The sequence below is a fragment of the Flavobacterium sp. CFBP9031 genome, from assembly GCF_034044945.1.
Lineage (GTDB): Bacteria > Bacteroidota > Bacteroidia > Flavobacteriales > Flavobacteriaceae > Flavobacterium.
Genome location: NZ_JAXCWF010000014.1, coordinates 1 through 57671, shown reverse-complemented (window position 1 = coordinate 57671; position 57671 = coordinate 1). Strand labels below are relative to the sequence as shown.

At 32.6% G+C, this 57671-nt stretch carries 52 protein-coding genes (1 of these 52 running past the window's edge); 33 read left to right on the top strand and 19 right to left on the bottom strand.

The genetic code is table 11. From position 1 onward, the window contains the following. The 3 genes from pncB to SOM12_RS20505 all read left to right on the top strand — a co-directional run. Positions 1-178, top strand: partial view of a nicotinate phosphoribosyltransferase gene (gene pncB, locus SOM12_RS20515; protein WP_095931726.1) — the 3' end only. It extends 998 nt beyond the left edge of the window; 178 of the gene's 1176 nt are visible here — the last part of the coding sequence; the start codon falls outside the window, past its left edge; it ends in the stop codon at positions 176-178. 162 nt (positions 179-340) lie between these two features. Further along, the gene (locus SOM12_RS20510) at positions 341-2209 is read left to right on the top strand and encodes a DNA topoisomerase IV subunit B (RefSeq protein WP_095931725.1); all 1869 of its coding nucleotides are present in this window, start codon (positions 341-343) and stop codon (positions 2207-2209) included. 47 nt (positions 2210-2256) lie between these two features. After that, the gene (locus SOM12_RS20505) at positions 2257-4977 is read left to right on the top strand and encodes a DNA gyrase/topoisomerase IV subunit A (RefSeq protein ID WP_320495181.1); all 2721 of its coding nucleotides are present in this window, start codon (positions 2257-2259) and stop codon (positions 4975-4977) included. Positions 4978-5031: 54 nt separating this feature from the next. On the opposite strand, the gene SOM12_RS20500 is transcribed toward SOM12_RS20505, so the two are convergent. Then, entirely contained in the window at positions 5032-7494 is a 2463-nt protein-coding gene (locus tag SOM12_RS20500) for an ATP-dependent Clp protease ATP-binding subunit (protein ID WP_320495180.1), read from the bottom strand. Between the two features lie 7 nt (positions 7495-7501). Continuing rightward, positions 7502-8554 carry a PKD domain-containing protein gene (locus tag SOM12_RS20495; protein ID WP_095931722.1) on the bottom strand — a complete coding sequence of 351 codons (1053 nt, stop codon included), beginning with the start codon at positions 8552-8554 and terminating at the stop codon, positions 7502-7504. Between the two features lie 345 nt (positions 8555-8899). Between SOM12_RS20495 and SOM12_RS20490 the strand changes: the two genes are divergently transcribed. The 23 genes from SOM12_RS20490 (at position 8900) to SOM12_RS20380 (ending at position 32464) form a co-directional block, all read left to right on the top strand. Next, positions 8900-9541, top strand: coding sequence for a C40 family peptidase (locus SOM12_RS20490; RefSeq protein WP_320495179.1), 642 nt, complete (start codon positions 8900-8902; stop codon positions 9539-9541). Beyond that, complete coding sequence (locus tag SOM12_RS20485) at positions 9525-10469, top strand: type VI secretion system baseplate subunit TssG (RefSeq protein WP_320495178.1); 945 nt, start codon at positions 9525-9527, stop codon at positions 10467-10469. Before SOM12_RS20490 ends, SOM12_RS20485 begins: the two co-directional genes overlap by 17 nt. Positions 10470-10471: 2 nt before the next feature. Further along, positions 10472-11440, top strand: a complete 969-nt coding sequence (locus SOM12_RS20480; RefSeq protein WP_250835479.1) for a TssN family type VI secretion system protein — start codon at positions 10472-10474, stop codon at positions 11438-11440. 16 nt (positions 11441-11456) lie between these two features. Further along, positions 11457-12524, top strand: coding sequence for a peptidoglycan-binding protein LysM (locus tag SOM12_RS20475; protein WP_320495175.1), 1068 nt, complete (start codon positions 11457-11459; stop codon positions 12522-12524). A gap of 57 nt (positions 12525-12581) precedes the next feature. Further along, positions 12582-13076: a DUF4280 domain-containing protein gene (locus SOM12_RS20470; RefSeq protein ID WP_320495173.1), complete on the top strand. Its 495-nt coding sequence runs from the start codon at positions 12582-12584 to the stop codon at positions 13074-13076. Between the two features lie 11 nt (positions 13077-13087). After that, positions 13088-15643, top strand: coding sequence for a hypothetical protein (locus SOM12_RS20465; RefSeq protein WP_320495171.1), 2556 nt, complete (start codon positions 13088-13090; stop codon positions 15641-15643). 4 nt (positions 15644-15647) lie between these two features. Then, positions 15648-16775: an SH3 domain-containing protein gene (locus tag SOM12_RS20460; RefSeq protein ID WP_320495169.1), complete on the top strand. Its 1128-nt coding sequence runs from the start codon at positions 15648-15650 to the stop codon at positions 16773-16775. A 356-nt stretch (positions 16776-17131) separates the two neighbouring features. Continuing rightward, positions 17132-18241 carry a hypothetical protein gene (locus SOM12_RS20455; RefSeq protein ID WP_320495168.1) on the top strand — a complete coding sequence of 370 codons (1110 nt, stop codon included), beginning with the start codon at positions 17132-17134 and terminating at the stop codon, positions 18239-18241. 115 nt (positions 18242-18356) lie between these two features. Next, positions 18357-19328: a hypothetical protein gene (locus SOM12_RS20450; protein ID WP_320495167.1), complete on the top strand. Its 972-nt coding sequence runs from the start codon at positions 18357-18359 to the stop codon at positions 19326-19328. A gap of 429 nt (positions 19329-19757) precedes the next feature. Then, a complete protein-coding gene (locus SOM12_RS20445; RefSeq protein WP_320495165.1) occupies positions 19758-20927 on the top strand; it encodes a hypothetical protein in 1170 nt (389 codons plus the stop codon). Positions 20928-20950: 23 nt separating this feature from the next. Next, complete coding sequence (gene tssO, locus SOM12_RS20440; RefSeq protein WP_095930975.1) at positions 20951-21463, top strand: type VI secretion system TssO; 513 nt, start codon at positions 20951-20953, stop codon at positions 21461-21463. 51 nt (positions 21464-21514) lie between these two features. After that, positions 21515-21964: a hypothetical protein gene (locus tag SOM12_RS20435; RefSeq protein ID WP_095930974.1), complete on the top strand. Its 450-nt coding sequence runs from the start codon at positions 21515-21517 to the stop codon at positions 21962-21964. A 21-nt stretch (positions 21965-21985) separates the two neighbouring features. Continuing rightward, positions 21986-23356 carry a DUF5458 family protein gene (locus SOM12_RS20430; RefSeq protein WP_095930973.1) on the top strand — a complete coding sequence of 457 codons (1371 nt, stop codon included), beginning with the start codon at positions 21986-21988 and terminating at the stop codon, positions 23354-23356. A 97-nt stretch (positions 23357-23453) separates the two neighbouring features. Beyond that, positions 23454-23981, top strand: a complete 528-nt coding sequence (locus tag SOM12_RS20425) for a hypothetical protein (protein WP_250835491.1) — start codon at positions 23454-23456, stop codon at positions 23979-23981. Between the two features lie 58 nt (positions 23982-24039). Then, a complete protein-coding gene (locus SOM12_RS20420; protein ID WP_320495163.1) occupies positions 24040-24753 on the top strand; it encodes a hypothetical protein in 714 nt (237 codons plus the stop codon). 11 nt (positions 24754-24764) lie between these two features. Then, a complete protein-coding gene (locus SOM12_RS20415) occupies positions 24765-25196 on the top strand; it encodes a GPW/gp25 family protein (RefSeq protein WP_095930970.1) in 432 nt (143 codons plus the stop codon). 182 nt (positions 25197-25378) lie between these two features. Beyond that, positions 25379-25765, top strand: coding sequence for a type VI secretion system tube protein TssD (tssD, locus tag SOM12_RS20410; RefSeq protein ID WP_012025247.1), 387 nt, complete (start codon positions 25379-25381; stop codon positions 25763-25765). A 151-nt stretch (positions 25766-25916) separates the two neighbouring features. After that, positions 25917-26312 carry a type VI secretion system tube protein TssD gene (gene tssD / locus SOM12_RS20405; RefSeq protein ID WP_095930969.1) on the top strand — a complete coding sequence of 132 codons (396 nt, stop codon included), beginning with the start codon at positions 25917-25919 and terminating at the stop codon, positions 26310-26312. 38 nt (positions 26313-26350) lie between these two features. Further along, positions 26351-28159 carry a type VI secretion system Vgr family protein gene (locus SOM12_RS20400; protein ID WP_095930968.1) on the top strand — a complete coding sequence of 603 codons (1809 nt, stop codon included), beginning with the start codon at positions 26351-26353 and terminating at the stop codon, positions 28157-28159. A 3-nt stretch (positions 28160-28162) separates the two neighbouring features. After that, the gene (locus tag SOM12_RS20395; RefSeq protein ID WP_095930967.1) at positions 28163-29503 is read left to right on the top strand and encodes a hypothetical protein; all 1341 of its coding nucleotides are present in this window, start codon (positions 28163-28165) and stop codon (positions 29501-29503) included. Then, entirely contained in the window at positions 29481-29948 is a 468-nt protein-coding gene (locus SOM12_RS20390) for a hypothetical protein (RefSeq protein ID WP_095930966.1), read from the top strand. The genes SOM12_RS20395 and SOM12_RS20390 overlap by 23 nt, the downstream gene beginning before the upstream one ends. A 160-nt stretch (positions 29949-30108) precedes the next feature. Next, the gene (locus tag SOM12_RS20385) at positions 30109-30540 is read left to right on the top strand and encodes a hypothetical protein (RefSeq protein ID WP_095930965.1); all 432 of its coding nucleotides are present in this window, start codon (positions 30109-30111) and stop codon (positions 30538-30540) included. Positions 30541-30622: 82 nt separating this feature from the next. After that, positions 30623-32464 carry a type VI secretion system baseplate subunit TssF gene (locus SOM12_RS20380; protein ID WP_095930964.1) on the top strand — a complete coding sequence of 614 codons (1842 nt, stop codon included), beginning with the start codon at positions 30623-30625 and terminating at the stop codon, positions 32462-32464. Between the two features lie 67 nt (positions 32465-32531). Here the strand turns inward: SOM12_RS20380 and SOM12_RS20375 are convergent, their stop codons facing one another. The 9 genes from SOM12_RS20375 to murQ form a co-directional block, all read right to left on the bottom strand. After that, on the bottom strand, positions 32532-34316 hold the full coding sequence (locus tag SOM12_RS20375; RefSeq protein WP_320495158.1) for a cytochrome-c peroxidase: 1785 nt from the start codon (positions 34314-34316) through the stop codon (positions 32532-32534). A 68-nt stretch (positions 34317-34384) separates the two neighbouring features. Beyond that, on the bottom strand, positions 34385-35860 hold the full coding sequence (locus SOM12_RS20370) for a hypothetical protein (RefSeq protein WP_320495157.1): 1476 nt from the start codon (positions 35858-35860) through the stop codon (positions 34385-34387). Positions 35861-36018: 158 nt separating this feature from the next. Further along, positions 36019-36651 (bottom strand): 3'-5' exonuclease, encoded by a 633-nt coding sequence (locus SOM12_RS20365; RefSeq protein ID WP_095930962.1) that lies wholly within the window; start codon positions 36649-36651, stop codon positions 36019-36021. Positions 36652-36653: 2 nt separating this feature from the next. Then, entirely contained in the window at positions 36654-38573 is a 1920-nt protein-coding gene (locus SOM12_RS20360; protein WP_320495156.1) for a DUF294 nucleotidyltransferase-like domain-containing protein, read from the bottom strand. A gap of 182 nt (positions 38574-38755) precedes the next feature. Beyond that, positions 38756-39127 (bottom strand): DNA topoisomerase IV, encoded by a 372-nt coding sequence (locus tag SOM12_RS20355; RefSeq protein ID WP_320495154.1) that lies wholly within the window; start codon positions 39125-39127, stop codon positions 38756-38758. Between the two features lie 85 nt (positions 39128-39212). Continuing rightward, positions 39213-39788, bottom strand: a complete 576-nt coding sequence (locus SOM12_RS20350; protein WP_320495153.1) for a DUF1572 family protein — start codon at positions 39786-39788, stop codon at positions 39213-39215. Between the two features lie 2 nt (positions 39789-39790). Further along, positions 39791-40363: a pentapeptide repeat-containing protein gene (locus SOM12_RS20345; RefSeq protein ID WP_095930958.1), complete on the bottom strand. Its 573-nt coding sequence runs from the start codon at positions 40361-40363 to the stop codon at positions 39791-39793. Positions 40364-40393: 30 nt separating this feature from the next. Next, positions 40394-40615 carry a DUF6095 family protein gene (locus SOM12_RS20340; protein ID WP_095930955.1) on the bottom strand — a complete coding sequence of 74 codons (222 nt, stop codon included), beginning with the start codon at positions 40613-40615 and terminating at the stop codon, positions 40394-40396. A gap of 181 nt (positions 40616-40796) precedes the next feature. Next, the gene (gene murQ / locus SOM12_RS20335) at positions 40797-41609 is read right to left on the bottom strand and encodes an N-acetylmuramic acid 6-phosphate etherase (protein ID WP_095930954.1); all 813 of its coding nucleotides are present in this window, start codon (positions 41607-41609) and stop codon (positions 40797-40799) included. Positions 41610-41777: 168 nt separating this feature from the next. Here murQ and SOM12_RS20330 point away from each other — a divergent pair, with 168 nt between their 5' ends. Together SOM12_RS20330 and SOM12_RS20325 are read left to right on the top strand one after the other, a co-directional pair. Beyond that, on the top strand, positions 41778-42911 hold the full coding sequence (locus tag SOM12_RS20330; RefSeq protein ID WP_320495151.1) for a helix-turn-helix transcriptional regulator: 1134 nt from the start codon (positions 41778-41780) through the stop codon (positions 42909-42911). Between the two features lie 156 nt (positions 42912-43067). Then, positions 43068-45446, top strand: coding sequence for a TonB-dependent receptor domain-containing protein (locus SOM12_RS20325; protein ID WP_320495150.1), 2379 nt, complete (start codon positions 43068-43070; stop codon positions 45444-45446). Between the two features lie 230 nt (positions 45447-45676). Here SOM12_RS20325 and SOM12_RS20320 read toward each other — a convergent pair whose 3' ends face one another. Together SOM12_RS20320 and SOM12_RS20315 are read right to left on the bottom strand one after the other, a co-directional pair. Beyond that, positions 45677-46345, bottom strand: coding sequence for a ZIP family metal transporter (locus tag SOM12_RS20320; protein ID WP_095930951.1), 669 nt, complete (start codon positions 46343-46345; stop codon positions 45677-45679). 81 nt (positions 46346-46426) lie between these two features. Continuing rightward, positions 46427-47191, bottom strand: coding sequence for a class I SAM-dependent methyltransferase (locus tag SOM12_RS20315; RefSeq protein ID WP_095930950.1), 765 nt, complete (start codon positions 47189-47191; stop codon positions 46427-46429). A gap of 137 nt (positions 47192-47328) precedes the next feature. On the opposite strand from SOM12_RS20315, the gene SOM12_RS20310 reads away from it, so the two are divergent. The 3 genes from SOM12_RS20310 to SOM12_RS20300 all read left to right on the top strand — a co-directional run bounded on the left by SOM12_RS20310 (position 47329) and on the right by SOM12_RS20300 (position 49615). Beyond that, positions 47329-48486 (top strand): THUMP domain-containing class I SAM-dependent RNA methyltransferase, encoded by a 1158-nt coding sequence (locus SOM12_RS20310; protein ID WP_095930949.1) that lies wholly within the window; start codon positions 47329-47331, stop codon positions 48484-48486. Between the two features lie 187 nt (positions 48487-48673). Then, entirely contained in the window at positions 48674-48910 is a 237-nt protein-coding gene (locus SOM12_RS20305) for a hypothetical protein (RefSeq protein WP_095930948.1), read from the top strand. A 12-nt stretch (positions 48911-48922) separates the two neighbouring features. Then, complete coding sequence (locus tag SOM12_RS20300) at positions 48923-49615, top strand: aspartate/glutamate racemase family protein (protein ID WP_320495149.1); 693 nt, start codon at positions 48923-48925, stop codon at positions 49613-49615. A gap of 144 nt (positions 49616-49759) precedes the next feature. Here the strand turns inward: SOM12_RS20300 and SOM12_RS20295 are convergent, their stop codons facing one another. From SOM12_RS20295 to rlmD, 3 genes are read right to left on the bottom strand one after another with little or no spacing between them, the layout of a single operon-like run. Continuing rightward, positions 49760-50605 carry a DUF6048 family protein gene (locus SOM12_RS20295; RefSeq protein WP_095930946.1) on the bottom strand — a complete coding sequence of 282 codons (846 nt, stop codon included), beginning with the start codon at positions 50603-50605 and terminating at the stop codon, positions 49760-49762. Next, positions 50577-51113, bottom strand: coding sequence for a DUF6452 family protein (locus tag SOM12_RS20290; protein WP_095930945.1), 537 nt, complete (start codon positions 51111-51113; stop codon positions 50577-50579). Before SOM12_RS20290 ends, SOM12_RS20295 begins: the two co-directional genes overlap by 29 nt. Positions 51114-51120: 7 nt before the next feature. Then, entirely contained in the window at positions 51121-52533 is a 1413-nt protein-coding gene (gene rlmD / locus SOM12_RS20285; protein ID WP_095930944.1) for a 23S rRNA (uracil(1939)-C(5))-methyltransferase RlmD, read from the bottom strand. A 330-nt stretch (positions 52534-52863) separates the two neighbouring features. Between rlmD and SOM12_RS20280 the strand changes: the two genes are divergently transcribed. Further along, a complete protein-coding gene (locus tag SOM12_RS20280) occupies positions 52864-53739 on the top strand; it encodes a HAMP domain-containing sensor histidine kinase (RefSeq protein ID WP_320495146.1) in 876 nt (291 codons plus the stop codon). Positions 53740-53806: 67 nt separating this feature from the next. Here the strand turns inward: SOM12_RS20280 and SOM12_RS20275 are convergent, their stop codons facing one another. The 3 genes from SOM12_RS20275 to epsC form a co-directional block, all read right to left on the bottom strand. Then, complete coding sequence (locus SOM12_RS20275; RefSeq protein ID WP_320495145.1) at positions 53807-54793, bottom strand: aldo/keto reductase; 987 nt, start codon at positions 54791-54793, stop codon at positions 53807-53809. A gap of 102 nt (positions 54794-54895) precedes the next feature. Continuing rightward, positions 54896-55783, bottom strand: coding sequence for a cysteine synthase CysM (gene cysM / locus SOM12_RS20270; RefSeq protein ID WP_095930941.1), 888 nt, complete (start codon positions 55781-55783; stop codon positions 54896-54898). A 1-nt stretch (position 55784) separates the two neighbouring features. After that, entirely contained in the window at positions 55785-56576 is a 792-nt protein-coding gene (gene epsC / locus SOM12_RS20265) for a serine O-acetyltransferase EpsC (protein WP_095930983.1), read from the bottom strand. A 191-nt stretch (positions 56577-56767) separates the two neighbouring features. Here epsC and SOM12_RS20260 point away from each other — a divergent pair, with 191 nt between their 5' ends. Continuing rightward, positions 56768-57469 (top strand): DUF1003 domain-containing protein, encoded by a 702-nt coding sequence (locus SOM12_RS20260; RefSeq protein ID WP_095930940.1) that lies wholly within the window; start codon positions 56768-56770, stop codon positions 57467-57469. Positions 57470-57671 lie beyond the last annotated feature (202 nt).

Below are 57671 nucleotides of genomic sequence, written 5' to 3'. Positions count from 1 at the left end.
AACCAATTTTACCAACGATGTTGGTCTTCCTGCCATGAATATGGTCATTAAATTAACCGATACAAAACCTGATAATATACATTGGCAGGGAGTTGTTAAACTTTCAGACGAAAAAAATAAAAACACAGGAACGCCCGAAATGATTGCGCTGGCAAAACAAGTGTTGGGAATCAAATAGTATTTTTTTGCTGAAAAAGCAGTTTTTTATATTTTTAGTGTTTGTTTTATTTTAAAATCAATTTAAATAGAATTTAAACTGTTATTATTCATAACAAAAAAGAAATACGCTTTTATTTTTTACCGATAAATGGTACATTAGCCAAAAATCCTAAATTCATTTATGCTAGAGCAAAATCAATACAACGAAGATAATATTCGTTCACTCGATTGGAAGGAACATATTCGTATGCGTCCGGGTATGTACATCGGGAAATTAGGGGACGGATCATCACCAGATGATGGTATTTATATTCTTTTAAAAGAGGTTTTAGACAACTGTATCGATGAGTTCGTTATGGGTGCCGGAAAAACTATCGAGGTAAGTATTAAAGACAAAACAGTTTCTGTTCGTGATTACGGACGTGGAATTCCATTGGGTAAAGTGGTCGATGTAGTTTCGAAAATGAATACTGGTGGAAAGTACGATTCTAAAGCTTTCCAGAAATCGGTTGGTTTGAATGGTGTCGGAACAAAAGCGGTAAATGCTTTGTCTAATTATTTCCGTGTAGAATCGGTTCGTGATGACAAACAAAAAGCAGCTGAATTCTCTGCTGGAAATTTGGTTCTAGAAGAAGACGTTATCGATACAACAAAACGTAAAGGAACAAAAGTAATTTTTACGCCAGACGAAACGATTTTCAAAAACTATAAATTCCGTTTAGAATATGTAATCAAAATGGTCAAAAACTATTGTTATTTGAACAATGGTTTGACTATTATTTTCAACGGAGAAAAATACTATTCAGAGAACGGACTTCGTGATTTATTAGAAGAAACGATCAATGAAGACGATTTAGAATACCCAATTATTCATTTAAAAGAGCATGATATCGAGGTTGCGCTTACACACAGTAAAACGCAATACAGCGAAGAATATCATTCTTTTGTAAACGGTCAGAATACAACACAAGGAGGAACGCACTTAGCGGCTTACCGTGAAGCGGTTGTAAAAACGATTCGTGAGTTTTACAACAAGAATTTCGAAGCATCAGATGTTCGTAAATCTATTGTAAGTGCGATTAGTATTAAAGTAATGGAACCTGTTTTTGAGTCTCAGACCAAAACAAAATTAGGTTCTACCGATATGGGTTCTGATGATGGAACTCCAGCAGTTTCTGTTCGTACTTTCGTTAACGATTTTATTAAAACGAAACTGGATAATTACCTTCATAAAAATCCAACAACTGCCGAAGCTTTATTGCGTAAAATTCTTCAGGCAGAACGTGAGCGTAAAGAATTATCTGGAATTAGAAAACTGGCAACAGATCGTGCTAAAAAAGCCAATCTTCACAATAAAAAATTAAGAGATTGCCGTGCGCATCTTCCAGATACAAAAAACCCAAGAAACTTAGAAAGTACGCTTTTTATTACCGAGGGAGATTCGGCTTCTGGATCGATTACAAAGTCGCGTGACGTGAATACACAAGCGGTTTTCAGTTTGCGTGGTAAGCCTTTGAATTCATACGGAATGACGAAAAAGATTGTGTATGAAAACGAAGAATTCAATTTACTGCAAGCAGCATTAGATATTGAGGACGGATTAGAAAAATTACGTTACAACAACATCGTAATCGCAACCGATGCCGATGTCGACGGAATGCACATTCGTTTGCTTTTAATTACGTTCTTTTTACAATTTTTCCCAGAATTAATCAAAGAAGGGCATTTGTACATTTTACAAACACCGCTTTTCAGGGTTCGTAATAAAAAAGAAACGATTTATTGTTATTCTGAGGAAGAAAGAAAAGATGCTATTGAGAAACTGAAACCAAAGCCAGAAATTACTCGATTTAAAGGTTTGGGAGAGATTTCGCCAGATGAGTTTAAAAACTTCATTGGAGACACCATTCGCCTTGATCCGGTTATGATGGATAAACACACTTCAATCGAGCAGTTATTGTCTTTCTACATGGGTAAAAATACACCAGACAGACAAGAGTTTATTATCAAGAATTTGAAAGTGGAGATTGATGAGTTGGAGGAGGTTTAAGATTAAAGAAGAAGAATTTTTTAGTAGTTTTATACTGAACAAAATATATGAAAGACGAAGAAGACGATAACATAATTCCAAACGACGACGAGAATAATCAGGATGAAAACCAAATTGATGACAATCAAAATGGAGATGATGATGAGATTATTGACGTAGATGCTAAACATTTTGAAGGACAGCATTTTTACGAAAATCAGGATGAAGAAGGCGAAGACGTTATTACAAAAGTAACCGGAATGTATAAAGACTGGTTCTTGGATTACGCTTCGTATGTAATTTTGGAACGTGCAGTTCCTGCTATCGAGGACGGATTCAAACCTGTTCAGCGTCGTATTATGCACTCTTTAAAAGAGTTGGACGATGGTCGTTATAATAAAGTTGCCAATGTTGTTGGTCACACCATGCAGTATCACCCACACGGAGATGCGAGTATTGGTGATGCAATGGTGCAAATTGGTCAGAAAGATTTATTAATTGACTGTCAGGGAAACTGGGGGAATATTTTAACAGGCGATGGAGCAGCAGCTTCGCGTTATATTGAGGCACGTTTATCTAAATTTGCTTTGGAGGTTTTATATTCTCCAAAAATTACCGATTGGGGAGTTTCGTATGATGGTCGTCGTGCAGAACCAAACAATCTTCCAGTTAAATTCCCGTTGCTTTTAGCGCAGGGGGCAGAAGGTATCGCAGTTGGTTTATCAACAAAAGTTTTGCCTCATAACTTCAACGAGTTAATTGACGCTTCGATTAAAATCTTAAAAGGAAAACCGTTTACGCTTTATCCTGATTTTATGACGCAAGGTATTGCCGACGTTTCCAATTACAACGACGGAATGCGTGGCGGACGTGTGCGTGTGCGTGCTAAAATTTCGCAATTAGACAAAAATACATTGGTGATTACACAGATTCCGTTTTCGACCAATACATCGAGTTTAATTGATAGTATTTTAAAAGCCAATGAAAAAGGTAAAATCAAAATCAAGAAAATCGAAGATAATACGGCTGCTGATGTTGAGATTTTAATTCACCTTTTCCCAGGCGTTTCGCCAGATAAAACTATTGATGCTTTATTTGCCTTTACCGCTTGTGAAACATCTGTAGCGCCTTTAGGATGTGTTATTGAAGATAATAAACCGTTGTTTATCGGTGTTTCTCAAATGTTGAAAATTTCAACAGAAAGAACAGTCGATTTACTTCGTCAGGAATTAGAAATTCAGTTAGAAGAATTAAAAAATAAGTGGCACTTTTCTACTTTAGAGAAAATCTTCATTCGTGAAGAAATGTATATTGACTTCAAATTATATGGAGATAGAGAATCACTTTATAAATATTTATACGATCGTTTTGAGCCTTTCAAAAAATCATTCGTTAGAGAAATCAATGATGACGATTTACAAAGACTGACTCAAATTCCGATGATTCGTATTACGCGTTTCGACTCTGATAAAGCGGATGATTTAATCGCTAAGCTAGAAGACGAAATGAAAGAGGTAGAGCATAATCTAGAACATTTAACAGATTTTGCAATTGCTTATTTTACGAAATTAAAAGAGAAATACGGAAAAGGCCGTGAACGCCAAACAGAACTTCGTGTCTTTGATAACGTTGAAGCTACAAAAGTTGTTTTAAGAAACACAAAACTTTACGTAAATCGCGAAGAAGGTTTCGTAGGAACGAGTTTAAAGAAAGACGAATATGTAGGTGATTGTTCTGATATTGATGATGTTATCGTATTTTTGAGAGACGGAACATTGATGATCACAAAAGTAGATGCCAAAACATTTATAGGAAAAGACATTATACACGCCGCAGTTTTTGATAAAAACGATAAACGTACGATTTATAATATGATGTACCGCGATGGTAAATCGGGGCCGTCTTATATAAAACGTTTTAATGTTACGGGTGTAACACGTGATAAAGCTTACGATTTAACTAATGGAACAAACGGTTCTCAGGTAGTTTATTTTTCACATAATCCAAATGGAGAAGCTGAGGTTGTGACTATTTTGCTTCGTCAGGTTGGAACGATTAAGAAATTGAAATTTGATATTGATTTTGCTAATTTAGCAATTAAAGGACGTGGTTCTAAAGGAAACTTGGTTACCAAATATCCAATCAAGAAAATCGAATTAAAAGAAAAAGGAATTTCGACTTTATTGCCAAGAAAAGTTTGGTTTGATGATACGGTAAAACGTTTAAATGTTGATGCAAGAGGAGAATTATTAGGCGAATTTAAACCAAGTGATAAAATATTGGTAATTAGTCAATCGGGTAAATTGAAGGTTATTATTCCTGAATTATCGACTCATTTTGATGAAGATATGATCGTTTTGGAAAAATGGAAACCTAAAAAACCAATTTCTGCAATTTATTATGATGGAGAAAAAGAACGTTATTTCTTGAAACGTTTCCTTGTAGAAAATGAAGGTAAGGAAGAAAGCTTTATTACCGATCACCCGAATTCGCAGTTAGAGATTGTTTCTACAGATTATCGTCCGGTTGCACAATTGGTTTTTGCTAAAATAAAAGGGGTTCAAAAAGATGATTTACACATTGATGTAGAAGACTTTATAGCCGTAAAAGGTTTTAAAGCTTTAGGAAATCAATTGACAACAGATAAACTAAAACAGGTAAACTTATTAGACCCGCTTCCTTATGAAGAACCTATTGAAGAAGTTCCTGAAAGACCAGAAATTTCAGAAGACGATCCAGTCGAAACAGAATTAGATGACGATGGCCAGATAGGCTTGGTTTTAGAATAAAAAAAAAACGCTAAGATTCATTTCTTAGCGTTTTTTTATAGATGGATTCTTCGATTAATTTTCAACGGGAACAATTTCTTCTTTAATCCATTTGACTTCGTTATTCTCAATAATTACCGTAACGATATCGCCATCTTTGACTTCTCCAGAAATTAGCTTCTTTGCCAAAGGTCTTCTCAAGTGGCTTCTAATAATGCTTTTAATTGGTCTTGCTCCATATTTAGCATTAAATCCGTTTTCGGCGAGATAAGTTTTAGTCTCAATCGGAATTTCGACTTCGACATTGATGTTTTTCAATAAGTCAGTAAATTCTTTTTTAAGATGTATTTGAAATATTTTAAGAGCATTTTCTTTACTAAGTGGGGTAAAAGGAATAATTTCAGTTAATCTTCCTAAAAACTCAGGTCTGAAATAATTTGCCATAATTTCCATTAAAGAAGTCGAACTCGGAATTTCGCCGCTGTTAAAGGTTTCTACAATGTGATCTGCTCCAATATTGGATGTGAAGAGTATAATAGCATTCGAAAAATCACCTTCTTTTCCTAAACGATCGTGAAGTTTACCTTCGTCCATAACTTGCAGGAAGACATCAAAAACAGATGGATGCGCTTTTTCAATTTCATCAAATAAAACAATAGAGTAGGGCTTCTGCCTAATTTTATTGACTAGCAAACCGCCTTCTTCATAGCCCACATATCCTGGAGGCGCACCGTATAGAAGAGCAGCAGAATGTTCCTCTTTAAATTCAGACATGTCAAATCTAATAATTGCATTTTCATCTTGAAAAAGAAATTCAGCTAAACTTTTGGCTAATTCTGTTTTTCCAGTTCCTGTTGGACCTAAGAAGAAAAAAGATGCAATGGGCTGACCTGCTTTGCTTAAACCTGATCTTGATTCTAAGATGGAACCAGCAACCGTGGCAATGCAATGATCTTGCCCGATCACTCTTTTGCTTAAAACCTCTTCAATTGTGTTAAGTTTATTTTTTTCTTCTTCATTTAGCTTGCCTGCCGGAATTCCTGTTTTTTGTGCAATTATAAGAGACAAATCAAAAGCCTCAATATGAACACGTTTGTCTAAAGCTCTCTTTTCGATTATTTGCAAGAGGTTTTCAATATGAGTGACGATAGCATCAGAAGATTCAAATGTTTTTGAATTATTCTCCTCATCAGCAATCATTAAAAAAGCAGTTTTGTTTGCTAAATCGGTTAAAAACCAATTACATTCTTTAATTAATTGTTCTTCAGATAAACCCTTTTCATTTTGTTTAAGAGCTTCCAATTTACTAATAAGCGCAGCTTTTTCTTTTAGAAAAGTTTCACCAGAAGTTTTTAGAACAGACATTGTATGGTCAATCAGATTTATAGCTGATTCGGGTAGACTTTTTTCTTTTAAATACCTTTTAGATAATCGAATAGATTCAGAAATCGTTTCGTCATCAATTTGTATTTTATGATGTTCCTGATATGTTTTTATTGATTCGCGAATCATTCGAAACAAGGTTTCATCATCCGATTCTTCCAGTTTCACAATTTCAAACATGCCCGAAAGCCCTTGCTCTTTTTCGATTCTTTTTGTAAATTCATCAATTGTCGAAGTTGCAATAATGTTTAAACCTTTTGCCAATTCACCTTTTAAGACATTTGAAACTCCTGAATCTCCACCATTTTTATCTAAAAGAGTATGTATTTCTTCTATAATTAAAATTGCTTTTGGATACTGTTTTAACTCCTGAATACAATTTTTTAAACGGTCTTCAATTTCTCCTTTGTACGAAGCGCCGGCAATTAAAGAAGATAAATCCAGTTCGAATAACTGCACTTTGTCTAATACATCTGGAATTTTATTATTAATGACATTTTCGACCAGAGCATCAATTAAAATGGTTTTTCCAATGCCACGATCACCAATTAGCAATACATTGGGTTTAGAGAAACGGCATAAAATTTCTTTAATAGTATTTAATTCGGCTTCACGGCCTATTGCAGGTATTCTTTTCTTGTTCTTTTCAAGATTTTTATGAATGCTGTATTTGCCCAAAAAGCCTTTTTTAACTTCTTGTTTGACCGCGTTATTATTTTGTGGAATAACAATCTGATCCTCCAATAATTCATTTCTAGAAATTGGATAAGATTTCATCTGGTCAAAATTGAAAGCTACACCAGGCGAACTGATGGCAATTACAACACCATAAAGGCTAATTTCGTCCTCATTTAATGCTATTCGAACAGATTCGGCTTCCTTTATAATTTCGTCAATGAGATCGTGTGGTTCAGCATCAAAAACATTAGTAGTTTTAGGTTCTTCTTCAATTCGAACTTCTGCCCATTCATCAAGATAATACACATCTTTACCCATAGCTTCAAGTCGTTTTAAAAGTGATAAATCTCTATTTAAAATGGCTTTTAGCAAATGTGGAGCCGAGTAATACTTGTTTGAATTGGTTTTAGCAATCTTTTTAGCAATTTCTAATGCGCTTAACAGCTCTGTACTGAAAATGTTTTTTTCTTCTTCCATACCCAATTTAATCTTTAGACCATATCAAATACTTTTTTACTTTGTAGCTGATATTTAGTCCTTTAATGCAGTTAGTTTGTTTGTCTTTGTTTAAGCGTATTGATTCGATTTTAATCTTCTTCCCTTTAACAGAGGCACATAATTGTGCAAAAGTCAATAAATCTGCGTCATTTTTTACAACTGGAATATCAAGATCATCACATAAAAATTCGGCAAAATCATCTTTTACTTTACTGCCTTCTGCCACTTTTTTAAATAAAATCTCAAACTGATCTTCAGACATTTTAGGTGCTTTTTTGACTGTGGCAGTACTGTCTTTTACTGTTTTTGCTTTAGGAGCAACGGGTACGTACTGCAACATTTCTTCCAAAGGATCTTTTTTTACAGGACCGCGAGGAAGCGCAAAAGCTTCTGCTTTTTTCTCAAATTCATACGAACTAACATCCAACGGATTGGTCTTTTTTATAACTCTTGGATGCACATAAATTATCTTTTTTGCGACACGGCTGAAATCGCCATTTATGACCAGCGTAATTGTTTTTTCACCAGGAGTAATGAAGTTGTAGACTGGGTTTGAAGAAGTCTCATCGATGCCTTTATTTTCACCAAATGCCCACTCCCAAGTCTTAGCATCTTCAGAAATTGACTTAAAATAGGCTGGCTGTCCAACGGTGATCGTTTTAGGTACAATAATCTTTGGTGTGCCTATTTTATCGGCAGCAAATTTGTCTTTTATAACCAGCTCTTTTGTATGGGTGCAACCCCCGTTTATGGTTAGTGTTACATAGTATTTTCCTGGGTTTTTGTAAATGTGAAAAGTATGTTTTCTGACATCTTTTTCTGATCCGTCTCCAAAGTCCCAAACCCATGATTTTGCATTAGGAGTTTTATCATAAAATTCTATAGATTCTTCTGATTGCGATTGGTCTGAAAAGATATAAAATTTTGCGTCTTCACAATCGACATGATTAAAAAATTGAACTATAAAGGCAATGATTCCAGCTAATAACAGGATGGTAAAAAAAAATACAATCCTAATATCGATATTTTTTTGATTCATTTTTAAATTTTGGAATATTTTACTATGTAAGATAATTTTAACAAAAAACGGAAGCAAATGTAGTTTTTATTATTTTAAAAAACTTATATTTTATAATATAAATTTTACAAAAAAGATTTGTATTCTTACAAAATATTTTGTTAGGTTTGTAACCACCTCGTTCCAAAATGTAAATAAATTCATAATAAACGAGTTACGTCCACAAATGAGAATTTTCTCAAGGTTGAAAAAGGAAAAATGAGCGATAAGTTTGTTTTTAATGTTGCTGAAATTTTAAAAAAGACCCATTTTGGGAAGTCAATTATTTTTTAATTATCTAAAAAGAGCGTATTAATATTATTTTTTATGAGGCAAATTGTTATAATGATTCTTATGATGCATTTATTTACAGAATGCCATGCTCAAAAATATATTTCCCAAATTCCCTTCAAGTATGATTATTCTTTGGAGCTATTAAAAAAACAGTCTCAAATGACCGAAACAGGTTTAAAGAATAAAACAGTCGTAAATGATAACTCCGAGAATTTAAGCGACGAAGTATTGGCTCTCAAAGAGAAATATTCTATTATTCTGGCAGTAATGCCAAATAAAATCACCAATTACAAATTATACTCGTACCTAGATCCTTGGTTGAACACGCCGTATAAAGAGAAAAGCTTTTCTAAAAAAGGAATCGATTGCTCTTATTTTCTACAGTCTCTATACAGTGATGTTTACAAGGTTACTCTTCCTAAAGATCCTGCAGGGATGTGGAAATCTAAATCGATCCAGATTTTTACAGGGAGGAGTTTTCTTGCCGAAGGCGATCTGGTTTTCTTTAGATACGATAAAGATCATCCAATATCTGATGTTGGCTTGTATCTGCATAATGACCGAATTCTGGCTTGTACAGACAAAGGTTTGGCAATATATAATTTCAATGATGAATACTTTCAGTTACGATATATAGGCGCAGGACGAATCAACGAAGATGGAAAGAAAAAGTAAAAAAAGTCTTGAGGAGCTTGCATACGAAATAGAGAGTATTTCCTATGATATAAGGGCAGAAGTTGTTGCTAATGAACTTCTTGAAAATAAAGCCGTGGCACAAGACGAAATCACGATTTCAAACCATGGACAGTTTTCACGAGCCTACAGAAGTGATATTCTAGGAGCAGGAATTCAGGACGATAATTACGACAAACAGGAATATCTTAATATTAGGCTGTCGCGAGATAGTATGTATGATGCATTACCTGAGGGTTTTGTTCATAGTTTGACTGAAAATAATGCGGATAAATCTGTAAAACAGATGATTAAGGAGCATAAACACCAGAAAAAGCAAGAAGCAGAAGCTCGTGTTTTTTTTACTCCTTTTGAAAATGAGATTTTTCATTATCGAACTAAAATTGAAAGCGTTGAAAGAAATTTTCTGTATCAGCTGAATGGAACTAAACCATTGGAGTTTTTCTATGATTTTTGGGGACTGTCGCACATTTATCCAGAAATTTTAGTTTCAAAGTTTATTCAGCTTTTACCCTATGCGTATAAAATAGTGGGAGATATAGACTTGGCTTGTCATTGTTTGTCTAGTATTATTGAAGAAAAAGTAACTTATACAACGACTACTTCGAAAGAATATAGTGAAGAAGGAGAGCAGATTAAGTTAGGTGAAAATAGATTAGGAGTTGATTTTATTACCGGGAAAAATTACATGGATTATTCGATGAATTTAACCATAAAAATAGGTCCGATAGCGAATAAACCGTATCAGCATTATCTTAAAAACGGCGAGATAAAAATATTTATAGATTGTTTTTGCGAACATTTCTTTCCGATGGAAGTAGAAGTAAAAACAGTTTTATTGATTAATGAAGAAACCGAAGAGTTTAATTTTAGTAAAGAACCTGTGTTAGGGTACACAACACGAATTTAGTAATGGTAAAAAAGCATTTATTAGCCCTTATTGATATTAGGCTTATTGTATTTTTAGTAGCGATTATAGCAGTGAGTTTTATACTTACGATGGTATTCAGCGATAAGATAAAAGAATTTGCAGTACAGTATAAAAGAAAATTTTACATCTATGTTTTCTCATTTGTATTGATATACGCCCTTGTTGGGTTTTTGGGTTATAACAAATTATTCACAGAGTTATCAGACGAATTTCGATTTTATCAAATAGCATCACTTTTGTTCGGAATCCTTAATGTTTACCTGTACAGATGGTACTTTAATGAATTCAATAAAAAAGGATCTGTTGGTATAGAATTGTTGTTTTCTTTACTAATAACACTTTACTCAAGCGTATTATTTGTCATTATCTACACGGCATTAAACGGCATTGCCTTGACTTTTTTAATGTGTTCTCACTTCTTGGTATTTATCGTTCCAACAGGAGTTTATGCGGTATTTAACTATATGATGCAGATACCTCCTAAAGAGTATGTTACTTGGAGAATACCAGAAAGAAAAAATCCTTTTCCTGAGATAGAAAACGTTCAAATGAAGGATTTATTACTGATAACATTATTGATTCAGAAAAAAGAAAGCGATACAAAATATACCTCAATTAGATCAAAAGGTCCGGTTAGAATTGATTTTGGGGCTCTATTTTATCATACCGTTTCAGGATATAATGAGCATAATGCAGAAAGTAAAATTGATTTAAAGCATAATGGAGAAAATTACAATTGGGTTTTCTTTTTACAGCCCAAATGGTATCAGACAGCGAAATATGTCGATGCGAAATATACTTTAGGGATGAACGGCATCACTGAAAATTCAGTCATTATTTGTAAAAGACAAAGAGTGAAAGAAATTACTCAAACAAAAAAAGAAGGAAAAGGTAAAGACTTTATGTTTGAACCTAAGATGGAAAATAAAGAAAAAGAGGTTGAAGTTTAACATTTTTTGAGACAATATGTATCATATAGATAAACCTGAAGAGTCAACATACGACAAGTTCCGTACTTATAAGATCAAAAAAGGAGATACACTTGCAAGCGTAGCCAGAGATCTTGGTGTTGAGGCCGATGAGCTTAGGTGGTATCATAATATGTATTGTGAGATTCAAGATTTAATAGAAGCTGATTTTAAAAGTTATTCTCGGTTTTTGATTCTGGCTCCGGAAAAATATATTGAAGATCGAAAAGAAAAAGAAGAGAAAAAGGGACAAAAAGTAACCTTAGCGAGTAATCATATATTGCCTTTTGTTGCAGACAGAATTAATAAGGATTATAAAGTTCAGTATACAACTGTCTTTGGGGATCAAGTTGATACTTTAGAAATGGAAACTAGTGTAAAATGGCTAGCTACGGATAAAAACAGTTTTCATTTGTTTGAGATAAATAGAGATGCTATTAAGGTAAATAATGAATTGCCAGATACCGTAATGGATGAGTTGGCGGCAAAAACTGCGAAAGTGCTTTATCCATTAAAAATTGTGGCTGATAACACGGGGAAATGGATTGCTGTTTACAATTTTGATGAAATTGAAAATCGTTGGAAAGATATTAAGGAGGCGATTTTAGATTATTATGAAGGAGAGGTTGTCGAAAACTATATTGATCATGCAGATTATGCATTAGAAAGTTCAGATTCATTATTTAAGTTTTTGGCTTCGGATTATTTTTTAAGAACTTTTTTTAACGGAATTCATGTTGGTTATACAGCCAATTTTTCATTCAAGAATGAAGTTTTCTTCCCATTAGAAAAAGATGAAGAATCTAAGTTTGAAGTTGAGCAGAAAATTAATACTCTTTTGGATGAATCTAATCTCATAAAGGTGGAGCAGATAGGTCATTTTGTAGATGACGGAACTGAAGCAAGTTTTGGATTTGATCCTTGGAAAGGAAATTATAAAGCTTCTTATTTTTTAGATGAAGATACTTATTGTATTGAAAAAGTGAATTTAGAATGCAATATAGAGTATGATGAAGCAATAAAAGTGATTATACAAATTGAATCTATTAAAAAAGAAGAGAATTAGATTTAAAGAATAGAACGGAGTAGTAAAGAGATTGTAATATTCAAAAATGATAAGGCAATGAGTGAGAAACATGTAGTAGTGCAAGGAGCGACACTAAAATGTAAATTTAGTGTAGAACCTAAAACAGATGTACTAAAAGTAAAATCGCAGGAAAAGCATTATGCCAATGATAAAGATGCTGAAAAAAAACTCATTGCTACTGATAAAGAAATTGGCCAAACATTAGAAAAAAACACGTTTGGCAAGTGTAAAATGCAACCTAACGGAAGTGGTGATTACTTGCCATGTCAGGCTACAATTACAAAGTGGAGCGCCTTTTATGAAAAAGTAACATTAAGTAATCAAGGGAAAATTTTACTGGAAGACAGTAAAGGAACCTGTCCTATTGGAGGGCCAGATTGTATAGAAGTAGACAAACATGGTCAAAAAGCAGAAGCGAGCAAACAAAATGCGAAAAAGGCTAAACCGCAAGTAAATAACCAGTTAAATCCGCTGGTTAATACATCAAAATTTCAAGAGAGTTTAGAAGAGAGTGATTCTATTTGTAAATAAAATAAAATAGTATGTCAGATTTTAGAATAATTGGAAACCCGGATCCTGTTGTAGGTAAGGAAGAATTCTACTCAGTAAATACTTTTTTACCGAGCGTTCTGCCTTTTCAAAATACAGCTTCTAACAATAGTTTTGAACAGCCTGTAAAATGGGAAATTTATATTTTAGAAAATGGAAGATGGCGCAAGACAAAAGAAAATGATAAAACAGGAAAAAGAATTTCTTATACCTTTCTTCAAAAAAGTTTAGAAAGAAAAGGAATCCGCATTCTGGCAAGAAGAGGAGAAGATGTAGCACGCCTAAATGTTACCACTCATCCAGCCGAAAAACCTAAAATCGAAAGTATTGAATTACTGGATAAAAATGGAAAGATACCATCAAAAGCGCTTTCATATGGACAAACTCTAAAAGCAAGAGTTCACTGTCTTCATATGGAAAAACACAAAGTATCTGTTACATTGTGGGAAGATGATGCAGCTGGTGCTGGACATAATAAAGAAAATGAAAAAAATATAATACAAACACTTTCAGGAGTTGTTAAAAACGGTAAAGCAGACGTTGACTTTTTGCTAAAACCAAGTTTTGCTAAAATTGCAAAACAAAATGGACCAGAAGAAGGTAAAGTTCACGAATACTATGTTACAACAGATTTTAATAAAGATAAAATAGCAAGTAATAATGTAAACGTAAATGATCTTGAAACTCCTGTAGCGCCATTTAAAGGCAAAGTTCCGGTACAACAGCAGACTCCGGCTAAACCAAAAGCTTCTTTGCCACAGCCTGTACAAACAAAAACCAAGGCTCCGGCTTCAGGTTCTTCATCTGCTCCAAAAGTTAAAGCTGAAATTACGAATGTACATCTTACAGATACTGCTGGACGTGCGATAAGTGGAGTTTTTAAAGGTAAAGAAATTAAAGTTTGGATAGATTCTAAGGGTTTGATAGATAAAGAAATACGTCTTAAATTATACGATGAAGATGGAATTTCGAATGATTTGTTATTTGATGAAAAATTTACTATTAAATCAAATATATATGCTGTAGTTGTTGCTCTTAATCAAATTCCAAGAAGCAAAGGAGGAGGCTATTGGGGAGAAGGTGCAGAACAGGAAGTTTATGCTTATGTTGAAGTTATACAGACAGGAGAACATAAGGAAAGTAAAGTAGTGGATGTTGATGCTACAGTTTTTAAACCAGATCCTGTAGAACAAACTAATAAGGTTGCGAAAGTCGGCGGGGAGCAGAAGAAAGAGAAATTTGAAAAAGTTATAGGGCTAGGAAAAGAAGCTGTTTTATATATAACTAGTGAAATTGCTACCGAAATAAAAGTAGATAGGAATGGGAGAATAGAGTCATATCCTGATTATGGTGGTTTTAATGGAATGAATGAATATAAAGAAGCGGGGAAAATTTATTGCAAAAAATTGCCAAATGATAAAAGTGCATTTCCTTTATATAAAATGTATGTTTATAGAGGAAATAAAACAGGAGAAGCTATAAAAAAACTTAAGCAAGATATAAAATACAAAACTTATGAAAATGCAGAGTCTACTATTTTAACAGTTGCAAGACATACGCAATCGAATAATAAGAATTATGCAAGTAAAGGCCCGATTCCTCCTAATAATTTAAATAGTTTATATAGAATAAGATATATGCAAGCTTGGAATCATTCCGGAAAAGAGAGTTTTAGATATAGGTTTGTTGATGATAATGTTTCTAATTTGAGACCTTTAGAAAATTTAAGATTAGAGGTTTCGAGTGGCGCAATGACATTAAAAGGTAGAAGTTCAATTTCTATAGATCCATGGAAATCTAAAGACTTAATAGGTTGTTTAGGAATAAGAAATTCTGATGGAACAAATCATTCTAGTTGTGGAAGTGAAATGGGAGACTTAAGTGCATCAAATTATAAATTTGTTTACCACGCTTTAAATAATTACTTAGAAAGTGTTATTCCTGAACTTACAGGAGTATATGGAAGACGAGGGTATTCCAGTAATGGGCGAATTGTAGTAAAAGAATCTAAATATGAGGAAGAAATAAAAGTTTTTGCTTTGATAGATAATTTACCAGAATTAAACAAAGATGACAAATTATTTAATTTGGAAGATGCTAGAAGAGCTTTAAGATTGATCTATGATAATTATGGTGAAGAAATAGCTAAAAATGTAGAAATGATGTATAGATGGGAATGTTCTCATTTTAAATCAGGACAGTATAAACATTGTGGAGGACCAGGGATGGAAGCAGCAAACAATAATCATCCAACTTATGGTTGGGATGGTGAAGTCTATAATAAATTTCCACAATACACCCCAATTGGGATATGGGAAGAGTTTGAAAATGAAGGAATGAGTGGAAGAGGAGGGAATACACAAGTAACTGATTCCAAAAAAAGATATATTAAGTTTCCATCTGTAGAAGCGGGAATGGTTTATGTTGCAGAGTTTTTAGTTAGACATAATGGAAATGTAGGGAGGTGGCATACAAGAGATGTAAGTAGACAATCTAATTATGTGACAATTATTAATACAACAATTCCGAGAATTGTTAATAGTTTTTAGAAATATGAGAAAAATCAATATCGTTTTATGTTTATTCATTTTGCTATCGATAATAGCATGTTCAAAAAAAAAGGAATCTAATGAAAATAAAGTTTCTTTAACTTCAACCAGACAAGAGTCGGACTGTGAAAAAATTCTTTTTCAGCTTTTTTATACCAGTGATTTTGAAAAAAAAGAAAAGTATGAGGTTAGGATTGATGATATCAGAAATGATACTATTATTATCAAAGCTTTTACAAGAAACAATTTATCAGATAATCCTAAAACTCAAGAAATCGTAGAAAGTGTTGTCGGTTGGTTCATCATTCCTCCAAAAAGGGATGCACTATATTTATCATTAAATGCTTTAGATCCTATTGAACCTAGTTTTAAAAAAATAAAAACTAAACAAGACTATTTTAGTGATTTTTTAAATTGTAATAATCAAAAACAAACAAATGAGATGAAAAATGAAATAAAGTTCACGGATTTATTTAATGAAGGTACTAATATTGATTTTGCCCCTAAGGATTTAAATAAGGATACTCCAGAAATTAAAGATTTCAAGAAAAAGCTTGAAATATATTTTGATGAGATTCCTTTGCCAGAAGATTTTGATAGTGAAAATTTATCATACTTAGTAAATAATGAAACTTTCTTTGATTTACAATATTATGCAAACAGTGCTTGGCTACAGTATTTTATTACTAAATATAAGATAGATGTTACTCTGCTAAATGATTTAATGAGTCAAGCAATAAAGCAAGAAGATTATAACGCTGTTAAAACATTAATAAATAATCATTATGCTGTTTCGGAAATAGATTTACAAGTTTCTTCTGAAACTAAACAAGAATCGGAAAATAAAATTCAGGAAAATAAAAAAGATGGTTATGAAAGTTATATTGTTTCAAATTCTAAAATTGATGAAATAATAAATTTGCTTCATGAAAAATTTAATTTAAACAAAATAAGTGACCCTGATGGTTTTACAAATTTGAGAAAAGAGAAAAATACATCTTCTGAAATTCTTCAAAAAATTACTACAGGAACTAGAATTCAAATTTTAGATAATTCAGGTGAATGGTGGTTAGTACAAACGAAAGAGGGTAAAAAAGGATATGTATATAAAACTAAGATAAAAGCGGAATAATATAAATAACATAAATGCTCCTTGACATATTGAAAAGAAAAGCCCCGGCTAGCAAAAGTTTCATGCTTTTGTTAGCTGAGGGAATTAAATGAAAAAATATATAATCTTTACAGTATGTAAAGTTTGTTTGATTATATCATTGTGTAAACAATTTCCTTCCTTAAGGAAAATTGAACAAAGTAAAAGCGAAAAGAAAACAATGATAAAAACAAGATGATCTTGATAATTGGAATAGTAACAAATTGTAAATCTACGCTATCAGTTTATAAAAGTAAAGAACAAATAAATTTAGATAGAAGAAAAATTCAAGATTACACCACTGATAAATGAAATTTACGTCAATCAATATTAAAAATATGAAGTCTAGCTGTATAAAATATCTAAATCAAATAATTATTACCATTTCTATTATAGCCTTATTTACGGATTGCAAAACAAATAAATCTATTGTTGAAGAAAATAGAAGTTTAAAGGATGTCAATATATATGTGACAGGATATGAATATAATGACAGTAAATTTGAACATTCAATCGAAGAAATGGCTGATGAAGTAGGGATGAGGCACGTTGCAAAATTGTGGAAAAATGGAAAAGACATTAACTTAGAAAGTAGCGAGCGATATTCAGATGCAAACTCTGTGATTGTAAACAACAAAGATGTTTATGTTGTTGGATATGTTGCATCTGACAAAGAAAATATTGCAGCTCTTTGGAAAAACGGTAAAATACAAAAGTTAACAGATGGAAAAACATTTGCTCATGCCAGATCTTTGTTTGTAGAGAATAATAATATTTATATTTTGGGTGCTCAGTTTAATAAGACTAATTATATTATAAAAGTTTGGAAAAATGGGATTCCCAAAGACGTAATTAATGGAGAAAAGTGGGTAGACGCTTATTCAATTTTTGTTGACAAAGGCGATGTCTATATTTGTGGGGATGAAAAAATAATGACTAATAAATATGGGGCAAAAATTTGGAAAAATGGGAAGCCACAAAATCTTACCGATGAAATAAATGGTTCTTATGCACTCTCTTTATGTGTAGAGAAAGATATTGTTTATGTAGTAGGATATGAATATGAAAAAGAAAACAATAAATATATTGCAAAATTATGGATAAACGGAAAAGCACAAAACCTTTCAAATAGTTCAAACAGCTCGTTTGCAAAGGCAATATATGTATACGAAAATAAAACATATATTGTTGGCAGTGAAATCATCAATGGAGTTGAGACGGTAAAATTATGGATAAATGGTAAAGCTGAATATATAACAAATGGTAAAAAAAACACCTATGCTAATTCAATTTTTGTGCATAAAAATAATATTTACATTGCAGGATATGAGATAAATGATGTAGATAGAACTGTAGCAAAATTATGGATAAATGGCATTCCTAAAAACCTAACAGATGGAACAAAAAATGCATACGCAAATTCAATTTTTATTGAAGAAAAAAAATAGAAAACAAGTCTTTCGATTAAACAATAGTAATACTACCGTTTTCGCATAAAACTTTTTATGCAAATCATAAAATATTCTAAATTTTATAAAAAAAACTTTTCAAGGATAAAATAGTATGCAGATAATAAGTATAAAATGGAAAATAATTGTCTTGCTGTTGACAATAAATATCAACTTACAAGCGCAATTAAAAAGTTTTAAATCTAACCAACATTTAGTTTATCAAGTAGGGCAAACTACAGAAATAAGATCCTTATTTTTTAATGATAAAATTGATTCGCCAGTTTTTAGCTTACAATACGATCAAACTTCAAATTTTTTGGATTGCGAAAACTTAGACTTTTGCTATCAATTTGGAGGCAAAACTTATGATTTACAGGGAAGAATATTTAATCAAAAAAACGTGTTTGTTACTACTGCATCAATAACGAATATTCAGATTACAAATTTATTACCTGTACAGGGTGTTTTTAGTAATGGCAAGTTTGAATGCAAAAAATATAAATCAGAGGTTGGAGAAACAGGTAAGTGTATAGTTTTATTAACTACAAACTTGAATAATGAAATTGATTACAATAAGCCAATGAAAGAACTTGAAAAATTTTCAAGCGTCGAGATTCCTTTTCTAGCGAAAGGAGAAATTATTATACAAATTGGGGTGGAATTTACAGGAAATATATATTATAAAATTATTGAATTTGTAAAAGCCGAAGAAGTCGACGAGGAATTAATAATATCAGAAAAAAAATTAGAAGATATTTACAAATCACTAATTCTAAATGAAAAATTAGATGAAGATGAAAATGTTTCATTATCTCCAAGTTATTGTTCTATTTTGGGTTCTAGCTTAAATATCGATCCAGATGTTAGAGAAAAGACAGAAGAATTTTTAAGAGATATGTGCACATATTTTGATAGTTTTGGAAATACCAACAACAAAGATTTTTGCAGTTATTACAATAGAGAAATTGAAAGAAGAGCAACTTTTTTTGATAAGCATGGAATTTTAGATTCTTTACAAATCAAACAGTTTAAAAAAGAATTAGAGGGTTATAAAGACTCAAATCAAAAAGAAAATTTTATGTAGAATATTTAGTAAGCTTTCAAATTCAAATATACCCACGCGAGCGTCTTGTTCGTGTGCATGTAGTTAAGGTTAATTTGTAGAGATTTATCAAATATTTATATTTTTTAAAGTAATGGTATAATTAGGATTCACGAGCGAGATACTAGCGAAAGTTGCTGAAATTAATAACTCAATTGGACATAGATAATATTTTTAAATACTTGGTTCTAAATATCAAATATAAAAGTTAAGTAATAGCCGAAGAACGTTTTGTTTAAAACTAAAATATAGATCTGAATGGAAGCTGAAAATCTGGATCACTGCGCACAATTACATCTATTTAACCCGTAAAATCTTGTTATAATAGTAAAATAACACTAATAATCAAAATCTAACCTAACAAAAAGAGAAACGAAAGATTCTCATTTCAAAATAAAAACTAATAGAATTATGATAGAAAAATTAAGCCATTTTCCCGTAAACTGGATTGATGGGATGAAGATAAATAAGAGTCATTTTTTATCTATTCAGGACAACGTTTCTGAGTTGGTAAATGATGCAATTGGTATTCATACCACACCAATAAGTTATGGGTTGTTGGATTCTGGAAACCAAAATAAAGAAACTACAAAAATTACTTTAGGAATCGATAATCACAAACTGCTTCGTGTTCGAGTAGAAGAGTGCCATGCTATAACACCAAACGGATCAAGAATCGAAATCAGTAAAAGCAATACCGATACATTAGATCTTCAGGTTCCGTATCCAGAAGACACTTATGAAATAAAAGACGGAGAACAATTGGTATTATTAGCCTGTATTTCGGTTAATTCTAAAAAGAGAATTCCTTTTGGAGAGCCAGATCCAGATGAGGTTCCGCCAAGATATCCGTATACACAGCCAGAATACAAATTGCATTTAATTAAAGCCGAAGAATTCCGTTCAGGAATTGGGTATGGCGGTTTTTACTTGGCAATTGGTAAAGTCCTTATTGGAGACACTACAGTTTTAGATGAAGATTATATTCCGCCATCAGTGACAGTGGCTTGTCATCCAAAATTAGTTGACATGCACGCACAGATCGCCCGTTCGTTTGGCCAGATTGAAATTTATGCTGTTCAGATTTCTCAAAAAATAAATAGAGGGCAACAGGCAGGAGTTTTACCGCAGACTGTAATGCAGCTGGCAGACAATACCGGATATTATTTGGGAAGTACTCTAACACAATTTCGTTGGTTTTCACTGCATCAGCATCCCGCTTCAATGCTAGGCTCGGTAGTATCGTTTGCGAGAGTGATGAAGAATTTTATCGACTCGAAATCAGGAGCAGGAAAAGAAGAGCTGTTGAATTATTTTGCTGAGTGGTGCGATATTTCACAGGGAGATTTGGAGATTATGTTTACCACTCTTATTAATGCAGGTTACGATCACGTGCACATTGATAAAACAGCTTCATTGGTAATGAACGCTTTGGCGAGAATAGAGAAGTTATTTGAAACATTAAACAAATTGGATTACATCGGTAAAAAGAAAGAAAACATAGAATTGTTTGTTGCTGAAACAGATAAAAAAGATATCGTTCATAACCCAAAACGTCACGGTTTCTTTATCAAAGATTAAAAAGTAAAATAGTAATATAAATTATGGAAGTATTAAATAAACAAGAACGCCAGAAAGCCTTTATCGCTTTTTTAATTGCCTTTATCCTAACTTTTTGCGTTATGCTGCTTGCCGTTTCATTCAACTTTTATATGCCAGTAGCAGAAAATAAAATGCTGAAAGCAGAGAATGAAATGATGAAAAGAGAATACGATTATCAGACTAACTTTTCGGTTAAAATCGATAGTATTAGAATGACAATCGATTCAATTAATTCGCCAAAAGTAGATAATGATTTTCAGCAGCGTCTGGCAAATGTTATGATTGCGAATATTTATCAGAAAGTACCAAAAGATACGACTGAGAATAAAAAATTATACAACAATGTTATTCTCGCTTACAAGAATATTATTGATTACAAAAAGCAGATCAGAAGCCTTACGCACAATTCTCACTTAATAGACAGTTTGAACCAATCGGCCAAAACATACAAAGAAGAATTAGAAAAAGTAAGCAGAGATTTAGACGTATGCCGTCAGATTTATCAAAATCAATAAACAGAAATAAGAGTAAAAAATAATAAACCAATCATTTAAAAAATTCAAATTATGTTGTCAAATTATGGAATTGGAGGTAACGAAGTAAAAATAGATGCAGATGAAGCAATCACTGCAATCCCTCAAAACAGAACACTTGTTGCTCAGAAGTTAACAGTAGATGCTCCAGTAAAACCTGAATTGGTAGAAGGAATTACAAGTATTGAAAAAGCATTTGAACACTTTAAGCCAGAAGTAAAAGTAAATTTTGAAACTGTTGACGGAGCTACTAAAGTAGAAGCTTTAAACTTTAAAAATTTAGGAGATTTTGGAATAAAAGGAATTACTACACAAAGTAGTTTTTTATCTGATCTTGAGACAGAAAAGGATCAATATCAAAAAATTATCCGTCAGTTAAAATCAAATAAGATTTTAAAAGCGGCTTTAGAAGATGGAGAAGCAAAACAAGCTTTACTAGAAAGTCTTGGAGCATTGATCAATGAGTTAAAAGAGAACAAATAAGAATCTTAAAATATTTTAGATATGTCAAATAAAGAAGCATATAAAGGAGATCTTGATACAGCGGTATTGGAACCTAAAGCAGTAAAAGGAATTTCGATTGAAAAAAATGTTGAAAAACTAGCTAAATACGGCGGTTTTGATTTACTGGAAATGTCGATTGAAGGAGTTCAAAATCTTAATCCAGAGAGAAAAGCAAGAAGAAAAATCTTTTTAGGCGAAGTAAACAAAGCCAAAGAAAGAGAAACGCTTTTAAAAACATTAGAACTTTGGACTTCGGTTTTAAGCAATAATGAAGCTTTGACTGACATGGTAGCGCAAAGTGAAGACAAATGCAAAGAATCTGAAGCTTTGCTACAAAAAAACCTTGCAAAAGCTGTTGAAGATACAAGAGAGATTGAAGCGGCTTATAGAACTTTAGCTTTATTCTTTAAAAACACAGAAACAGATAAAGTAAAAAATGTTACGATTGTAAATGCTGAACTTGATCAGTTAAAAGATCTTGACAATACACGTTTTATCGATGCAATTCACTCAGAATTAGTAGATAATTATGATCGTTTAGACCTTAAAAATAACTACGGAATTTTGGTAATTCCTGGATATTTAGGTTCTAATAAAGTGATTGAAAAATGGGCAAAAATTGCGCATGAAAATAAAGTAATGTTGGTTACCGATTTCGAACACTTAGATGAACCGGATGATGTAATGGAAATGTTTGATGCTGCTTCTTTAACTGGAGGAGATGTTTACCGTTCTAACGTAATCATGACATGTAACTGGCTTGTTGGACGTGGTAGATTTGATCAAATTGGAGAAAGCGAAGATTTACACGTTGCGCCTTCTGCAGCATTGGCAGGAAAAATTTACAAAACATTAATGTCTCAAGTTACTGCAGGTAAGAAATTTGGAGGAATTAATGAAGTTGACGGAGTAAAATTTGACCTTAAGAAAAGTGAAATCGCAAATCTTGAAAACTTAGGTTTGGTTCCAATGGTAAACGAGTACGGAAAAGTTATGGCATTTTCTGCTAAAACATTATTCAGTGGTGATAACTTAGGTTTGCAGACTTATTCTGTAGTTCGTGTTTTTGATTATGTAACTAAAGTATTAATGGATTTCCTTAATCGTCGTGCTTTCGAAAACTTTACTGCTAAAACACGTAAAGAGATTATGAATCAGATTGTGGCTTTCCTTGACGGAATCACAGGTCCAGATAAATTGATCGAGAATTTTGAAATCCGCAGATTCGAGCAAGATCCAATTCAAAAAGACAGAATTTATATGGATATCCACATGAAACCTTATTTCCCTGCTAAAAACTTCCTTATTAAAATGGATGGACACAAAGGAGATGACGGAACAGAATGGGATACAGATTACGAGCAAAAATAATTGTACAGTAAATAAAAAAAGGAAGCACATAAAATTGTGCTTCCTTTTTCAACAAAACATTGATCTTTTGAATGATCAAAACAAATAATTCAAATTCATGAACGTACTTAAAATTTTACTTTTAGTCGGTTTGTTTTCCATATCAAGTTCGATTAAAGCACAAAAAGTAAAACAAATTGATACTTTAAGTTGCCCTATTACGCAAAACGATTTATTGCTTTCAGGAAAGTTATTTGCAAGTGCGACCCCAATTTTACTTCGTGTTTACAACGAAGATTATGAATACGCTGTTTTTCAGTTAGGAAAAAGGAGAGGCAGCATTTATTTATACTTTAAAATTTTTACAGATAATGTCTGTGTAAAACAGGAGCAGCCGCTGGAACTCTATTTTAAAAATGGAGAAATGTATATTCTCAAAAATACTTTCAAAGTAAATTGTGATGGAACTGCAGCTCTTGAACTTTCACGAAGAGACATCAAGAAATTAATGTCAAATAGTATCAATACAATTAAATTTTTCACACTTAAAAAAGACTATGAATTTAGTCCTACAGAAGCTGATAATCAAAATATAAGGTTTTATCTGCACTGTTTAAAGCTTTATAAAGTGAGAAAGAAAAAATAGAATTCGATTGACAGAATTTGACACAACTTAAATATAATCTCTAATAAAAAATCAAGATATGCCATTTCCAGAATTGAACCTTTCATTAGGACTTACAGATAACGACGGTTCTGTTTTCTATGCAGGAAGCGGAGAAGGAAAAGTGATTGTAAAAACAGATTCTGCTTTAAAAAAGCATAGTATCAATATAACAATTTCAGAACAAGAGGTTGGATCAGTTTATTTGAATACACATTTAAAAGATGTCGAAATTCCTGCTGAAATTGAAATTCCCGTTTATCAAATGATCGTTACAGATGATAAAACAAACGAAAAAGAAATCTATAAAGTAACCCGCGATACTTTTTTCTATAAACAGCAAACAAAGAAAAAAGGATTATGGAGCTTTTTGGGTTTAAAATTCTTAGCTCCCAATAATTTTCTTTTTGAAAATATCCCCTTCGAACCTTTAAAAGAAGAAATGGAAATCTATGATATTTCAAAATACAGAAAGCTGGATCAAGATAAACTGACTTACACTTTTCAGAAAGGAGAACAAAATATTCAGCTTTTTGCTGGTGATATTAATGCGCTAAAAGTAGAGAAGGGCATAAGCTATTTTGTAATTGTTGATGAGAAAAAAGGACAAAGATTCATTGGCGATATACTATACAGAGAAAAATTTCTAAAGCTGACACCATCGGTTAAACTGCATATTATCAAACGCAGACGAGTTTCTAAAGAAATGGAAACAGATAAAAAAGGCCAAGCTAACAAGTTGATTTATATTTAAGAAGCAAAATTATGAAAGGAGCATTTTACAAACTTCCAATAGATTTTAATAGCGTAATGCAAAAAAAAGAGTTAGAAAAAACCTCGATTGAGCATTCTATCGCCCAACAAATCATTTTATTAGCTACTACTACATTTGGTGAGTGCAAGTTTGATGAAACGTTTGGTTCAAAAATCTGGGAAATCGACTTTGATTTGCTGATGAATGAAAATACGTTAAAAGAAATCATTTCAAAAACAATGAAACAGTCTTTGGCTTTTCATGAAAAGAGAATAAAAGTAAACGAGCTTAAAGTTGAATTATCTGAGACGATTTATTTTGTTGATGATGTGAGCAGATCAAAAAAGAAAGTCGATATAATAATTGAAGCAACAATTAAAAGTACCAATCGTGATTTTGACTTTAGAGGGTACTTTTTTGTTGGACCGCTATCCTATAAATAGCTTTTTTTAGTACTATTTTTATTTCAATAAGCTAAAAAAGTATGTTTTTTAGTTTTTAAATATCTGACAACTTGATAATTATATATTGTAAATAAAGTTTTATTAATTAAATTATTATAATAAGATTTTATTTATATATTTACAGCATAAATAAATAAATTAATAATTAAAAATTTTTCATTATGTCGTTTTTAACATCATTAACAGTAGCAGGAAAAGATTACAAAGTATTAAACGTTAGTTATGATTTAGCTCAAGAAACAGATGCTTCTGGGCGTCCATCTACAGTAACACGTGGAGGAAGAATCATGATCGAGGTTGAATCAACTGGAAGTACTGAATTGTTTGAATGGATGACTAACAATTTCGAAAGAAAAGACGGGTCAGTAAAATTCATTAAACGTGATTCAAATGCTACTTTAAAAGAGCTAAAGTTTACAGAAGCTTACATGGTTAAGTACAAAGAAAACTTTGATCATAACAGTGAAAATCCATTAACTGAAACTTTTATGATTTCTGCTCGTAAAATTTCGATGGGTGGAGGAGAATTTGATAATGCTTGGGTATAATCCTTTGGACTTTATCAATCTTAATTAAACTAAAAGGAAGTCCGATAAGTGGACTTCCTTTTTTGTTTTCTTTTTTAGAATATCTGGTTTTCAATTCCCGATTAGCTGGATTTTCACACTTCCTAAATTAATTATCTAAACAAATCTACAAATGAGTTTTTTATCTAAGTTACATATAGACGGCGAAGAATATAATGTTCTTGAATTTAATATTGGTTTCAAACAAGAAATTGACACAACAAGCAAACCTACAGGAAATGCTAAAGGCGGAGTAATAAAAATGATTATCGAAGCAAGTCAGAACAGTCATTTTTTGTCTTGGATGTTAAACGGAGATTTAACCAAAGACGGCAAAATTGTTTTTTATAGAAGAGATGCATTAAGTAAAATGAAAGAGCTTTCGTTTACTAAAGCATTTTGTATTGGTTACGATGAGCAATTTACAAGCACTACCGAAATCCCAATGAGAATTACTATGGAATTAGTGGCAAAAGAATTGACTTTTGGAGACGCTAAATTCTCAAATAATTGGATTGCGTTAGATTAATTGTTTAAAAGCTCATTAAAAAACAAGGACACATTATTATGGCACATTTTTCAGAACAAGTACATATAACTATAGGAGGTTTTACCCAAAACGTTGTTTATTATGATTTAAAGCTATCTCAAAAAATGGCCGATCATCATCATTTTTCGTTTGTTTGGCAATACACGGGTAAAGCAGTAATTAATCCGGCAGATCAAGCAAAAGCGCTTAGAACCTATCTTGGTGATGAGGTGATTTTTACCTTTAAAAGTCTTACTGGAATAAGATTAATGAGTAAAGGAATCATTACGGAACTTTCTTCTATTGATCTTGATGGAAGTCCAGCTGGATTACACGTTTCTGGTGTAAGCCACAGTATTGTAATTGACGATATGAAAAAGTCAAGAACATTTAAAGATCGCAGTATGGATGATATCGTACTGGGAATTTTTGCTGAAGGACCTGGAGAATTTTATCAAAGAGATTCTATTAAATCAACCTATCTTAAAGAATTTAGAAACCTTTTGCAATATAACGAGACTAGCTTTGAGTTCTTAAAAAGAATTGCTAAGCGTTATGGGCAATGGTTTTATTTTGATGGAATGCGTATGCAGTTCGGACAAACAAAAAGTAGTCAGACCAAGTTAATTAACGGGGCTTCATTGCATAGTTTTAAGATACAAGCTAATATGAGCTCGCATAAAATTTCGCTGAATGGTTATAATTATGAAAATGTAGCAACCTTTCGTGATGCAGCCGCTAAGACTTCCTCTGGAAGTAAAGATAGTTTTGCAGCTATTGTAGGTTATAATCAGGGAACGGTTGCAAATTCTGATTTAAATAATGGTGCTTATACTGCAAATGCTACAAATAAAGAAGAACTAGAGGAAATGGTAAAACTGCAAACTGCGGGTAGTGATGCCAACAGTGTATATTACAGCGGGATTTCTTATTTTCCAATTGGTCTTGGGCAGGTTTTTACAATAGTAAACCAAACTGTAGTGCATGAGCTAATTGCTATAGAAGTTGTACACCATTCTCAGGTTCACGGAAATTATTCTTGCGAATTTAAAGCAATCCCTGCCGATGTATCGGCTCCACATTATACAGATGTTTTTGTATACGGTAAAGCAGAAACGCAGCCTGCACAGGTAAAAGACAATAATGATCCTGAAGGATTAGGACGTGTACAAGTAGAATTTTATGGAGCGAGCGGTACAGCAGTTACAGATTGGATAAGAATGGTACAGCCTTATTCTGGACCAGGAAAAGGATTTTATTTTGTTCCAGAAATCGGAGAAGAAGTTTTAATTGGTTTTGAAGGCAATAATGTCCAAAATCCTTACGTAATTGGTGCGCAATATAACGGACAAGATTCAAGCGGTTATGCTGATGCCCAGAATAATATAAAAGCAATTCATACCAGAAGCGGACACATAATAAAATTTACCGAAGACGAAAGTATTATAATTGCCGATAAAAATGGTAACGAGATAGTAATGGATACTGTTGGCGGTAATATTAGTATTACAGCAAACAATACGATTGATCTTAACGCGCAAAACATCAATTTTAATGCTTCTCAAAATATTAGCGTAAGTGCTGGAATGAATATTACAGAAAGTGCTGGTGCTGACAAAACTAGTGTTGTAGGTATGATGCTTAATACAACAGTTGGTGGTGATAGTATGTTATCAGTTACAGGAAACTTCATGGAAAATATTGAAGGTAATTTGGAATCGCATACTGCAAAAGAGAGACAGGAAATTGGAGTTAAAGGAATTGATAATAGTAGTGAAGGCGGAATAAATAAACACTCTAAAAAAGAAATACAGGTTAATAGTGCGGAAAAATCTAAATCACACTAAGGTATGAGTAGAGTAAGAATAGTTGGAGGTACTATAACCAAAACTACAGGAGGAGATCATAATATTTATTCTGACGGTAATATTGTTTATAATTCTGGTACGTCAGTTAGTTTAACAAGTGATGCAGGTATTACTCACGGAGAACCTAAAGATTTGCCTGTACAAATAGTTAATGAAGCTGTAAAGGAAATTGAGCTTTTGACAGCTTTGGATCTGGGGTCTAAGAATGATAGGTCAGGAACAACTCAGCTCGGAATGATTTTTGGGAAAGCATATCATTTTAAAGTAAAGAGTTATGTTAAAAGTCCTCCAGCAAATATCAGAGATATAAAATGGATGATTAAGTACCATAGTTTATCACAAAATAAGTGGTTGGAAATACCTCTTTCAACAAAAGGAGATTCAGTAACAATAACGATGAATGATGAAGATATGTGCGGACGTTTTGTTTATGTCCGAGCATATATAAAAGATCCAGAGAAAGAAGGTGAATATAAAGAATGGAAACATAATCGTTTTAGATGGTTTGATAGAATGTTTGTTGAAGACGAAATAACTGACCGTACAGACAATGGTAAACCTTGGTTAATTAACCAGTCAGGAACTTCTTTATGTGGTATGGCATGTATATTTTACCTGTTTGCTAAAGAACAGCCAGATACCTATAAAAAATTTGCTAAAGAACTTTTTAGAACAGGGGAAGCCACTTTTAACAGTTATGTTGTTAAACCTGAAAGTGAAGTTTTAGACAGACAACCTTTTATAAAAGGAATACTAAATGATAAAAATTATCCTTGGCACTGGAAATGGATTGGTGGTATAAAAAAGAAAGTTCATATGCCATTAATTGATTATATTACAATGGCTGGAACTAGAAACACAGATAATAGAAAATATAAAGGTGGAGAAGAAGAATTTCAAGCAATTAATTGGCCTCCACTAATGACATCTTTAAGCGAAAAGTTTTTAGGGTATAATGATGTGAGTTCTAAGGGGGTTTATAATCCTATAAAACCTTTGGTTTATACAACGTTAGATATTGAGAATAAGATTAATGACATAAATAAACAATTAGGTTTAGGTTATAAATTAATAATAATGATTGATTCAGATTTAATTGACGACGTATGGGATAAAAGTTCCTTAGATTTACATTGGGTAGTTTTAGAGTCCCCTATTATATGGAATTATAAACCAAGTTTTTTTAAGGCAGATATCGATGAAATAGACTTTAATGTTTATTCTTGGGGTACTGATCCATTTGGGGCTAATAAATATTTAAGAAAAAAAATAACATCAAATCATTTTATGGCAAATTATAATGGATACATTAAAGTTAAATAGAATATTATTTATATTTTTCCTTGTTTTGTTTAGTTGCAACACGCAAGAAGCTAATAACTGCAATACTTACGTAGCTGGTGGAGAAGGCTTTTGGATATCTTTTAAAAACTTTTCAAAGAAGTATTCAGAAAAAGATTTAAAACATCTTAAGATTTATGTTAAAAACAGAAATGTTAAATATATCAAAGAAGATTTAGAAGATTATTTATATGAAAATAATTTTAATATCGGTATATCAGAGAAAATATTATTGAAGGATACCTTAATAATTAATGTTAAAGATGAGATAATCAAAATACATAATTTCTCTAATCTTATTGAGGAAGGATTTGATCAAAGTCATAGAAAAATTAGAGTTTGCCGGTATTGTACATCAACAATCAATAACAAAAAAATAGAAGATCAAGGTAATAATATTATTATAGTAGATTTCGATGAGCTATAAGTTTTGATGATTCATCAAGAGAAGTTATCACGGGCGGACGCTTGCGAGGATTAACACTTACGAGCGAGACGCTCGCACAAGCGGGGAAAGGAACCAAATTTTATAGAGTTAATGATGAGTATATTATTACGAATTGTCCTCCCTTAATTGAAATAAAATAATGAAAAAAATATTTGTAATTATAATTTCTGTAATAGCAGTAAGTGTCATAATTTATTTTATATATGGTTTAATTATTTCTGCTGGCTCACAACGAATGCAGACTATAGAAGTCGCTGAAGAGTTGAAAGAATTAAAAAAAGATATAGAAAATGATAAAATTGAAGTGATATTTTATGAGATTTCAAAAATTGACCTTGAAAAATGCAAGGCAAACCAAGAAATGACTATTCGTATATCAGAAGATTCAATAACACAATCAAAAAAAATATTAGACAGATATATAAATTCAATAAATAAAATAATCAATAAAAAATTGAAAAGTAAAGAATGTATTGATAGTCTCAATATAGAGGTTTTTTCATATTATAGTAGAGAAAGGGTTGACAGTTTAAAATCGAAACGTTATAAATATACATTTTCAATTAAATAGATTTTTTATGTTTTAAAATGTCTCTCTTTACATATCCTGCTTAAATTTTATGCTTATTAGAAAGTAGAATTAAAATAATACCATGAGACAAGATCGAATAAAAGACAGAGTGCTAAAAAGAGCAGCTAGGTCATGGGGCTTTTCAGATGTTGAGATGGAAACATCTTTTGACCCTGTGGTGTCAATGATGCTTAATGCATTGTCTTACGAACTGGAGAAAGTAGCCCATGAACTTGAAGACTCTAAAACAAGAGTTGTAGAAAGAGTTCTAGAAATTATGTTTCCAGAAGTTACGGCGGGAGTAAAGCCGGCAAGAGCTATTTTGCATGCTTTGCCAATAGATAATAATATGAAAGTTTCATTGCAGAATCAAATGTCGGCAAGTCGAAGAATTCATAATATTTATAATCCGTTAGCTCCAATAACCAAAGAAATTGCACTTTCGCCGACATTAGAAGTAAAATTAGCGTCTGCTGAGGTAAAGTATATTGCTTACGAGAGAAACTTATTCGAAATTTCGAATCTTTTTTATAAAGATGCTATTCGTGATTATAAACATTCTCTTCCTTCTGGTATTGTGTTTATGGGAATTGAATTAAAAAATCCAAAAGTGTTGGATTTGGAAGATTTAATGTTGTACATCGATATTAAAAACACGCATCAGAAAGAGATGTTTCATTACTACCTGAAGCAAATGAAGTGTTTTCAGGATGATGTACAAATCACGGTAGAAGAGGGATATAATGTTCCTATAAATAACATTGATATAGAAAGCATTATAAACCGCAATTACACGCATTTGAGCGAGATAATGCAGGAAGTAAATGAGTTTTATTTTGATAACTTTTACACGCTAAAAGGAGCATTAAACCATAAGCCTATTAGTGAATATGGTGAAGAGTACAAATGTTTTGAAGCGATAACAAATAGAAATGACAATCCTATTATTTGGGTAAAAATGGTTTTTCCAGAATCTTTAATTCCTCAAATATTAGATAATGTTTCTTTTACAGCAAATTGTTTTCCGGTAATTAACAAAAAGAAGCACATTATAAATAAAACACTTGGTAATTTCTTGTCGTACATTGCTTTGGAAACAGATAATAATATCTATTTGGATGTTGATACTGTTGTCGATGGATTCAATAATCATTACGAAATAAAAGAATTTAAAGATGGTGTTATTGAAGAAGGAAATGCAGTATTAAGAACGGGTGGAGTTTCTAGATTTGATTCTAGAAGTGCATCAGAACTGCTTCAAAATGTATTAGATCTTTTAAAAGACGAAAGTTCTTCTTTTGCAGGTTTAGGAAAAGACTTTATGAACAGTTCTTTGGTCGAAATTAATCAGCTTTTGGCTTCTGTAGAGCAGCAGGCTAAAGAAAGTAGCTTTTCTAAAAATAATGATCCTTATTTAATGATAAAACCTAAGTTTGATGAATCTTTAGGGAAATCATTTTCAATACATTATTGGTCTACTTGTGCAGAAGAGGGCAATGATATAAAAGCAGGAACGGTTTTAGAAACCAAAGAAGATATGCAGTTTGTGAGTAAAGAAGCCGTATTGATTACCAATACAGTTGGCGGAATGAACAAACAAAATAATAAAGATAGAATTTTAGCATACCGTAATGCTTTGCTAACGCGTGGTCGAATTGTGACGTTTGCAGATATAAAAGCGTTTGGATTTAATCATTTTAAAAGCTGTATTTTAGATATTAAAATAGAGAAAGGAACTCGAAAAGAGATTTCGGTAAAAGCAGGTTTTAGCCGAACGGTCGATATTCATTTAAAAGTAAATCCGATTGAGAAAGAGTATCTATCGGCAACAGAATGGGATTATTTGTGTGAGAGTTTTATGAAGAACTTAAAAAATAGATCCTCAAATGTATTTCCATATCGTCTTTTTATAGAAAACGAATAAAAATAAAGAGAAACGCCAGAAACTTAAAGTTCTGGCGTTTTTGATTTACTGAAATCTATTTTGGTTTTTACTGGTATTTCTTATCCGTTAGTATTTTCATAAAAGCAACAAGAGCCTTTTCTTCTTTTACAGTCAAATTTAGTTTGTCGAAAGGAAGCGTTTGGTTTTCTACTTCATAGCCTAAACCAATTCCACCGCCTTTGTTGTAGAAAGAAACGACTTCTTCTAAAGTTTTAAAAACACCATTGTGCATGTAAGGAGCTGTTACAGCTGCATTTCGAACTGTTGGAGTTTTGAAAGCTCCAACCAATTGAGGCATTTTATTGTATAAATATCGCCCTTGATCTACGCTCAATTTCTTACCGGAAGCATCTTGAGGAGTTCCGATAACTTCATGTTCGCTTTTAGAATAACTCGGAGGAACGGTTCCGTTAAACAAAGGTGTAAAGTGGCAGGTTGCACATTTTGCTTTTCCCATAAAGAGATTCATTCCCTCTATTTCCTGATTGTTCAGAGCATTTTTATTCCCTCTCATGTATTCGTCAAATCTTGAATCGAAAGCATTTAGAGAACGCACATAACTCGCAATAGCATTTTGAATTTGCCAAGCTTCGGGCTTTGAAGTTTTTGGATATGCTTTTTTGAAAAGGCTGATGTATTCTTTATTCAATAGAATTTTAGCATGAATAGCATCCATTGAACCATGCATTTCCTCTTTATTCTGAATTACGTCTACACTCTGCTTTTCTAAGTCTAACTGACGCATATCCCAAAATTGAGCATTTTGTAAAGAAGCATAGGTAAGAGTAGGTGTGTTTCGTGCAAGATTAGATCCTGTTAAGGAAACGTTTGTTTTTAAACCATCTGTAAATGCTTTTTCTGGATGATGGCAACTTGCACAGCTTCTGTCATTATTTTTTGAAAGGCTGGTATCATAAAACAGTTTTTCTCCCAGTTTAGCTTTATCTATGGTGTAATTGTAATCTTTAGAAAGTACAAACGCATTTACATCAAAAGCATCTTTATCAAACAAAGTTTCAATTTCTGGTTTTAATGGGCTTGTTTTCTTTACGTTTTTAATATTCTCTTCTTTCTGAAAAGTTTTAATTTTTTTCGAAATCGGATTCAAATATTCTGTTATAAAAAAGGCTCGGTCAAAAGCATTGAAATTATTGTTTTCTTTACAATATTGCTGTGCTTCTGCGATTAATTTCTTTAAATCGGCTAGTGTTTTATTATCGGAATTAATGATTTCAAGAGGTTTAGAAATTGATAATAAACTTTCTCCCGCTTCAGAAATTGAAGACTGTAAAATTGGACTATCAAAACCTGTAATTCCTAAAGCAATAACACGAAATATATTCTGTTCCATTGCATCCAAAACATAATCGTCAGAAATAGTGATTACTTCAAATGTGGTTTTCAGCTGCTTTATGTTAGATTGAAAAATATTCAATTCTCTTATGACATTTTCTTTATCCTCGATTTTATATTCAGGATAAATGATTTCTTCGATTACTTGAAACCCATGTGGCTCAAAAGATCTATTTTCTTCCAATTCCATTTCATCCAAGGCTGGACCATTCATAAAACGAGCCGTTTCGGGAATAAAATATTCAATTGCCCATTCCACTTTTTTATAGAATAAACGTGATTTTTTAAACTGTTCTACAATTTCTTTTGGAGAAGCATTGCTATCTACCAGCTTTTGAAATTGGGTAATTTCATTGCTTAATTTGTTTAAGTCAACAAGAAGATTCTGTTTGATTGTTGTTTTAGAAGTTTCATTTTTTTGACACGAAAAGAACAAACAAAGAGCTAAAAATAGAAATGAAAAATATTTTAATTTCATAATAGTGTTTTAATAGCAACAACCCTTATCGAAAAATAAGGGTTGTTAATAGATTTTGACTGAAATTATTATCTCTGTACGTTTCTGATAATTACAGTTTGTCCTCCCTCTTTGTTGGTTTGAGTTCCTGAACCGTCTGCATTTTTGAATGCATCACTTTGCCATGTGTGCGGGTGAATGTTTACGGTAAAAGTATCTGGAACACCAATGATGTCCGAAATATCTTCCATAGCACCAAACTCCCAGCTTCCTAATCTCATTTCGCCAGTTTGATTATATAAAGCATTCCAGGCTGCATCGGTTCTTTTGTGGTTCATGTTTAACCAAGCTTTATTTTGCTTTGTCGCAATGCTATATTGCCAGATATATGAATCGTGTTTAGCGTCGGCGTAGTAGCTGTCACCATCTTCTTGAATGTAAACGTAGTTCTCTGTTACACATAAGTTATCTGGGTTAATAATTCCAGTTCCTGGAGTACTGTCACCTTCAACAGCTAATTCTAAAGTTCCTTTTAACGGATTTGTAGCATCTAGTTTCACTTTGTAAACTCTTCCCCACATTGTATAACCGTCAACAGGAGCATTGTTGGTTGCTTGACCTGTAGCAGTAAAATAAATTTCTCTATTGTTGTTTGCACTTCCTTTTCTATAATCTACGTCTTCAACTCTAGAAAAACGAATTGCTTTTAAGTCGTTAACAGTTGTATTGATAACAGCCCCGGTAAGATTTTTTGCATTTGGAATTTCAACAAATTCAACAGGATAACTGCTATTTAATTTGATATCCGTTTCAACTTGATTTCCATCAGTTCTTTTTAAGGCATATAATTTTCCGTTAGACAAATCGCCAACAGTACTCACATACATAATTAATTGTCCAGCACTTACGTGTGAAGTTGCGTAAGATTGATCTTCACCAATTAGAATTACGGTTTTTCCTGGATAAGCTTCTTTAGGAAGCGGAACAGCGTTTTCCATACTCGCTTTTCCTAAAGCTGGTAAAACTCTATCTTTTCTTGCTTTATCTGAAGATTGTCCCAACGGATTGATTCCGTGCACCATACTTTCTTGTCCGCTTTCTCCAGCAGTTAAGAAGATTGGTCCAAATCCGTGAATTTCTGGAGTTGCCAATGTAGCAGAACATAAACGAGTTAAACCACCAACGCCATCAACAATATAATCACCTTTTACTGGTTTGAAAGTTTTGTCTAAATAAACTCTTGATACAGATTGCAGAATTTCGTGGTTGGTAATCAAGATATATCCATTACCATTTGGATCTTTCATTAATCCAGCTCCATCAGGTTGTGCACCATAAACAAAAGAAGGAGATTCTGGAAGAACATCTGTACTAGCAATTAAAGTACTGATTTTTAGATTTTCAAAACCTGTCATTGGATAAACAAAAGGTGGCACTTTTGAATGTGAAGTAAAATCGATACTAGCATTTACACTATTCGAATCTTTGTCGTCATTTTGGCAGCTTATTACAGAAAGGCCTGCAATTCCAAGCAAGGTAATTGATTTTAAAAAGTTAGCTTTCATAATTGTTTTTGTGTTTTTTTTGATTACGACAAAGCTATCTTTCAAAAACAAAATACAGGTTATGGCTATTTTTCTTTTTTGCTAATTTTTATAAGTCTAGTATTACTAAATGGTAAATTATGGAGTTGAAATGTAAAGTTAAGATTCATAAAAAAATCTTAAGGTTTGAAAAGCTGATTTAAACTAATTGCTTTTTTCTCTCTCAATTTCTTTACAATCTTAAGAAATGCAATGGCAGTGATGTAGGCATCCCCCAGTGCTGTGTGGCGATCTTTCTTGGAAATATCAAATTTGTCTGCAAGATCATCTAAGGTGTAATGATCCTTTCGTTCAAATAAATGAGATTGAATTAAAGTCTTTTTATACAAATAAGCCGTGTCTAAGGTTTTATTCGTTAAATGAGGAAGTCCGTTTCTTTCTAAAGCTTTATTAATCATTGTAACATCAAAAATAGTGTGATGCGCAATGATAATGGAGTCTCCTAGAAAATCTAGAAACTGCTGTAATGCCTCCAATTCAGTAGGACGTTTAATCAGTAAATCTTTTAAAATACCATGAATTTGAGCGGTCGATTTATCGTAATGATCTTGTTCTAAATATACTTCAAAGCTTTCCTGAACATTAATAATTCCGTTTTGAAGAACTAGTGCGCCTATGCAGAGAATACGGTCATTTTCGTAATCAAAACCAGTTGTTTCGGTATCCAAAACCACAAAACGAGTTTCTTCGATTGTAATATTTTCATCGAATAGATTAGTCTCTTCTTTTTTCCAAAAATTAAATAAACTCATTATTATACCAGATTTGAGATATTAAAACGCACCGAAATAAGTTCCTGAAGTTCCTTAATGGTTTTAAAAGTACGTTTGAGCTTAATTTTTTCCATTTTGGTCAAAGATTCCAATTCGATAAACTGACCAGAATCATGATGCAAAAGACCCTGCTTGGTTCTAAATTTCAATAAAGCTTTGAACGAATAAGAGCAGGATAAATACAATTCTCTATTGTTAGGTTCCAGTTCTGCTAATTTCTCAAAGCGCTCAGCTGTATTGCTAATCGATTTTATCGAGTGCGATAAAATTAAAACACGTGCAGCATCTGTCAATGGCATTAAAGCTCTTCGTTTAATATCAAAATTATCTTTGTTTGCGCCATCTTGCTCTACCAAAAATTGTCTAAAGAAACCAGTAGGAGAAGGGCTTTGCAGAGCACCACTCACCAAATGCATATAGAAAATAGGATTTGCTTTTAAATCTTCAAAAATATAGTCAGACAATTGATTTGCTACTTCGGTATCTCCGTAAGTTAAACTATAATCAAAGAAAATAAAGGACAATAAGACCTCATTTTTCCCCGGATTTGTAATCCAATGATGCACATGGCTTTTCCATTCGTCCACACTCATGCACCATTTTGGGTTTGAAGCCATCATTTCGGCAGGACAATAATCGTATCCAATTTCAAAAAGCCCTTTATTGACAAGTCCGGCAAATTTTAGAAAATAGATTTTAGTTTCCTCTCTAAAAACTTCATTCACATTTTCATAAACAATGGCATTATCTTGATCTGTGTGTAACATTTGTTCGCCACGACCTTGACTTCCGAGTGCCAACCATGCAAATTTTACTGGCGGCGGACTGCTCATTTTTTCTAAGCAAATCTCAATAACACGATTGGTGCAAGCTTCATTCAGTTCTGTAATTATTTTGGTAATCAATGTCATTGGGATATTTTGATCCAAATAGCCTTGCAGTAACTGCATGATTCGGTTACGAATAGGTTTTATTTCCTTAATTTTTTTAGTTCGTTTTAAGGCTTTAATTAAAACCGCAGGATTGTTTCCGAGTGCAACCATAACGTCGTGTTTCGATAAAATCCCAACCGCTTTTGTGTTTACCGTTCCATCTTTCGTTAAACACAAATGACTGATATTACTTTTCATCATTGCCATTTGCGCCTCAGTTACCGTCATTTTTTTAGGATACGTAATAACAGGTTTGGTCATTATCGTTTCGGCAGTCGTTGTAATAGGAAAATCTCCTGTAACGATTTTATTTCGAAGATCTTTATCTGTCAAAATACCAATCGGAAGCATTTCATCAACAATCAAAATAGCACCGACTTTCTTTTTATTCATAATCTTCGCCACTTCCTTAACAGTGGTTGACGGACTGCAGGTTACAATTTTTTTTGAATATTTTATGGGCGCCAAGTCAAAAGAATGATTACTCGAATGCAGATTTTCATTTAACTGATCATCACCATATAATTTATCTTTATGAATATCGGAATAAGGATTTCGAGTATTCGAGGCATAACTTTCAATCAAGAAATTACCAACATTTCTATTCTCCAGTGCATAAGGTTTAAAAACCGCAATAGGAATGGCGTACAAAATGCTTTCTTCGTGAGCGACCGCTTCCATGATATAATTTTCTTGTGCCAATAACGGACGCAATCCAAAAATATCGCCCTCATCGCACATATCTAAAACGGTATTTTTAGTGCTTTTTTTAAGTGCAACAGCGCCTTTATGAACCACATAAAAAGAATCATGAGTTTTGTCGTTTTCAGCAAAAATGACAGCATCTTTTTCTTTATAAATAATAGAAATCTGTTCAGATAGCTTTTCTAAATCTCTCTGATGAAGAAAATTAAACGGCGGATAATTCTTTAAAAAATCGGCAACTCTCTGCGAAATGGTATTTTTCATTTGGTTAGATTAGAGTTCTAATGTACTATTTAAAATAGAAATGTAAAAGAAACACGTTTGTTTTTTTAGTTACAAAGGGATAAAGATTCAGAGTTGCAAAGTTTAAAAAATGAGAATAAAAAAACTTGGAGACTTTGTGCCTTTGTGGCATAAAAAAAGCTCCCAAATGGAGCCTTTATTATTTAATCAACTTTATAAACCGTTCCTCGCTGTTTTTCTTCAGAACCAACCAAGCCAAATTCGAAAGTATAAGAATCTTTAGAAGTGTTTAAAATCTTCATGCTGATTGCTTTTTCTTCAGCCATATTTTTAGGATGTTTCTTTTGCAGCACGTACTCACAGTCACTTACCCAGCGTATTGTAGCAGTATCAGTTTTTCCTTCGTAAGTTTCAATTTCGATATCGTCTTTACGCTCAAAATAAGTTGTTTTTTTTACGCCGTTGACATCTGTTTCAAATTTGAATTTTCCGGTTTTAAAATCCTTGCAATTGTGTTCTGCATTATAGCATGATGCTAAAACCAAAATGGGGAATAAGAATACTATTTTTTTCATTTTAATTAAGTTGTTTTTTTAGAGCTAGAGATTTCATTTTTATGTCACAAAAAGGTCTTCGACTTCGCTCAGACTGACAAACGGGTCATTTCAATCTTTTTAACTCATCATCGGTAAAGTTCTTGATTTCTTTTTCTTTGGCAAACTTTTCGGCGTTATAATTTCCCGATTTGTTTTTGGGAATCGATAAACTATTCCATTCACTGTTTTTCAGCTGTTTGGCATAAAAAACAATCTGTCCGACATGATACGGATAATGTGCCAATTGTCGATTTATAGCTTCTATAACCGTATGGCCTTCATTTCTAATATAAATAATATTTGAAAGCTGTTCTGGTTGTAAGTTTTCAAGAGCATTTTCGAGACAATTCCATCCTTTATTCCACAGTTCAAGAACTTCATCTTTAGATTGTAAATCATTTTCAAATTCAGAATCTCTGTTGCGCCATTCTTTTTCACCATCGGTAGTAAGAAAATCAGTCCATCGAGACAGCATATTGCCCGAAATATGTTTTATTATTGTAGCAATGCTGTTGGTATCTTCATTTACCGAAATAAAAAGCTGTTGAGGTTCAAGTTGGTCAATGGCTTTTTCGCCAAGCATTTTATAATACAAAAACTGCTTTCTGACACTTTCTAGATAAGATTCATTGGCACTCATAACTAAACGATTTTGATATCATACTTATCTAATAATCCGACAATTCCTTCAGTAGAAAATTGTGCTTTTTTCATCGGATTAAATTCAGGATCGATTTTGTAATTGTAAGCGGTTTTAAAATTGACCGATGCTAATTGTGTTTCATTAAAAATAGCGCCATCAAGATCGCAATTATCAAAAACAGAACTCGTTAAATTGGTTCCAACAAAAGTTACTTCGCGAACAGAAGAATTAACGAACTTAGTTTTTGGCATTTTTTTATTGGAAAACAATGCATAATCAAGAACGCATTCATCAAAATAAACCTGGAATAGAAAATCGTCACATTCGTTAAATGCAATTCCGAGAAGTTTACAGTTTTTGAAAGTGACGTTCTTTAAACTCGTTCCTGCCAAACTTGTCATTGATAAATTGCAGTCAATAAACTCGCAGTCAAGAAAAGTATTAGAATTGAAATTGCTGTTAGAAAAGTCGCAGTTTTTAAAAACACAATCTTCAAACTCGCGATTGTTTATTTTCTTATCAATATAAACAACTTTCTCAAATGTTTTCTGAATGTGAATTAGAGCTTCCATAAGTATTTTAGAAATTTAAGTTTTCAGTTCTTAATCGTTAAATATACCTTTCATAATAATTTTCAATCCCAAAAAGATCAAAAGCATAGAACTTAGGCAAGCCACAATTCCAATTCCTAAAACAAGATAATGCCAGTTGGTATGCTGATTCATAAAAGCATTATAAATCAATGTTGGGCCAAGAAACATTAGGGGCAGAGCGCCTGATAAATATTTCACTCCTTTTTTTAGTAATTCTTTATTTGTTGCCATCTTTTTTGTTTCAATTTTAAGGTTGCAAGCTGTTGGCTTGTATTTAATCGCAAAGTACGCTAAGTTTTTTATATGCTATATTTTTATAATGACAAAGTTCGCAAAGTTTTGGACAAAAACCTTGCGAACCTTGCGTAAATCTTAGTATACTTTGCGGTTAAACAACCACTTAGAAGCCTTTTTATTTTTTATAATTGTCGACAGCATTTCTTACGCTGCCATATTTTTTCAATAATTCAGAAGCTTCGTCATACGAAACTGAAATTTCATCCATAATCATTTTTACACCACGATCAACCAGTTTTACATTGCTTAACTGCATATCGACCATTTTGTTTCCCCTTACTTTTCCTAACTGAATCATAGCTGCAGTTGAAATCATGTTTAAAACCAGTTTCTGCGCAGTTCCAGCTTTCATTCTAGAGCTTCCGGTTACAAATTCTGGCCCAACTACAACTTCAATAGGAAATTGCGCCGTCAATGCCAACGGACTTCCGGCATTACAAGTAATACAGCCTGTAATAATATTGTTTTGGTTACAAGTTTCTAATCCGCCGATAACATACGGAGTTGTTCCCGAAGCAGCAATTCCGATTACAACATCATTAGAATCGATTTTATGGTTTTGAAGATCGATCCAAGCTTGTGTAGGATTATCTTCGGCGTTTTCTACAGCACGTCTAATTGCAGTGTCGCCACCTGCAATAATGCCATTTACTAAGTCGAAAGGAACGCCAAAAGTGGGCGGACATTCAGAAGCATCAACAACACCAAGTCGGCCAGAAGTTCCTGCTCCAATATAAAACAATCTGCCGCCAAGTTTTAATTTGTCGACTATCTGCGGAATCAAAGCTTCTATTTGTGGTAAAGCTTTTTCGACTGCATAAGGCACAGTTTTATCTTCCTGGTTTATATTAGATAACAATTCATGAACAGACATCTTCTCTAAATGTTCATATTTTGAGGCTTGTTCAGTAGTTTTCGTAAATGTCATTTTATCGTTATTTAGACTCGTCAAAATTAATATATTTTATTTCAATCTTGCAAAGTCTCAGAGATTTAAAATCAATTTTTTTCTTCTATTTTTTCTCTCTAAAGACGGTTTTATTGTGGCTTTGTTACAAAAACGAAAATATTATATTTGTCTAATATAAAAAGATAGATGGATCAATTAGATTTACTACAGGGAATTGCTCGAATTTCTGTTTTCGTTTCCTTATTAATGGCATTTTTTCTGCTAACCGTTAAAACAGAAAATAAACTGGCAAACCGCTTATTTGCTTTGTTCTTTATTTTTTCGGCAATTGATCTTAGCGGTTTTTTTATTTATCTGTATACAGAAGATCACAGAAATTTAGAAATTTTTAGAGCAACTTTCTGTTTACTGGGAATGCCATCATTTTATTTGTATGTTTTATCTGTATGTTATTCAGACTTTAAGTTAAAATGGAAACATCTCATTCATTTGCTTCCTTTTGTAATAGTCAATTTAATTTTTATACCAAGAATATATTTAAGTATTGTAAATGGCAACTTTATAGGTCCTTTAAATGAAATGTCTGAGATCTATTTTATACAGATTTTAATAGAATTTCAGTACGTTTTTTATATTGTAAGTGTATTTTTGATCTTGAAGAAATACAAAGAAATTTATCTAGAAAACTACACCAATCCGAGCGTTTCTACTTATAAATGGCTTTTTCAAATGACATGCGTTTTTCTTGTTGCACATTCTATTGTACTTTTAAAAAACATATTGAGGTACAGCGGTTTCAAAGAAGTGTTTTTGTGGGCAAATGTCCTTGTTGGAACTATAGCTTTATTTATAACGTGCTGGTTTATAATGAAAGCTTTAAAATATCCAGAACTTTTTAGAGGTGTAAATTCTAAGTTAGTATTAACAAAAGATATTCTGCCAGAAATTGATGAAAAGCCAGAAGCTGTAAATCAGCAAAATGATTTGATCAATACACAAATTAGTACTTTAAAACAATATATGACTGAGAAAGAACCATTTCTCGATCCATCACTTACTATTCAGGAATTGGCCAATCAGATTAGTATTCCTGTTCGCGATTTATCTATTTTAATAAATCATCATATCGATCAGCATTTTTTTGATTTTGTGAATGAATATCGCATTCAAAAAGCCATGCAAATTTTAAGAGATCAATCAAAAAATCAATTAACTGTTCTAGAAATATTGTACGAAGTTGGTTTTAACTCCAAATCTTCTTTTAATACTTCATTTAAAAAATATACCAATTTAACCCCAACAGCCTACAGAAATAGTTGAAAATAAAGGGTTTGTAAAAAGTCGAACGCCTTGCCTACATAATGTCGAACCAATTTCTATTTGAGAAAATGGTTCGACTTTTTTTGTCGGTCGCATAGGAAGATTTTCTAAGGCAACTTTGCTTCAAATTAATCGAACAAGTTAAAATTAGAAATCATGAAAAAATTAAATCTCCTAATCTTTTTACTATTGCCTTTATTTTGTTTAGCACAATCAATACTAAAAGGAAAAGTCGCTAGTGAAACCAAATCTTTAGAATGGGCTGAAATTTCAATACTAAATAAAGAAGGAAAAATTATTGATGGAACTACGACTAAAGAAGATGGCTCTTTTGAAATTAACCTAAAAAATGGTTCTTATAAAATTGAAATCAGTCTTTTGGGTTTTGCCGATTATGAAAAAGAAATTTCACTAGAAAAAAACACCGATTTAGGAACTATTATTTTAAAAGAAAACGAAACCAAATTAGTTGAAGTTGTGGTTCAGTCTAAAAAGAAAACTATTGAGCAGAAAACAGATCGTTTGGTTTATAATCTAGAAAACAATGTAACAACTACTGGTGGCGATGCTTTAAGTGCTATTAATACTGCGCCTGGAGTTGTAGTGAAAAATGACGTGATTACCATTTTAGGAAAGGGAACTTCGCGCGTCATGATTGATGGACGTTTAATTGAATTGACTGGCGAAGAACTGAACAATTTCTTGAAATCAATTTCGGCTGCAGATATCAAAAATATTGAAGTTATAAGCAATCCGCCTGCAAAATATGAAGCAGATGGAACAGGTGGACTTATTAATATTATTATGAAAAAAGGAGTTCGCGATTCGTGGAAAAATTCGACTACAGTTTCTTACGATCAGAATAAATATGGAATTTACACTTTGAGAGATAATTTCTTCTATAGCAAAAATAAGTTTAGATTTTCGGCAAGCGTGAATGGTAAAACGGGTTATAAAAACTCTAAAGAGAATTTAGATATGTATTTTCCTGATGGATTTTCTACAATGTACGCCGATACAAAAGTTAAAAATGAGAATTTTTCAGGAAAATTGGCATTAGACTATGATTTGTCTGAACGCTCAACGATTGGTTTTCAGTTTATGAATGACAGAAATAATCCTGATTTTGGATCGGATATTAGAATTGAAAAGTACAATACGCAAAACGAGTTGCAGCAGGTTACATTGAATAAAAGTTTTACAGATAAAGGTTCTAAAAATCAGACTTATAATGCGCATTTGATCACTAAATTTGATTCAAAAAAGAAATTGTCTTTTGATGTGGATTATTTCAATTACAGCTCAAAATTTGATAGAGATTTTATAGCGAACAATTATAATCCAGATATGGAATTTATTGATGTCAATCAGGCGGGAAGAAATATTTCCAATCAAGATATTGATAACTGGAGTTTTAAGGCAGATATGGAACATCCGTTTGAAACTTTTAATTTGTCTTATGGTGCGAAAATGAGTTTTACAAACAGCATAAGCGATGTGGTTTTTTACAATACTATAACTGGAACTCCAGAATTAGATCCTAGTCAGTCAAACCAATTTAAATACACTGAAAATAATCAGGCGTTTTATATTAATGGAGATAAAAAGCTAAATGAAAAATGGAATCTGCAAATGGGTTTACGATTGGAGAACACACAAACAAGCGGATTCTCTGAAACCATGAATCAGGAAAATGTAAATGATTATTTGAAGTTGTTTCCAACTTTTTATGCTTCGTACAAGAAAAATGAGAACAATACTTTTAGTCTGAATTATGGAAAAAGAATCAACCGACCACGTTTTGATTTGCTGAATCCATTTAGAGTTTATATTAATAGTAACAGTTATTCTGAAGGAAATCCGTTTTTAAAGCCTTCATTTAGTGATAATTTTGAATTGGCGCATTCTTATAAAGAGGTTTTAAGAACAAGCATTTTTGTAAATGCGATTACAAATGGATATGGAGTTGTTTTTACTTCAAACCCAGAAACGAATACGCAGATTGTAACCCGCGAGAACTATTATAAAGGTTTGAATTACGGTTTGGGAGAAAGTTATTCTGCAAGTTTTGCAGATTGGTGGCAGAGTGAAAATACTTTGTACTTTTTAGGCGCTAAGACGGAGTTTGTAAAAGATATTAATGCAACGCCATCAAATAGTTTACAGATTGATTTTACGACGAATAATACTTTTATACTAGGGAAAAGCAGTAAACTTCAAATTGATTTTAATTATAGTTCACCTTTTAAAAGTGGTTTGTATGAGATTGGTTATGCATCAAGTTTTGATATTGGTTTTAAACAGGATTTGTTGAATAAAACGCTTCAGATTGCATTTTTGGCTAATGATATTTTTAATACTTCTTATTTGAAAGATTTCACTTCGGTTGTAAATGGCGTAAAACAGGTTTATAGCCAAAATGAAAGTAATCGTTTTGTGCGTTTGTCTTTGGTTTACAATTTCGGAAATAAAAAGATTAATGTGAAAGAACGTGCTTTCGGAAATCAGGACGAGAAGAAGAGGGTGGGGAATTAAGGAATTAGATAATTAGTCAATTTGATAATTAGATAATTTTTCACTGGGCTTCGACTTCGCTCAGCCTGACACGCGAGAGTAAAACTTGAAACCTGAAACTTGAAACTTTTTCTTGCGTGAGGGATAGGAGCAAATTACCGAAGTAATGCGAATAGCCCGACCGAATTTGCGAAAGGCGCACATAAGCGGTTTGTTAAATTGCGCCTTTTGGAAATTTGGGCACGCCCAGATTATAAAAAGAATGCCAATAAAATTCCTAGAACGATCATAGAAACTTTGGCAATGTTGAATTTGTGTCCTTCGCTGCTTTCAAAAATGATGGTTGAGGAAATGTGGAATAAAATACCTATTACGATTGCTGTTATTTCGGTGTAATATTTACTTAAGAAGGGCAAATATTCTGAAGCTACAGTTCCGAGTGGGGTCATGATGGCAAAGGTCAGCATGAAGGCAAAAATGGCTTTTTTGTTTAAATCTGCATTGATGAAAAATGTGGTTAAGATAACCGCAATTGGCAGATGATGAATGGCAATTCCTACTGCTAAACCATGATGGTGGCTTACAGGAAATCCTTCTAAAAAGGCGTGAATGCAAAGGCTGATAAATAAAAGCCATGGAATTTGAGACATTTTTGCGTGTCCGTGAACATGTCCATGTTCGGCACCTTTTGAGAAAAATTCAAGTACAATCTGGAATAAAATTCCGACCATTATAAAGATTCCGATATTATGATTGTGTGATTCGTAAACATCTGGAAGAAGATGCATTACGGTTAACGATAATAAAAAAGAACCGCTAAATGCGAGTAGTAATTTTAAATTATTTTTGTTTTCTGGTTTTATAAATAAAGCCACGCCATATCCTAAAAGTACAGAAAATAAGGGTAATAAATAGTTCATTTGTATTTGTTTAACCGTTGATTTGTTTAATCGTTTTTTGCTTACCGATTAAACGGTTCAACAAATAAACGATTAACTAATTTACTTAAAAATCATGATTAATCTTTCGCTTTCGGTTTTATGGAACTTTTTGAGTTTGTAGTCTCCAAAAATGTCTAAAAGAAAAATTCCAGCCTCGTCCATTAAATCCTGAAAGTCTTTCAAAGTTAGTGCTTTTACTTTTTCTGTAAAATGATATTTTCTGCCTTGGTCTTCAAAATCAATTTCTTTAAAAATATGTCCGTCTTCAACGTATCTTTTGATGTGAAAATCTATTTCGTCAACTGTTTTTACTTCTTCGGGAACAAGATTTTCAATAACGTTGGGTACATTCATGAAATCGATCACAGCAAAACCGTATTCTGATAAGCTTTCTTTAATTGCTTTTAAAGTGGTCAGATTGTCTTCGTCGCTTTCAAAATAGCCAAAACTGGTAAAAAGATTGAAAATAGCATCAAACTTTTCTTCAAAAGGTTCGCGCATGTCGTGCACTTTAAAATGAAGGGTTTCATTGCTGTTTTTGCTAGCTTCGGCGATGCTGTTTTCAGACAAATCTGCGCCTAAAACATCGTAGCCTAATTGATTTAAATAAATAGAATGACGGCCTTTTCCGCACGCTAAATCCAATACTTTGGCTTTCTCGGGCAAGTTAAGATAATGCGTTAAATTGTCCATGAAAACCTGAGCTTCACGATAATTACGATCCTTGTAAAGAATATGATAATATGGCGTGTCAAACCACGAAGAATACCAGTTTTGATTGTCGTCTTCTTGATTTTGGATTGGTGCGTTATGTTTTACAGACATTTATTCTATTTCAATTAATTCAAAAGTCCGGCAAATTTAGTGTATTTTTGCCGAAAAATAACTATTTCGCTACGATACGTATTTATAACAGTATAATAAAATGTTATAGCGATTGGCTTTTTTTAATTGAAAAAGAAATGGAAGAAAATTTTAAAATGATTGCCAAATGTTTTTTTGGCTTTGAAGAAATATTAGAAAAAGAATTACGCACACTTGGCGCTCAAGATGTTGAAAAAGGTGTGAGAATGGTAAGCTTTAAAGGAGATAAAGGTTTTATGTACAAAGCCAATTTGTCTTTGCGTACTGCGCTTAAAGTTTTAAAACCGATTTATTCTTTTAGAGCTAACAATGAACAGGCTTTGTACAAAGGAATTTTGGGGATAAACTGGTCTAAATACTTAAATGCGAATCAGACTTTTGTTATTGATAGCACGGTGCATTCGACTTATTTCAATCATTCTGAATTTATTTCTCAGAAATGTAAAGATGCGATTGTAGATCAGTTTAGAGAAAGAACAGGACAGCGTCCAAGTATTGATAAGCAGTATCCAGATTTGCGTATTAATATTCATATTGACAAAGATCAGGTTTCGGTTTCTTTAGATACTTCCGGAGCTTCACTTCATCAGCGTGGTTACAGAACGGCTACCAATATTGCCCCTATTAATGAAGTTTTGGCAGCTGGAATTCTTTTATTATCTGGTTGGGATGGACAAAGTGATTTCTTGGATCCTATGTGCGGTTCTGGAACTTTCTTGGCAGAAGCAGCTATGATTGCCTGCAATATTCCAGCAAACATTAACAGAAAAGAGTTTGCTTTTGAAAAATGGAAAGATTGGGACAATGATTTATTTGATATGATTGTTGACAGTTTAATGAAAAAAACAAGAGAGTTTCATTATACAATTAAAGGTTTTGATAAAGCGCCAAGTGCTGTAAGCAAAGCGAAAGACAATATTAGAAATGCTAATTTAGAAGATTACATTAAAATTTACGAAGAGAACTTTTTTGATACAGAAAAAGAAACGGAAGGTAAACTGCATATTGTTTTCAATCCGCCTTACGATGAGCGTTTGGATATTCATATGGAAAAATTCTACGCTAGTATTGGAGATACTTTAAAGAAGAATTATCCAGGAACAAACGCTTGGTTTATTACAGCCAACCTTGAAGCCTTAAAATTCGTCGGATTAAAACCTTCTAGAAAAATCAAACTTTTTAACGGAAGCCTTGAAGCACGTTTGGTAAAATACGAAATGTACGAAGGAAGCAAGAGAACGAAGTTTCAAGTCTAAGTCTCTAAGATACTAAGATTCTAAGATTCTGAGATACTAAGTCTCTAAGATTCTAAGATGCTAAGAGTTTTAGTAAAATGGGAAAAAGAATAATTTTAAATAAATATTAAGGTTCTAAAGAATATATAAGTTGCAAGGAAAAAAACTTAGCCTCTTAGCCTCTCAGAACCTTAGCAATTCAAAAAAAATGTCAAAACTACAACTACGCGCTTTTTTATACCAATTGGCTGCTTTTGCAATTTTATTTCTTTTATTTAGATATTTGATTGCGGCTTACACGGGATTAACTGGAATTTGGATTCCGATGACGGCATTTGTAATTGGAACTATTATTGGGCCTAAATTTCAAGCGGTAAGAACTAAAGACGGTGAAAAGCTTTTTATGAAGTGGCTTTTTATAAAAGGAATTAAAGAAATCGGATAATTTGAAAAATATATGAGGAAAATTGGACTTATTGGCGGAATCAGCTGGGTTTCTACATCTGATTATTATACTTTAATTAATAAAGGAATTAATGAAAAACTCGGCGGACTAAATTTCTCTGAATGTCTAATCTACTCTTTTAATTATGCCGATATTAAAAAGAATAACGATGCCAACGACTGGGATTCTACTTTTAATATGCTTTTAAAAGCGGCAGAAGTTTTAAAATCGGGCGGGGCAGAAGCTATTGTTTTATGTGCCAATACGATGCATTTAATTGCAGACAAACTGCAGCAAGCTATTGGACTTCCACTTATTCATATTGCCGAAGAAACAGCGGTTGAAATTCAGAAAAAAGACTTGAAAAAAGTAGGTTTACTGGGAACAAAATTCACAATGGAATTGGATTTCTTTAAAGATAAACTTGCTCAGAAAGGAATTGAAGCAATAATACCAATAAGCGAAGCTGACAAAGATTTTATTCATTACACCATTTTCGAAGAATTGGGAAGGGGAATTGCAACTGAAGAAACGAAAAAGCGTTATCTTGAAATTGCAAATGAATTAATCAAAAATGGAGCAGAAGGCATTATTTTAGGATGCACCGAAATTCCGCTAGTAATAAAAGAAGGAGATTTAATTGTCCCTATTTTTGATACAACTTTAATACATACACAAGCAGCGATTAATTTTCAGTTAACTTAAAAAAGATGCTAAGATTCTGAGATACTAAGGTTCTAAGTTTTTAATCTTAACAACATAAAAAAGCGGTAAATTCAACTTGAATTTACCGCTTTTTTTTAAACTTAGTATCTTAGAGTCTTAGCATCTTAGAACCTTAAAAAAAAACTATTTTTTCTTCTTAGGCTCTTCTTTTTTTACTGTTTCAGATGCCATTGTTTTTTTCTTATAAATCGGAATAAAGTAGGAAACTGTGTAGTTGAAACCAATTCCAAAACTTCCGTCATAAGTTCTGTTAAAACCTGGAATATAAAGGTTTTCGAAATTATTTGGTTCTTTATTAGAAGTCAGAAGTTTAAGCTGAACACCGAAACCAACAAATACATTTTTCACAACTTGGGCTTTTAGTCCTAATGCAACTTCGATCCAAGTAGCGGTAAGTCCGCTATATTTATTGTCTGTTGCTATTGGAGGTAATTCTCCCCAATACGGATTCGGGTTATAGATCTTATAGCTATGCAATTCTTGCGCAAAACTACTAAATCCGCCACGCATTCCTATTGTGATAAGGTTTTCCATATCAAGCCAGTTTTGATAAAAATTATAGTCAAAACCTGCTTTTATATAAGTTCCGTTAGCAGAAGAAGTCAAACGGTCATCTTCTGTAGTTTTATCTTCGTAGCCTAATTCTGCCGCTAAGAAATACTTTTTGGTTAATCGCCAGTCTCCAACAAATTCTACTCCTTTATAATCTTTGTCATAAAGGCCACGAGTAAGTTTGTACAAATCAACACCAACACGAAGTCCGTAACGGTCTGTTTTTATAACGCTATCTATTGGAGCTTGAGCTTCCTGAATTTCTGGTTTTGCCGTTTTTACAGTTTCTGTTTTTGGCTTTTTAGTCGCTATTGTGTCCTTCAAATTTTTAGAAATCTCAGGAACATCCTGCGCATAACCTAAAAACATTGAAAACAATAATGAAAGACTAGAAATAAACTTTAATGTGTGTTTCATTTTCAGATTCAATGTTAGGGTTTTCTAAATCAACTTCGGTCATCCAAAACGTATCTCCGTCTGGATCAGTATGTACAAAAGGCAGAATGTTTTTTAGCTGAAAAATAGTTTTAAAGCCACAAGCTCTCGAAACGTATACATTTTGTGTGTTATAGTTAAATTTAATAACATCAGTATTGATAGCTGTGGTGCTTAAAGAGCTGTAAATAAACTTAAAGGTTGCTGTAGTGTCATTTACCTTTAACGGAATTGATACAGTACTTCCGCTGGTTACATATCTCAATGAATCATCTTCTGCGAGACTTTCATTAAAAACAATCCCTTCTTCCATTCCGTCACCAATAACTTTTAAGTTGGTAACATTTTTTGTTTTCGTCGGACTAGAAATATCATAAAATGTCATAACCAATCTTGGTGTAGTTGGTGTATTGGCATCGCAGATATCATCTTTCTCGCAGCTAGATAAGCCGAAAGTGAAGAGCAGTAAAAGAGAGATTAATTTTTTCATGTATTTTTTATCGAAGTTCTAAAAGTACAACATTTTCAACATGATGTGTCTGCGGAAACATATCTACAGGGCGCACACGAGTTACTTTGTATTTTTCATCCATTAAAGCTAGATCACGCGCTTGAGTTGCAGAATTACAGCTTACATAAACCACTTTTTTAGGAGCAATTTTTAAAATTTGCTCTACAACATCTTTATGCATTCCGTCACGAGGCGGGTCTGTAATAATAACGTCTGGTTTTCCGTGCTGTGCAATAAAAGCTTCATTAAAGACTACCTTCATGTCACCAACAAAAAACTCGCAATTTGTAATATTATTGCGTTCTGCATTGGCTTTAGCATCAATAATAGCTTCAGGAACACTTTCTACTCCAATTACTTTTTTTGCTTTTTTAGAAACGAACTGTGCAATGGTTCCAGTTCCTGTATATAAGTCATAAACTACTTCATTTCCTGTAAGTCCAGCAAAATCTCTTGTTATTTTATACAATTCGTAAGCTTGATCAGAGTTGGTTTGGTAGAACGATTTAGCATTAATGCTAAATTTTAAACCTTCCATTTCTTCCAAAATGTAGTTTCTTCCTTTGTAAAGGATTACATCCTGATCGTAAATTGTATCGTTTGGTTTTCCGTTTACAACATATTGTAATGAAGTAATTTGAGGGAATTTCTCGTATAAATGGTCAAGAATTAATTCTCGGTTTTCTTTGTCTTCTTCAAAAAACTGAATCAAAACCATGATTTCTCCAGTAGAAACCGTACGAATCATAACCGTTCTTAATAATCCAGAATGTTCTCTCGGATTAAAAAAAGCTAAATTATGTTCGTTTGCAAAAGCTCTAATTTCGTTACGAATGGCATTTGAAGGATCTTCTTGTAAATGACATTTTTTGATGTCTAAGATCTTATCCCACATTTTAGGAATATGAAAACCTAAAGCGTTTCTGTTCCCTAAATCTTCAGTGCTTCCAATTTCTTTTTCAGTTAACCAACGGCTGTTAGAAAAAGAAAATTCCATTTTATTTCTGTAGAAAAACTGTTTCTCAGAACCTAAAATATCTTCAAATTCTGGAAGTTCGATTTTTCCTATTCTTTGTAAGTGATTTTTAACTTCATTTTGTTTAAATGCAAGTTGTTGGCTGTATTTCATATTTTGCCATTTGCAACCTCCGCATACACCAAAATGTTCGCATATTGGCTCAACTCTATATTCAGATAATTCGTGAAATTTTACGGCTTTACCTTCGTAATACGCTTTTCTTTTTTTTAGTGTCTGTACGTCTACAACATCTCCAGGTACCACATTCGGAATAAAGATAACTTTTCCGTCAGGTGCTTTGGCTACTGAAACCCCTTTTGCACCAGCATCAAGAACTTGAATTTGATGAAAGACAATTTTGTCTGTATTTTTTCTTCCCATAGCGCAAAAATAAGCCTTTGAAAACTTTTACAAATTTAATTTTAGAAAAAATTTAGAAATTCTTCAAAATATTAGTTTAATTGGGGATAAAAGCTAATTTTGTTTTCGTAATAATCCCAATAAAATTACATATTAACCTGCTATTTTTATCTTTTTATGAAGTTGTATCACAAACTTTCAAAAATCAGCTTTCTTAAAAAAAGTTATGCTTTTAAATTTTTATTTGTTGCTTTTATCGGTATCCATATTCCCCTAATCGGAATCTTGTTTTTTGTTCTATTTTTTGAGCATGAAGTATCCTCAGCTTCTATTCTTGTTTTTTCTTTAATTATGACATTGCTGGCAACGGCAATAACGCTTTTGGTTTTAAATAAACTGATAAAGCCAATTGCTATAGCCTCAAAAGCGTTAGATGACTATAGAGATTCAAGAAAAATAGCTGCTTTGCCAACAGATTATACAGACGAAGCAGGTCTGCTTTTGTGTAACATACAGGAATCTATTAATGAAGCAGAGAATTTTATAAACGAAAAACAGGATTTGGTTTATATGCTTTCGCATGATTTGAAAAATTTTGCAGGAAATCCGCAAGGTTTAGCGAAGCTTATTATAAGCGAGGAACCATCAGAATCGGTTAAAAATATGGCTGAGCTAATTTGCGAATCGACTGAACTGCAATTTAGATACATTGAAAATTTCATCAAATTGCTAAAAGAACAAGATGATGTTGTAAAAGTAAACCCAGAAGTGAAGGCGGTTTTGTTTTCGAATATTGTGCCTTTTATTAACGAACAAGTTGAACAGCGTTTGTTGGATAAAAATATAAAAATGGATTTGGTTTTGGAATGTAATGAAGCAAAACTGAAAATAGACGAGGGGCTTTTGGTTCAAGTGTTGGTAAATCTAATAAGCAACGCCGTTAAGTTCTCTTATTTTGATAGCAAAATTAAAGTCAGAATCTTTTCTGCAGATTCAAAATTGATTATGACGGTAAAAGATTACGGAATGGGTTTTGATCGAAATCAGATTGAGGAATTATTTAAAAAATTCACCAAAATGAGCCGTTTAGGAACCGCAAACGAAGGTTCGACAGGAATCGGATTGTATTTGTGCAAAAAAATCATAGAAAGAAACAAAGGTCGATTGACCGCATCTAGCGAAGGAAAAAATAAAGGTGCAGAATTTAAGATAGAATTCGACGTTTAGACTCTAAAAAAAAAATAAGGCTGTAAGATTTTATTCTTGACAGCCTTTTTATTTTAACAGTAAAGATTTACCAAAGCTGATGAACAGAAGGTTTGATAAGGTCATTATAGATTTTGTTCATTGCTGAAATCTGCTCTGAAGTTAATTTTGGAGTGTCATAAACCGATAAATTTGATAAAACATGTTCTGTTTTGGATGCTCCAGGAATAATACAGCTTACTTCATTAAAACTCAAAATCCATTGTAAGGCTATTGCGGCTAGATTTTTTGATTCTGGAAATAAAGCTTTTAATTCTTCAACAGCTTTTAATCCTAATTCATAATCAATTCCAGAAAAAGTTTCGCCTTTATCAAACGCTTCTCCGTTACGATTAAAATTTCGGTGATCCTGAGGGTCAAAAGTTGTTTTTGCGTCAAATTTGCCTGTTAAAAGTCCGCTGGCTAATGGAACTCGGGCAATAATTCCGATATCTTTCTTTTTAGCTTCCGTGAAAAACAATTCAGAAGGTCGCTGACGAAACAAATTGAAGATAATCTGAACCGTTGTTACGTTTGAGTATTCAATGGCTTTTAAAGCTTCTTCGACTTTTTCAACGCTTACACCGAGGTTAAGAATTTTTCCCTGATCTTTTAGTCTATCAAAAAGTTCAAATATTTCTGGACGATAGTAAACTTCAGTCGGCGGACAATGCAGCTGAATTAAATCAAGTGTTTCTAATCCCGTTCTTTTTAAACTGTCTTCAACAAATTTTTGAAGTACTTTTGGCGTATATCCTTCATTAACATGCGGATTAATTTGGCGTCCGCATTTTGTGGCAACAAAAATACGTTCAGAACGAGAACGAACCACTCTTCCAACAGCAGTTTCGCTTAATCCATTTTCGTAAACATCGGCCGTATCAATAAAGTTTACGCCATTATCAATAGCAGTATTCAAAAGTTCATCGGCAGTTTTATCATCAAAACCCGATCCCCATTTTCCGCCAACTTGCCAAGTGCCAAGCGAAATTTCAGAGATATTAAAGTTTGTTTTTCCTAGTTTTCTGTAGTTCATTTTTTTTAGTTGCAAAGTTTCAGAGATACAAAGAGACAAAGTTTTTTTTAGGGAAAGTTTAGAGGCTTTGTCTCTTTGTGCCTCTGTACCTTTGTCCCTTTTTTAGTCAAATAAATCCGAAGACAAATAACGATCACCACGGTCGCAGATAACGGCAACCACAACTCCAGATTCTAATTGTTCTGCAATTTTTAAGGCAACTGCAACAGAACCTCCGCTGCTCATTCCTGCAAAAACACCTTCTTCTAGCGCTAATCTTTTGGTCATTTCTCGTGCTTCTTCTTCGCTCACATCTACAACAGTATCCACTTTAGAAGCATCAAATATTTTAGGAAGATATTCCTGTGGCCATTTACGGATTCCAGGAATCTGAGAACCATCACTTGGCTGTGCGCCAACGATCTGAACATTTGGATTTTTTTCTTTCAAATAAGTAGAAGTCCCGATAATAGTTCCTGTTGTTCCCATTGCCGAAACGAAATGCGTTACCGTTCCGTCAGTATCATTCCAAATTTCAGGCCCTGTTGTTTTGTAATGCGCTTTCCAGTTATCATCATTAGCAAACTGGTTCAGCATTAAATAGCCTCCTTGCGCTACTTTTTTATCGGCATAATCTCTAGAACCAATAATTCCTTCGCTTGCAGGCGTAAGAATAACTGTAGCGCCATAAGCACGCATAGTTTGAGTACGTTCTTTGGTAGAATCTTCGGGTAAAACCAGTTCGATTTCAATGCCAAATAACTGAGCAATCATAGCAAGCGCAATTCCAGTATTTCCGCTGGTTGCTTCAATTAATTTATCTCCTTTTTTGATATCGCCTCTTTCTAATGCTGCAGCAATCATATTGTATGCCGCTCTATCTTTTACGCTTCCTCCAGGATTATTTCCTTCTAGTTTCAGTAAAAGTTTTACATTTTTATTTTTAACTAGATTGACCGTTTCCATCAAAGGAGTATTGCCAATTAGATTTAATAATTTATGTGAATTCATGTTATTTTTTTTCTTTTATTTTAACGTCAGTCGTAGTGGTGTTTAAAACGATAGAATCTTCTGGAATAGATTTGGTAACCCATGCATTTCCTCCAACAACACTGTTTTTTCCAATTACAGTTTCTCCGCCCAGAATTGTTGCATTGGCATAAATGCAGACATTGGCTTCAACGGTCGGATGCCTTTTTGCATTTTTCATGTCTTTGCTTACGCTTAATGCACCAAGCGTAACACCTTGATAGATTTTTACATGTTTTTTGATAACTGTAGTTTCACCAATTACAATACCGGTCGCGTGATCAATAAAAAATGGCGATGCGATATCGGCTCCTGCGTGAATATCTGTACCTGTAATTCTATGTGCGTATTCGCTCATTAATCGAGAGAATAACAATAAATCTAAATGATATAATTCGTGACTAAGTCTGTAAATTGCAATGGCATAAAAGCCTGGGTAACCCAAGTAGACTTCATCAATGCTGTTTGATGCAGGATCGTTTTCAAGAATATATTCGGCATCTTGATTTAGTTTTTCTAAAACTCCAGGAAGCTTCTCCAAAAAGCGATCCCAGATAGATTCGCATAAATTTTGAGGTTTTTTACAAGCCAAAACCGCAATTTCTTTAAAGCGAAACTCTAGTTCATCAATGCTTTCGTCAAGTGCCGCATTCGAATCAAAAAGCGTGTAAAAAAGCTTTTCTGTAAAGTCTTCCGTTTTGGTTTTAATACCGTAATTTATGTGTGAGTGGCTCTTTAAAGCTCTTATATTTTGTATGATATTGTCTTTTGTCACAATGGTAAAAATGAATGAATAATTTTGGAACGTTAAAAGTAAGGCGTTTTTTGGAAATAAAATCACGATTTAACGAAAGAAATTTACTTTGAAAGGTTTGATTTGTGATAAAAAGCAAATTCTAAACGGTTCTTATTTATACAATTCTTAAGAAGTTAATTGCGTAAATTAGCTTTCAAAATATACTAAAAATGAAAAATAAGCCAACATTTACGAGTGCAATTTCTGGGATCTCTTTTAATGAAAATGAGAAAATTTATGGAAGAGCAATTCATGATCCTATTTTGGGATTGATTAAAAAGGAATATCCCGATTTTAATGCTGAAGATTGCATTTCTATAAATGAATTGAATGTCTACCGCCAGAAATACATTTCGAATTATCTCTCTACCGAAATAGGAGCACTTTCGGCAATGGAAAAAAATGTCATTTCTTCACTAAAAGAAGATAAATCGATTGTAAGCATTGTAGAAGAGGAGGAAGAAGCTAGAAACTTAGGACAAAAAGTGGCCGATAAAGTAGCTGATTTTGGTGGGAGCTGGACTTTTATTATTTCGTTTGTTGTTTTCATTACGATTTGGATTGCTTCAAATGTTTATATTTTTCTAAACAAAGGTTTTGATCCCTATCCGTTCATTCTTTTAAATTTAATACTTTCTTGCGTAGCCGCTTTGCAGGCGCCGGTTATTATGATGAGTCAAAACCGTCAGGAAGAAAAAGATCGTAATCGCGCTAAAAAAGATTTTATGATCAACCTGAAATCGGAATTGGAGATTAGATTAATTCATGATAAAATTGATCATTTAATTATGCATCAGCAGCAAGAATTAATCGAAATTCAGAAAGTGCAAATCGAGATGATGAACGATATTTTGGATCAGATTAAGAAATAAAAGATTCTTGAAAATCCAATTTTTTGAAATCCCAAACTCCAAAAGGAGCGAAGCGACTTTTTAGAAAATCTAAAATCTAAAATCTAAAATCTAAAATCTAAAATCTAAAATCTAAAATCTAAAATCTAAAATCTAAAATCTAAAATCTAAAAACTAAAATCTAAAATCTAAAATCTAAAATCTAAAATCTAAAATCTAAAAT

Bases quoted from the DNA above. Each gene is read 5' to 3' on its own strand.
- SOM12_RS20500 (WP_320495180.1), bottom strand. From the start codon at position 7,494: ATGGAAGAAGAAAAAAACATTTTCAGTACAGAGCTGTTAAGCGCATTA.
- SOM12_RS20310 (WP_095930949.1), top strand. From the start codon at position 47,329: ATGGAAGAAAATTTTAAAATGATTGCCAAATGTTTTTTTGGCTTTGAA.
- SOM12_RS20390 (WP_095930966.1), top strand. From the start codon at position 29,481: ATGGATACATTAAAGTTAAATAGAATATTATTTATATTTTTCCTTGTT.
- SOM12_RS20435 (WP_095930974.1), top strand. From the start codon at position 21,515: ATGTTGTCAAATTATGGAATTGGAGGTAACGAAGTAAAAATAGATGCA.
- SOM12_RS20430 (WP_095930973.1), top strand. From the start codon at position 21,986: ATGTCAAATAAAGAAGCATATAAAGGAGATCTTGATACAGCGGTATTG.
- SOM12_RS20325 (WP_320495150.1), top strand. From the start codon at position 43,068: ATGAAAAAATTAAATCTCCTAATCTTTTTACTATTGCCTTTATTTTGT.
- tssD (WP_012025247.1), top strand. From the start codon at position 25,379: ATGTCGTTTTTAACATCATTAACAGTAGCAGGAAAAGATTACAAAGTA.
- SOM12_RS20345 (WP_095930958.1), bottom strand. From the start codon at position 40,363: ATGGAAGCTCTAATTCACATTCAGAAAACATTTGAGAAAGTTGTTTAT.
- SOM12_RS20355 (WP_320495154.1), bottom strand. From the start codon at position 39,127: ATGAAAAAAATAGTATTCTTATTCCCCATTTTGGTTTTAGCATCATGC.
- SOM12_RS20400 (WP_095930968.1), top strand. From the start codon at position 26,351: ATGGCACATTTTTCAGAACAAGTACATATAACTATAGGAGGTTTTACC.
- SOM12_RS20260 (WP_095930940.1), top strand. From the start codon at position 56,768: ATGAAAAATAAGCCAACATTTACGAGTGCAATTTCTGGGATCTCTTTT.
- SOM12_RS20375 (WP_320495158.1), bottom strand. From the start codon at position 34,316: ATGAAATTAAAATATTTTTCATTTCTATTTTTAGCTCTTTGTTTGTTC.
- SOM12_RS20415 (WP_095930970.1), top strand. From the start codon at position 24,765: ATGAAAGGAGCATTTTACAAACTTCCAATAGATTTTAATAGCGTAATG.
- tssO (WP_095930975.1), top strand. From the start codon at position 20,951: ATGGAAGTATTAAATAAACAAGAACGCCAGAAAGCCTTTATCGCTTTT.
- SOM12_RS20295 (WP_095930946.1), bottom strand. From the start codon at position 50,605: ATGAAACACACATTAAAGTTTATTTCTAGTCTTTCATTATTGTTTTCA.
- SOM12_RS20505 (WP_320495181.1), top strand. From the start codon at position 2,257: ATGAAAGACGAAGAAGACGATAACATAATTCCAAACGACGACGAGAAT.
- SOM12_RS20370 (WP_320495157.1), bottom strand. From the start codon at position 35,860: ATGAAAGCTAACTTTTTAAAATCAATTACCTTGCTTGGAATTGCAGGC.
- SOM12_RS20305 (WP_095930948.1), top strand. From the start codon at position 48,674: ATGTCAAAACTACAACTACGCGCTTTTTTATACCAATTGGCTGCTTTT.
- SOM12_RS20365 (WP_095930962.1), bottom strand. From the start codon at position 36,651: ATGAGTTTATTTAATTTTTGGAAAAAAGAAGAGACTAATCTATTCGAT.
- SOM12_RS20480 (WP_250835479.1), top strand. From the start codon at position 10,472: ATGGTAAAAAAGCATTTATTAGCCCTTATTGATATTAGGCTTATTGTA.
- rlmD (WP_095930944.1), bottom strand. From the start codon at position 52,533: ATGGGAAGAAAAAATACAGACAAAATTGTCTTTCATCAAATTCAAGTT.
- SOM12_RS20385 (WP_095930965.1), top strand. From the start codon at position 30,109: ATGAAAAAAATATTTGTAATTATAATTTCTGTAATAGCAGTAAGTGTC.
- SOM12_RS20445 (WP_320495165.1), top strand. From the start codon at position 19,758: ATGATAGAAAAATTAAGCCATTTTCCCGTAAACTGGATTGATGGGATG.
- SOM12_RS20490 (WP_320495179.1), top strand. From the start codon at position 8,900: ATGAGGCAAATTGTTATAATGATTCTTATGATGCATTTATTTACAGAA.
- SOM12_RS20320 (WP_095930951.1), bottom strand. From the start codon at position 46,345: ATGAACTATTTATTACCCTTATTTTCTGTACTTTTAGGATATGGCGTG.
- SOM12_RS20290 (WP_095930945.1), bottom strand. From the start codon at position 51,113: ATGAAAAAATTAATCTCTCTTTTACTGCTCTTCACTTTCGGCTTATCT.
- SOM12_RS20300 (WP_320495149.1), top strand. From the start codon at position 48,923: ATGAGGAAAATTGGACTTATTGGCGGAATCAGCTGGGTTTCTACATCT.
- SOM12_RS20420 (WP_320495163.1), top strand. From the start codon at position 24,040: ATGCCATTTCCAGAATTGAACCTTTCATTAGGACTTACAGATAACGAC.
- SOM12_RS20450 (WP_320495167.1), top strand. From the start codon at position 18,357: ATGCAGATAATAAGTATAAAATGGAAAATAATTGTCTTGCTGTTGACA.
- SOM12_RS20275 (WP_320495145.1), bottom strand. From the start codon at position 54,793: ATGAACTACAGAAAACTAGGAAAAACAAACTTTAATATCTCTGAAATT.
- SOM12_RS20280 (WP_320495146.1), top strand. From the start codon at position 52,864: ATGACATTGCTGGCAACGGCAATAACGCTTTTGGTTTTAAATAAACTG.
- SOM12_RS20330 (WP_320495151.1), top strand. From the start codon at position 41,778: ATGGATCAATTAGATTTACTACAGGGAATTGCTCGAATTTCTGTTTTC.
- SOM12_RS20340 (WP_095930955.1), bottom strand. From the start codon at position 40,615: ATGGCAACAAATAAAGAATTACTAAAAAAAGGAGTGAAATATTTATCA.
- SOM12_RS20395 (WP_095930967.1), top strand. From the start codon at position 28,163: ATGAGTAGAGTAAGAATAGTTGGAGGTACTATAACCAAAACTACAGGA.
- SOM12_RS20315 (WP_095930950.1), bottom strand. From the start codon at position 47,191: ATGTCTGTAAAACATAACGCACCAATCCAAAATCAAGAAGACGACAAT.
- SOM12_RS20380 (WP_095930964.1), top strand. From the start codon at position 30,623: ATGAGACAAGATCGAATAAAAGACAGAGTGCTAAAAAGAGCAGCTAGG.
- SOM12_RS20425 (WP_250835491.1), top strand. From the start codon at position 23,454: ATGAACGTACTTAAAATTTTACTTTTAGTCGGTTTGTTTTCCATATCA.
- SOM12_RS20495 (WP_095931722.1), bottom strand. From the start codon at position 8,554: ATGAATCAAAAAAATATCGATATTAGGATTGTATTTTTTTTTACCATC.
- SOM12_RS20470 (WP_320495173.1), top strand. From the start codon at position 12,582: ATGAGTGAGAAACATGTAGTAGTGCAAGGAGCGACACTAAAATGTAAA.
- SOM12_RS20350 (WP_320495153.1), bottom strand. From the start codon at position 39,788: ATGAGTGCCAATGAATCTTATCTAGAAAGTGTCAGAAAGCAGTTTTTG.
- SOM12_RS20360 (WP_320495156.1), bottom strand. From the start codon at position 38,573: ATGAAAAATACCATTTCGCAGAGAGTTGCCGATTTTTTAAAGAATTAT.
- murQ (WP_095930954.1), bottom strand. From the start codon at position 41,609: ATGACATTTACGAAAACTACTGAACAAGCCTCAAAATATGAACATTTA.
- SOM12_RS20485 (WP_320495178.1), top strand. From the start codon at position 9,525: ATGGAAAGAAAAAGTAAAAAAAGTCTTGAGGAGCTTGCATACGAAATA.
- SOM12_RS20455 (WP_320495168.1), top strand. From the start codon at position 17,132: ATGAAGTCTAGCTGTATAAAATATCTAAATCAAATAATTATTACCATT.
- SOM12_RS20465 (WP_320495171.1), top strand. From the start codon at position 13,088: ATGTCAGATTTTAGAATAATTGGAAACCCGGATCCTGTTGTAGGTAAG.
- cysM (WP_095930941.1), bottom strand. From the start codon at position 55,783: ATGAATTCACATAAATTATTAAATCTAATTGGCAATACTCCTTTGATG.
- SOM12_RS20510 (WP_095931725.1), top strand. From the start codon at position 341: ATGCTAGAGCAAAATCAATACAACGAAGATAATATTCGTTCACTCGAT.
- SOM12_RS20475 (WP_320495175.1), top strand. From the start codon at position 11,457: ATGTATCATATAGATAAACCTGAAGAGTCAACATACGACAAGTTCCGT.
- tssD (WP_095930969.1), top strand. From the start codon at position 25,917: ATGAGTTTTTTATCTAAGTTACATATAGACGGCGAAGAATATAATGTT.
- SOM12_RS20460 (WP_320495169.1), top strand. From the start codon at position 15,648: ATGAGAAAAATCAATATCGTTTTATGTTTATTCATTTTGCTATCGATA.